We start from the raw sequence: 55220 nt of genomic DNA, 5'->3' as shown, positions 1-55220 counted from the left end.
GCAGTTCTGGTCGTCCAACTTTATGAATGCAGCCGGCGAAGTCAGTAGTGGGTACCCATGTCGACAGAGCGCACGTCCGACGGCCTGCTCCGCATCGTCCTAATCGTCCTCGCAGTGATCGTCCTGTTTCCGATGTTAATGATGGTTTTCGCCGCTCCAATGATGGGGATGATGGGCTGGTGGTGGGGCGGCGGCACGGCCGGCGGTCTCTCGCCACTGTGGGGCATCGGGATGATGCTCGTTTGGCTCGTCGTCCTGGTCGGCATCGGCTACCTCCTCTATCGCGGCCTCGTCGGTGGGGTCGGGTCGTCGCTAACCACTGATAGGGCACTCGAAGAGCTCCGAGTGGCGTACGCACGCGGCGATCTCTCCGACGAGGAGTTCGAGGAACGGCGTGCGAAACTCACCCGCGAGGAGTCGCAGTAGTCTGTAATCATGTCCCCGACAGTACAGCGACGTGAGTTTCTCACTGCGCTCGGAGCCGGCATCGCAGGTCTAGCGGGCTGCGTCGGCAATCTCCCGGGAACCAGCGGCGGGGTCGATCGAACGATCTACGTCGGCGCGTATCACTGGGGGTTCATCATCGTCGACGAATCCGGCGAGGAACAGGACCGTATCAGCCTGCAACGGAACGATGTTCTCCGTGTCGTTTCGTTCAACACGCTCGCGAGTCAGGCCGTCCAATCCCTCCCAGCGTCGATTCGAGACGCCCTTCCCGACCACGAGGCCCTCGAAGAACGAAACGAGGAACGCATCCCGGCCCCGGCCGACGGCGACTTCCACGAGCTACTCGAAGAACGAAACGAGGAACGCATCCCGGCCCCGGCCGACGGCGACTTCCACGAGCTACTCGAAGAAGCGAACGAGCAGTACCCAGATCATAGCCTCGCGATCATGCCCTCCGGACAGGTTCACATGGGCGGTGGAATGATGATGCACCCGGTTGCACTTCCGCAAAATGCCACCAGATCCATCGTTCGACAGTTAGGGGCGACGCAACGGGGCGATTACACGCTGAGTTGCCTGACCTACTGTGGCTATGGACACCCGTACATGGAAATCGACGGTGGCATCGTCATCACATAGGGATCCGTCGTAGATGTCACCGGGGAAACTGTCCGGGAAACAGCGTGGGGAGCGAACTAGCTGGAGAGCTGTTGGGCTTGCTGGATCCACGACGACACTCGTGAGCCACTGATACCCAGTCGCTCAGCGAGCGCGGCCGGATCCGCGGCTGCGAGTTGACTCACCGTAGAAATCCCGGCGTCATGAAGACGCTCCTCGTACGCTGGTCCGATGCCGTCGAGCTTCTGCAACGACTGTTCCTGGTCGGCTCCCTCTGGAACATCGTTCCCGCCGGGTGTATCCGTTCCTTTGGTCGATGTCACCGACCGCTCTCGAAACCACGTCGCCACGCGGGGCCACAGCTCCGCGTGGGCCTTGCCCGAGACGGCCATCCCGACGTGACCGGTCGGAAACTCGTAGATGTCGGTGTCTTCGCTTGGGATAGTGTCCATGAATGGTTTACTCGCGTCCGGCGGGATGAGATGGTCGAACGAGCCGATGATCTGTAAGACCGGCATCGTGAGATTCTCGATGTCGACGGGGTCGCCATCCAGCACGAGTTCGTTCCGGTAGAGGGCGTTTTCCTGGTAGATATCTTCGATGAACTGTCGATAGGCTTCCCCCGCGACGTCGACCCCATCACGTACCCAGCGTTCCATTCGGCCGAAGTTCTCGACGGCAGTCTTGTCCTCGAGGTTGTCGAACAGGATGGTGTACTTCCCGGCGTAATTCTCGATGGGATTCATCTGGGCGAACCCCGTCGCGAGAAACTCCGCCGGGACGTTTCCGTACGTCTCGGTGATCGCTCCTGGATCGAAGTACTCCTCGCTTCCCCACTGCTCGAGGATACCACCCGTATCGTCGAAATACAATCCCGTCGCCATGAGGCCGAGATTACGGACCTTCTCCGGGTGTAGCGCAGCGTACATCGTACTCAGTGTCCCACCCATGCAGTAACCGAGGACATTGATTTCGTCAGTTTCAGTTCGATTGCGGACGACATCGACGCAGTTGTCGATGTATCGATTCACGTAGTCTCCCAGCGTCAGCGACGCGTCGAGTCGGGACGGTTCCCCCCAGTCGATGAGATAGACGTCGAAGCCGTCCTCAAGAAACCGTCGTACGACGCTCTTGTCCGGCTGGAGGTCGAGGATATATGGTCGGTTGATCAACGCGTAGACGACGAGCAGGGGCGCGTCGTGTCGGTCGTCGGTCAGGGCCTCGTAGTGCAGGAGGTCGAGTTTATTCTCCGAATGGATGACCTCACTTGGCGTCTGGCCGACCTCGACTGAGGCGAGGTCGTCGATTCGCTCCGGAAGGAAACGCATCGTCTCGACGGCATCTGCGCCTCGTTCGAGCGTTCGACGCTGCAATTCGAGAGGCGCTGTAAATGGGTGCATTGTCATCACTGGTGTCGAACGTGCTGGTGATCACTCCGGGATAGGATCGATCAGAACCGTCGCCGTTCCATCCAACACGATTTCGTTGGCGTCGTTCTCGATTCGAGTTGTGAGGCGATACCGGGCACCGTCGAGTTCGTCGACGATTTTACATCGAGCCGTCAGTGTCTCGCCGATGTCCACGGGCTGTTGGAACTCCAGGTTCTGCGAGATGTAGATGGTCAGCCCGGGAAAGCACGCCAGTGCCGCGCTAATCAGTCCCGAGACGAGTGTCCCGTGGACGATTCGGTGGCCGAACCGTGTCTTCTCCGCGAACGCGTCGTTGAGGTGGAGGGCGTTCGTGTCGCTGGTCGCTTCGGCGAACTTCCGGACGTCGTCGTCCGTAATCTCCTTCGAGAAATTGACGCTGTCGCCCTCCTGCAGCGACGTGGGATCTGCGATATCGATGTCGAATTCACCTTTCGCACGGCCGTATGGCAGACGAGGGATGATAGCACCGCTTGTCTCGATGAGATGGGGGTGCGGCGTCTCGACGTACTTCTCGGGAGCGCTATCAAACAACGCTTGGCAGTCGTTCGAGCAGAAGTGGAACGACTCACCTTCGTACTCGGTAGTCGCTTCGGCAGATTCGAGTGGGATTTCCATCCCACACACGGGGTCAACTGGCATGGGTACGCTGAATTGAGGGCTGGTTCACGGATGGGTTCGGGATCAGGATCGTTCAGTCGGTCTGGTAGTGAATAACGTAGTCACTCACTATCAACGTACGTGTCGCTCGCATCGTCAACCGAGAACAACTGTAGAGGGCGATCACTTCCCAAGATGGTCAACCTCGTCGAGAGCTTCAGTCGCCACGTCTCCAAGTTCGCCTGCCTCGATGTGGGAATAGCGCTCTCGAACCATCTCCTCCGAGTTGTCGAGATATCGAGCTGCGACCGTGTAGCCGAATGCTCTGACGAGGACCTCTCCCATGCCTCGTCGACCGCCGTGAGGAGCGAGGTAGTCGTGTTTCGGGTGGACGATGTCGACCTCCCCCTCCTTGGAGAGTCGTTGGAGAATCGACCGTGCACCATCGGTCGTGATCGACGGCGGCCGAATGTCTTCCTCAAGTGTCAGTAAAAGGTCGCGAGCGAACTCATCACGCCGTTCTTCGATGACGTCCGGTTGTAGCCCTCGGTCAGCGAGCTCCTCCCGTACGTGCGTCGCGAGTGTCCGCTGGTCGAACGTCGGGAACACCGGCCATCGATCCGCTGGCGGATCCATCAGTTTCCGGTAGCTCCGTAACGGCGAGATAACCGGGTCGGGGAGGCTCGCGGCGTCCCACTGCTGTTTCTTCCGGTAGACGTCCATACTCCCGTCGTCGAGGGAGAGGTCCTCCCAGCGGACGCCGCGCCGGCGCGGGTCGTTTGGATCCCGGAGCAGTTCCCCGACCCGAACGGCGGTGTACGCGAGGACGAACACCAGCGCCCGGTCACGAGCCGCCTTCAGCGCCGCGTAGCGCGCTCGCTGCTTGTCGAGGGGGTCAGTAGCCACCGGGAGTGTCGTGTAGGCCTCGATAGCGTTGCGAGCCTGCTCGTCGACGTGACGAGTGAGTGCGTGGCGCTGTTCGGAGGTCCAGGCCTGCTGGTCGCCGGGCTTACGGCCGTCGTCCTCCGGCAGCGGCGCCATCGCACTCGCCCGCTGCGCGTAATGCGCCTCGAGATATCCCTCGTTGACACACCACCCGCACCACGCAGAGATATAGCGGTAATAGGTTTGTACCGTGTTCTGCTTGAGGCCACGGTCACCAGCGAGATGCCGTGCGTACTCCCGGAAGACGCGTTCATCGAGGTCGTCGAAGGTCGGCTCCCGGTCGACGTCGTTGGGGACGATCCCGGTCCAGTCGTCGTCACCGCGGTCGCCAGCGGCCCACTCGGCAAACCGCTCGAGCTCGCGTGCAGCGTTACGTCGATAATTCCCGCCGTCGCCCCCGCGGCCTTTCCCCTTGTCTTGCAGGTAGCGCTTGAAGGAACTCGTGAGTGACTGATCGGCGCGTTCTCGGGGTGTCATGGTTCCTCGTTCGCGTACTGGTAGGTCGGACGGACGTCCTCAAGGAGCTCTTCGACGATCTCCCAGAGGATCAGCGACGGGGTCTCGTGGTCGAACGTGATCCCCCAGCGATCCTCCGCATCGCCGGCTGAATACTGGAAATGCGTTCGTCCGAGATCGGGATGGTCCTCGTCCTGGTGCCACCCCGCGTGAAATCCCGTGTTCGGGTCGGTGTAGTTGATACGGAACCAATCATGTGGCTCCTGTCGGTACCACTTGATGGACAGTTCCGGCGACTCAGGCCCTGTCGAAGGGTCGAGACGGGCTGGATCAAACCGTGCCCGCAGCTGTTTGGCCTCGATATCATCAGGAACGAACTCGACTGTCGTGATCTGTGGCACACGGTCGAGGACGTCCCGCTTTAGCTGGGCGTAGAAGTTTGCGTTCGGGTCACCACCGGGATGCGGGACCGACATCCGTCAGCTACTGGCCTCGGCAGGCTCTGTTGTCGGAGCGAGGAAGTCCCATTCTCGGATGGCGAACCCAACGATCTGGATACGCCGCTGAAGATGCTCCCACTCACGGGCAATCTCACGGCGACTATCTTCCTCCTCAGCGTCAAGGGACTCGTCAGCGAGCGTCCCGCGAAGCTGGTTCGGTGACTCAACGCCGAATTCGTCCTCCCAGTCGCGAATCTGCGTCTTCATATCGGCGAGACGGTCCGTGAGCTCCTCGACAGTGTGGCCGCTGTCTCGAAGACGCATCGCCTCCTGCATCGCTTGGCGACGATAATCAGGGTAATACGTCGTGTGAGTACCGCTTTCGTCACGATGGAGGATGCCATCGTCGACGAGCCGTTCGAGGACGCGTTTGGTCGGCTCGTGTGACCAGCCCGCTTCGGAAGCGATCCAGTTGGCTGTCCGCGGCTCCGACAGCTGCCGAGCAACCATCCGCACGCGGTCTTCACCCGTGGTCTGGCGCTCCATCAGACCCTCGGAGTTCGATTCATCTTCGGTCATACAACATCGTTCGGGCTTTGTCTTAATATAGATTGAGGCCATTAGTTCTATATCGAATAGACTTCTTCGCCATCGCCCCGATCTCAGCTGTGGGTAGCCAGAGTAAACACGGAGCCCGGTCTTGGCGGCTCTACCCTGGGGGAAGCGCCGTTCTGAGCCGATTGCAGCATTCGTGCTTACCGGACGGCGTCGGGGTACTAAAAACTGGTCGTGATTACCCGTATAATCACGACCAATAGGGAAAGAAGTCTCATCTCCGATATTCCTACGATATAAGGGTTCTACTCACCAATCATCGAATCTGAGTTGATAATAAATCGTATGCCGCTATACCAAAATCGGAACCGGAAAGTTGAGACTACAGCAGGTTTAGCGGGACTGTGATGCGTGCTTTCAGTCGAATCGACGAGCTGAAACTGGTTAGGTCGCTCTCCCAACGAGCGTTCTTGTTATGCTGATGACTAATTTGGAGTGTTTCCGAGACTTCGGGTAGTGTAGCCACTCAGACGCTGGGCTAACGCGGGTGGCGCACCCTAACTATCCGATCCCTGTCTCCTTCTTCAGCAGCGTCAGTGTGTTATCGGCCGTCACGACCGGCGCGTGCTCATACTCGCCGGTCACTTCGACCTGCACGAGTAGGTCCACTGCTCGCCAAATCGAGTACAACAGGCAGGCGAATGCGAAATAGAAGAACCGTAGCCCGAAATGCTTCGACGTCGTCGCCGCCATGAACCGCTTTATCGATCTATAGCCGCTTTCGATTTCCCACCTGTAGCCGTACTCGGTAAGGTGTCCGCTCCCGCAATTCGTCATGAACACCGAGTACTGTCGATGATCGTCGTGCTCTGAGTCCTCTTTCCGACGGTAGATTAGCGTCGTCCCGTGCCACTCGTTCTTCCCGAGATGGAGCTTCCGGTCGGTCTCGTATCGGTCCCGGTCACGCTGGAGCAATCGCTTCGCCTGCGCTTTCTCGCTGGTCTGCATCCGCTTCGGGACGACGTATGAGAGTCCACGCTGGCTGATCATCTCCAGCACGTGCTGGCTGTCGAACTCCCGGTCCATCAGCACGTTATCGACGTGGACGAGCTCTTCAGCCGAATCCAGCAAGTCCTCGACGATTTCCTTGCGTGACTCTCCTCGTCGAACCGGTCGTGCATCAAGCACGAGCGGAACGACGTTGCCGACTAACTGGACCGTCGCCCACTGATAGGCGTACTCGTCAGTCTTCTCCTTTGTTCCGATGATCTCGTCCTCGTGACCCGTTCTATCGCCTGTGAAGGGGGTAGCTTCGGTAATGTCGATTGCGACGATTCCGGCTCGAAAGAACTGCTCTGTCTCCGCAATTTCGTTCAGAAGCCGAGTGATGGCCTGCCGGTACATCTCTCGCACTTGGTCAATCGAGAGGTCGCGGATGTGCCCGCGATGGGCGTGCCCCAGCGGCGTCCGATCCCGAGTCGATTCGTAGACGAAACTGCGAGCCCCTTCGTTCGCAGCCAGTCGCTCACGAAGACCCAGATACGTTTGTAAGTCCCAGTACGCGTTCTCATGGATTTCACAGCCATCACCACGGTCCAGCGAGAATGACGGGAAGACGACTCGGCTGACGTGATCGCTGATCTTCGCTGCTTCTTCCAAAACAGTCTGGTCGTCCGGATCGGTCTCCCTAGACTCGTCGTTGTGGTACTGGAGCTTCCGTTCCGGGTCACGAGGAACCGCAACACCGGATTCTGTGCGTTGATGAGGAGCGTCCGAGCCGTTCTCTCAACTGTCTCACGGAGGTCGGCACTGAAGCGCTTGTTCCAACTGCGCCAGAGTGTCGACTGATCGAGAACAGAGTCGAACCCGAGCGAGCGACGGGTACCTGAGTGCTGCCGAAGATATTCGACGAGCGCGGTTTCGTGGTCCCAGCCGTACACCTCTTTCAGTAGGAACGCCCTGAAGAGCTGTTCCATCTCGTATCGAGTCGGACCGGAGTACTGGTCGTGGGGACTGAACTCCACGTAGGAAAGTGGATACTGACAGACGAACCCCTCAACCGAGTCGTGGGCGTCGTGCTCAAACCAGATTCCCGAGACGGTCCGGAAATCCTCAGTGAGCGCCGGCAGTGAACTCCGGTCGTACAGTGGCGTCGAGTCGTAGGCCGGCCAGTCGAGATACTGTGTTGTCGCTATCGAACGGAAGACATCGCGCCGAGAGACGGCAGTCGGTGCCATCGGGGACACGTCTGCCGTTCTGGGCCAATGATATGACGGTCTCTCCGATGCTCACGTATGGGAACTCAGGCCTCCTCAGCTTCGGGATCGTTCACAGATAGCAACCCTGTCGCCATAAGCCGTCGCGTGATCGCGACCAGCCCGTTGTCGAATCCGCGGCCAAAGATTCCTTGTTCGTGCTCACGGCCGTCTGCTCTCGTTTCGGTGAACGAACTCACCAAAATCGCCTCACGGTCGGCCAGTAACAGCCGACTGATTTCGGTATCGTCATCTGGAAGCGGTGACCGGCTCAGCCAGTCCAATCCTGAGACGAACACTTCGACACTAGGCAGGGCATCCTGAATTGTGGCCTGGAGGTCTTCATCGACTGTCCCAATGATGACGTTCACATCGCGTTCCTGAGCCGACTGCAGCTGTTCGGCCAGTTGCTCGGTGAAAATACTCTCGTGGCCGACCACGAGGATCAACTCCTCTGTCGCTCCCTCGATCAACTGCTGCGTCCGGCTTGTAATGCCTTGGTCGCCGGAGATGGACCACACCTCGTGGGTAGCCTCCGTTGATTCTTCCTCGTCGGTCGGTTCGAGCCCGCTCAGGGCACTTCGGAGTGACTCGGTGCGCTCGGCGTACTCCGACTGGAGGGTGTTGACAGCCTCGTCGATGGAGACCGCTCGAAATATCTGTGGGTTCGAGTGCTGGGTTTCTACCAGCCCCTTGGATTCCAGGACGCGAATCGCGTCGTAGACGCGCGTCCGGGGCACCTCAGAGGTCTCGCTGATGTCCTTGGCCGTCCCGCGCTGGCGGCGTGCGAGCGCCACGAACGACTTGGCTTCGTACTCTTTGAGCCCGAGTTGTTGGAGCAGATCGACGGCCTCACGGTGGCTCGGCCGGTCCATCACGGCCATCCGTCCGGTAGCTCGTCTTGGTGGTCGTCCATCAGCCGGAGTAACGGCGCGATCTCGTCGAAGTTCGGTCCTCGGCGGATACTGTGGATATCCTCGTCCCACTCGATGTACCCCGATTCAGCAAGCTTCGGGAGGTGGGCGTGGTACAGTTCGGTCGTGAGCAGTTCGAGATCGTCGTCCTCGGTGGCAAGCTCTACGACCGAGAATTCGTCTTCGTCACGCGGGTTATGCTCGCTAACGAGCAGGAGAATTCGACGTCGATAGGGATGGCTGAGCGCGTCGAATACCCGGTCTAACGAGCCTGGATCGGCAGAATCACCGGTCATGACTCCCCCTTTAGGATAGTAGTCTCGCGCAATACGTCGCCCATCCCACGGCGAAGCTGCTGGGACACCTCGACGTCCGACCGACCGAGTACATCAGAGATATCGACGAGCGACGTCGCTCTTGGCACCTCGAAATATCCCTTCTCAAGGGCGACACGGAGCGTCTCCCGCTCCTCTGTAGGCAGCACCTCGGTCGGCTCGTTGGACTCGTGTCTGTCGCGTCCCATCCTATCTTACCTCGTTGAATGACCCGCTCGAAGGAGTCCCTCAGTCCTCACGAAGGGCATCTCCGGATCCTAATAACAGTCAAGACATATAGAAGTGAAAGCGTTGGCCCTAACTGTACCAACCCCGCCAAATATTTTTTTTTTGAAGTTAGGGTATTCTACACCGGGCCGATATCATCGGCATACGATTCGGTCTCGAACAAAACCTCACACAGGGTGCGTTCGGCTGCACGCAGGTGTTCGGAGAACGTCGGCTGTGAGACGCCGAGCAGTTCGGTGACCTCCTGCCCGTTACTGACCCGTGGCATCTCGAAGTACCCGCTCAGATACGCCGTCTGCAGGACCTCTCGCTGTCGGTCAGTCAGTTGATCCTCAAGTGCAGTCACGAAGGTTTGCCGCGTCTTCAGCGGCCGCTCACGCGACTGGCGAGCGCGCAGTTCGAAATTTGGATTCCACTGACGGAGCCGGTCCAGGAACTCACGGACCGCTGCCGTATGGGAGACATCGAGAGCAGCGGTCGCGACGCCGGAATCGATGGTAATTGCACGCACGACAGCCCCGTCGTCAGTGACCCGTGCGGCGAGCGGAGGGTCGGACACCCGCGCCCTGAACAGTGACCCATCAGCCCCATCGGTGAGACAGTCCAGGTCGTCGAACGCAAGGAGTTGCGATGCTATGTCCTGAAGTTCCTCCGATGAGATCCCACCAGCAATGAAGAAGACGTCGGCCTGCCCATTCGACCTAGGGACGAACCCTTGGTAGTCGATGGTACACTCCGTCTCCCGGGCGAGCCGACACAACGGTGTGTCGGCGTCCTCAAACCGGAGCGTGAGTTCGACGACGCTGTCGGTTTGCAATGTCGCTCTCGTCTCTCTGGCGTTGATGGTGTGGGCGATCGTGTCGCCAAGCTCCGACAGCACCTGCTGATTCCGCTCGTCCTCGTTCGACTGGGGGTGATCGGCGTAGACGGTCAACACGCCGTACGCTGCATTATCGTAGACGAGCGGGATGCAAACGAGCGAGCGAGCGCCGCGTTCGAGCGTTGCTTCTCGCCAGGGAGCGAAGTCACTGTCCGTAGCGATGTCCGCAACCACCTGCAGGGCGCCGGAGCGTACTGCACGAGCGATAGGATCACGATTGGTCGGCGTGTCCTCGACCGTGATCGTGAGATCCTCCAGGTAGCCGCTATCGACGCCGGCCCACGCCCGTGGTTCGACCACGTCGGTCCCCGGATCGTGGTACCCGATCCAGGCAAATTCGTAGAGGTCGGAGTCGGCTAGCCGGTCGCAGACGACTTCGTCGATCTCCTCACGCGTGTCGGCGGTCACGAGCGCCTGGTCGATTTCCCGAATGAGCGTGTTGAGCCGGTCGAGACGAGTCAGTTCTTCATTCTGGTCCGCCAACTCTTGTTCTCCGGCAGCGCGGTCCCACGCTGTCTCGACTGTCGCCGCGACGGTCTCCGCGAGGTCGACCGTTCGGTCGTCGAAGGTATCGGCCCGCGTCGAACCGAGACAGACGACACCGTGGCGACCTAGCGGGACGAACGCGCGGCTTCGCAGCGGCGACGTCACATCCGACCCGAGATCAAGGTCGTTCTCCACCTTGATGTCGGTCCCGACGAACGTCTCCCAGACCTGATCGGCGATCTCGGTCGGGAACTCGACCGCTTCGGTATCCACGTCCCCGGCCGCGTCAGTAGCGTATTCCCGGAGATCGCCACGCCGGCCGTCGTATTGCCAGAGTGTGGCGTATTCGACAACAAGAACCTCACGCACGATTGGTGCGACCCGGTCGGCGATCGTCGCCGTCTCGGCATCGATCAGACCCCGGGTCGCGTTGTTGAGCCGTTCGAGCGCCGCTTCGCTCTCGCGGACCTTCTGCTCGGCTTGTGCCCGCTGGACGGCCGCCCAGGTCCGCTCGGCCGTCTCTTCGAGCATCGCTACCTCGGTATCGGTCCAGTCTCGAGGCGTAGCCTGGGTGACACCGCAGTACGCGGTGAGACGGCCGTCCTTGATTAGCGGCACGCTTGTGTACGCGGCGATGTCCATCTGTCGGTGGGCAGCTCGTTCCTCCTCGCTCAGCTCCGGTATGGACGAGATATCGTCCAATATAAGCGTTTCACCGGCCTGGAACGTATCGGAAATGTACTCGCCGTAGTCTTCGAAGTTGTGTTCGCCAACCACCGAGTCGACGCCCTCACGGCAGTAATCCGCGTGGATGCGATTCGTGGTGCCGTCTTCGAGCACTTCGCCGTAGTGAGCGCGGGCGACGTCCAGTTCCTCGCCGAGAACGCGGCCGGCCTCTCGCTGGATTTCTTCGGGATCCGATAGTGGGCGAATTACGTCAGTGAGTTCGATGCGGAACGCATCCAGTGCGGCTTCTTGCTGGAGTTCTTCCTCGGCCTCCTTGCGCTCGGTGATGTCCTGGAAGACGACAGCGACCCGCCAGGGGCCCGCTCCCTCGGGTTTGAACACGTAGAAGTTGTACCAGATGCCGTCCGGTTCGGCGTACAGTTCGTGGCGCTCCCCCTCTCCCGTGCTAGCGACGCGGCCGAATACCTCGTACCAGTACTCCTCGTACCCCATATCGATCTCGGTCAGCCATCGGCCCTCGAATTCCTCGCCGACCATCTCGACCGCCGCCGGGTTCGAGTCACGGTAGAAGATGTCGAACGCTTCGCCGTCGCTGTCGAAGACCACGTCGGCCAGGAAGAAGCCCTCGTCCATCGAGTTCAGGATAGTCCGATAGCGCCGTTCGCTCTCACGGAGGTCTGCCTCCATCTGCTTGCGCTCGGTGATGTCGTCGACCAGACATGCAACGGCCCCGCTGTCAGTGCTACCGTACGGAAATACGCGAACATCGTACCAGCCATCGGCGAGCGGACCGTCTGTGGTCTCGATCTCGAATCGTCTCGAGTCGCCCGTCCGGACCACCTCATCCCAAAGGTCTGACCCAGGCAGGTCGCCGTCAAGGTCGAGATCGGTCACCAGTTTGCCGACTACGTCGGTCACACCGATGAGTTCCTCAAACACCGGGTTCGTTTCTACGAAGCGGTAATCAACCAGGTTCTCGCGGTCTGAAGTGACCTTGCTCTCGTCAGCCAACCGTTCAACGATGAAAAAGGTCTCTTCGATGGACTCGTTGATAGAGTCGAACAGCCTTTGGTTGCGTTGCTCAGACTCACGAAGGGCCTGTTCGGCGCGAGCGCGTTCGAGTCGCGGGAACAGTCGATTCGCCAGTTCCTGGACGAGTTCGACCTCGTCCTCGCGCCAATCGCGGGGGTCGGGATCGGTGAGACTGAGCAGGTACTCCCATTCGCCGTCACGGTGGAACGGGACGGTGATGAACGATCGGACGTCGATGGTTTCAGCGGCCTGCGGGTCGGTGTATCTATCCTCGTGCGTGTCGGCGCTAACTATCGGTTCGCCGGCTCGAGCCGTCTCCTGAAACTCCTCCGTCGAGAACTCCGAGAGACTGACCGTGTCGGGCAGTGGCCGTACGATGTCGTCTTCCCACCGGTAGAGATGGTCGACCGTGTCAGCTTCTTCGTCAATCGAGCTCATGTTGTAGACGGCGACGTCCAGATACTCGTTGATCCGCTCTCCGGCCGCCGTGACGATCTCTTCCGGCGTGGTGAGTTGGGTCAATTCCGCCTCAAGATCCTCCAAGAAGGCAGTGTTCCGTTCCCGTCGCTTCTGGTCAGTGACGTCGACCGCGATATTGAACACGCCGCCGATCGAGCCGTCTGCGAGCGGTATCGGACTGTAACTGGAATCCCACCAGACGTCCTCGATCTCATCGGTCCGTTCGAGCGGGAGCAGGAACTCCTCGAGTCGGGTCGCACCGTCTCCTGCCATCACCTGCTCGTGGATCGGGCCGAGCGTGTCCCACGCTTCCGGAAACACGTTCCGAGCAGGCTGGCCGAGCGCGTCCGGATGCTTTGTCCCGATAACGTCACGCGCGAGATCGTTGTACAGCAGCGTCAGGTCCTCGCCCCAGTAGATACCAATGGCCTCGTCCGCCCCGAGCATGATGTCGACGGCGACCCGCAACTCGGGCGGCCACTCATCTATCGAGCCAAGTGGCGTGTCGGCCCACTCGAACTCACGGATGCGTGCGGCCATCTCGCTGTCGGCGGTGAGTGAGGGAGACTTCCCATCTCGGGATGAGACCGAGTCCTGCCGGTCCGAAGTGTCGCCGTTGCGCAGGGGCTTACCGTCGACGGGGTGCCACCAGACGCGACTGTTGGCCCCCACCTTCTTCGTCAGCAGGGTCCCATCATCGACGAGCGACTCCAGTCTGTTGTAGATCGTCCGCTGGGTACAGTCGAATTCCTCGGCGACCTCTGGGGTCGTCACCGGCGTGCCGGGTGGGCCGAGGGCGTCGACCTTCTCCAGCACGTCTTCCGGTGCTGGTGCGGCCGTAGTCATAGGGGCTCTTCGTTGAGGGCCACAAAAAGCGTTCTGTCGATGGAATCACCGACTGTACGAACCGAGAGACACGCGAATTTCACATGCTGAACCGACGCCGTAGCGATTCTCTACGCGGTGAAGGGTGTCGTTCCGATATCCTGTCGGTAGTCGTATTAGCGAGTAGAGCCACGTTCGGATCGACGAATCGTGGACACAGGTCCGGTGTACCGTGAAGTGCAACGCTTTCGTCAGCGGTGGCTCTGGACACTTCTCGGGGGAATCGCGCTGCTCATGCTTCTGCTCGGGCCCGTCTCGTGGCTCGGACTTTTCATCGTCGGTGCCGTCGCCGCGTTCGTCTACAGTCTTCGCCTCGAGACCGAGGTCAGAACCGATGGGATCTACCTCAAGATGTGGCCGCTTCACTGGTCGGCTCGTCGCATCTCCTGGTCAGAGATCGACAAGTATGAAATGAGGACGTACAGGCCACTTCGAGAGTTCGGCGGGTGGGGAATTCGCTGGGCCCCGGGGAAACTCGCCTACAACATCAGTGGGAATCAGGGCATCTGGATCCAGCGGACGAACGAGCGATCCATCCTCATCGGGTCACAACGCGTCGAGGAGTTCGTCACCTCGATTGACGAGGTCTATGAACGCTGAGTGGGCGGTAGATCATCCTCGCCCAGCACTCGTGTATTGAGACCAACTGTCTCAACTTCTCCTGAGTCTTCTAACGCGAGGACGGGCAAGCGTGAACTCCGCTCTGCCAACCGTGTAGCCGAACCAGCTATCGAGGTACTCGTCGGCCCGACCGAGTGGGGGAGAGATTATTTGATGGGCTCGACACCGAGATCGCCTTTCTCCAGCTTTGCGACCGACCGACTCGCTACGCTACTAGATTCCCATAACTACCTGTACTCGATTACGTAGGACCCGTGTTTTTCATTGATAGTGCCTTCACCTCGGATGTCATCCTCTGTGCGCATCGTGACGTCCATCGTTGTGGCACCACGACCAACGAGTTCCAGCGAGCCCTGCGCCGGCAGCGCCGGAACATGGAGTATAGTCGTCCCACTCTCTCCAAACCATCGACTGGTATCGGTACCACCCCGTTCCTTCACGTAGACACCCAGCAGGAACGTCATTTCGGCCTCCGTCCCGCCAACATCGATATCGACGACTGGCTCTCCGTCTTCGTCCCGAATAATAAGCCGATTAACGTTCATCGATAGGTCGCGGCCGTTCTCAACGTCAGGATTGAGCTCAGACTCAGATACCGTTTCCTCAAATTCCAACGCGAAGGTGTCACCTGTGAACTGTGGCGGGCTACGTGCTCCGCTTGCGAGCACGTCAGCCGTGACTTCAAGATACTTTTCCCCGTGTTCTTCACTCGGTTCGATCTGGGTATCCTCATACCATTCATTAAACGATGTCACGAATACTGGACCGTCCCCGTACTGTCGAGCTACGCTAGCGGCGTTCTCATACCGCTCCGGCGATGTTTTCAACGGAGGATTATCACGCTCAACGTGTGTAATCTCTGTATCATCGAACCCTGGAATCGCTGTCGGCATAACATCGACATCAACGTATTCTCCCGCAAGATACCACGCACGGTAGGCGGATTTCATCCGCTCAAGAAAGACTTCCCCTATATCATCACGCGACGTATACGGGTTATACGTCGTTACAGCGTCAGCAACCTCGATAACGGGAAATGCATCTAGTGACACTGTTTCTGGGAGATCTACGATGAGGTATGGCTCGACACCAGCGGCCTCAACTGCAGCGGTATACGCCCCAGCAACATCACCTCGGAGGAGGTTAGCAACCCAGATGTAGAGTACCGGTCGACCGTCGATGTGCTTGTAGTTTTCCCGATAGAAATAGTTCTCAGCGAGATACTTGAGGTCGTCTTGGAACCTCTCTTTGTTCCATTCGATATCCATGTCCGTCTTGCCACCTTCGAGACGGCCAGTGGTCTCATACAGCACAGACCACTCAAGCTCGTCCGATCGCGGGTGCTCAAGGATATCATCCTGAAAACGTGTATCCTGATAACTTTCCGGTCCCCACCAAGATACGTTAAGCCACGAGATGCCAGCTCTCCGACACCAGTCGATGTGCTGTTCGATGACCTCCGGGTCAGTTGAATTGTAGTTGCCAAGCACGGGCGTCGATGGTGACTCTAAACTCCACTCTCCACCGCGCCAGCTGTGCCCAGGTGCTCCATACCACGGATAATAATTGGCGGCGACATCCCGAACGACATCCGGCCGCTCGGCACGTACTACGACTGTCCCGACGGTTTCCTCGTTGATACTGACTGCCTGTGTCCCCGTGGTCTCAATGGATTCGTTAAATTCGATTGATGCTTCCTCGCCTCCCTCAAGCGAGATTGTCTCTATCCCCGCTTCCGTATCTCCGACACGAAGCCGTATATCGAACTCCGCTGTGGCGTCTCGGACATTGACGACGTCAACTGTCACCACCACAACCTCCCCTTCGGTTAACTCAGCCGTTTCTAGGGACGTCTCGATAACATCAAGGCCGGATGAAGTGCCCTCTCCACTGTTTTCTCCTGAAGGTGTGGAGTCTCCCGTCTCATCGTCGGGGGAGGTCCCCGTCTCCAGTATGTCACTGCACCCGGCGACTCCGACGGCGCCAGCCACCCACCCCTCATACAACAACCTCCGTCTTGTTACCTCATCGACCATACGCAACCTACTGCACATGTGAAAAAAATTTTCCGGAGACTCCACCGAGGCCGAGATGGAGACAAGTGGCCAAGCGACCCCGTCGATAACACTCGCCCCGATTGAGGAAACAAAGCGAATAGGCATCCGACTGATGGCAGATGATGCACTTGCTACCGCTAGACTCAATCACGAAGAGTCAATGACCGTATGGGTTGAGGATCCCCGTTTCTGTTATTCCCGCTGACCGCCGATAGCCCCATCGGTGAGCAGCGCGAGGATCAGATAGACAAAAATGAATCAAGACCCAACGTATCGTGAGGTGCAACTGTTTCGCCAGCGGTGGCTCTGGATACTGCTCGGAGGAATGGCGTTGCTCATGCTCGTGTCGGGGCCCCTGTTATGGCCCGGTCTCGCCATTATCGGAGTTGTCGCGACGTTCCTCTACAGTCTTCGTCTCGAGACGGAAGTCAGAGCTGACGGCATCTATCTCAAACTGTGGCCCATCCACAGGTCGTTCCGTCAAATCGAGTGGTCGGACATCGAACGCTATGAGTCGAAAAAGTACAGGCCCCTCCGTGATTTTGGTGGGTGGGGAATTCGCTGGGCACCGGGGAAGATCGCCTATAACGTTAGTGGGAATCAAGGCGTCTGGCTTGAGCGGAGGAACGGCGGCTCGGTTCTCGTTGGATCACAACACGTCGAGGATTTCGTCACCGCGATTGACGAAGTCTACGAAGACTGAGTGAACCGTCGCTGACTCGCGCTAGCACTCATGCATTGAGAGTAGCAGTCTCGTCTTCTGCGGAACCGGAAGGTGGATTCATTGTCGAAGCTAAATCGGGAAATACTGGGGCTGAGTCGGTTGTCCTTCCCAATCGTGTCATCTATTTCTGGCGAAATCACGCCACGGTTGTATTGACCACATTGGCGAAATCTCACTTTCTGCCGCCCCACAACGCCGCGAGAGTGTAGTCTTCTTCGGCGAACTCAGGGGATCAACCGTCCAAGAGAGATAGCGGATGGGCTTGCTTGACATCTTCACGACTGATTACGGGGCTGGGGACTCTTGGCTGGGAGATCATCTGAGCCCCGTCGATCACGGTACGAGATTATATGCAGAGCGTCGGTAGCTGATGTAGCTGAATGATTCTCTCCGTATCGAGGGAGAAGAATGGTCGACGGCCCGACCTTGTTCTACCTAGCGTGCCGACATCCGGCGAATTTTGCTTTACTCACCCACATACATCAGTTGTGGCAGTCCGTTATGAACGTCCATTGTGAACGGTCATTATGAACGTACAGTATGGTCATAAGGTGTGGTCTGTAGTTGCTACAGTGAGTAATGTGGTGTGTGTCTGAGCAACTCTTATTATCGATGCGGATGATGGTGCGCACATGCTACCAATAACCGTCTATAACCAGAGTGGTGGCCAATCCAAATCCACGATCACCAGAGATCTCGCCGCCGCCTACGCCGAACTCGGTCTCAACGTCCTCATCGCGGATTTCGACGCGCAAAATGGGAGCGTCTCGAACTATCTTGGCGTCGACGAAGACAAACACAACCCCGACGCCGACGACCTAACGCTCCACCTCATTGACCAGGGCAAAGGGCCGTTCCGCGATCTCATTCGCACGGCCGACGACGGCATCGACGTCATTCCCTCACACAAACGCTTCAACCGCGTCGACCAACGCCTCGACCAACACGCCGACTACCTCGAAGCGTCCAAACCCCCCGAGTGGGAGTATCCCCGATACAAACGCTTTTTCCAAGTCCTCCAAGACAACGACATTCAGGACGAGTACGACGTCATGCTCGTCGATCCGAACGCGAAAGCCGACGAAGGCTACTATCTCGCCCTCTACGCCACCCGCAACATCCTCATCCCTGCCGAACCCACGCGCGGCGGCATCGAGAGCATCGCCGGCGTCGAAGACAGCGCCCGCAACTTCGCCGAAGAGATGGATATCAACATCACACTAAGCGGTGTCGTTCCATCGAAAGTCGACGCCGGAAAGAAGATTCACAAAGAGTACCTCACTAAGATTCACGAGCAGTATCCGGCTCCAGTCTACTTCAAAAACCTCGGTGCGTTCGAGAAGGCCGAGGAGAACTACGAGACGGTGTTTTCTCAGCTGAAGGACGGCCGCATCCGTGACTACAACGCGGACATCATGCCGAAGTTCCGCACCCTCGCATCGTACATCTACCATCGCGCGGGCCAAGACCTCCCTAACGGCGGGTGGCCGCGAGAAGATCTATTCCACGGGAACGACATCTGGGGAGAAGTCGACCTCTCTCAGCTGACAACTGGCGGTCCCGACGCCGCTGAGGTGTCACAATGAGCTTCGAGTCAGGCGGCGATATGGAGAACCCGTTCGAGGACACAAATGACGAAGGCGACGACACTCAAGCCGACGAATCAGTAGAGATGGACATGGAAGACACGCAGCCTGTCGAGGACGACGAATCGACCAACGAGACCACTGGACAGGCGTCGAGTAATACGAGGCGCGACGACTTACGTGAAGCCGGTGTCGGACAAGAATCCGAGACCGGAGTCGACTACATTAGCGACCTTAAATCCGGCCGCAGGCACTCGAACGAGCAGCTCGCGAGAGCACTCATGCAACCGGAGTATCACTCCGAGTCGCCGCCAGTCCCCTACGCGACGTGGCGAGATGGAACGTCGACGGCACGCGACCGGACCACGCTCGAACTCAACCCGGACGTCGACGACCTTGTCCGAAAGGCCCAAACCGAGTTCGAGGACCGCTATGGCACGAACATCACAAAGGCCGATCTTCGCGAGTTCGCGATGGTGTACGGCCTCGCACACCTCGATGACGTCTTCGAGATGGCTGAAGAATGGGGCATCCAGTACGACAACTGAACCTATGCGCTTCCGTAATTGGCTTCGAACTGTTCCTTGACGTCATCAATATACAGACTTGTGAGCATATCCTTGCCAACTCTAAAGACGAATGGTCCATCCGTACATGAGGAGAAACCTGAGTGGTAGAACTCAGCCAGATACGCTCTAACCAACTATCTAGTAAGGCTTTCAATTGTTACCGAATTATTGGTAACCACCAGATGTACGAGGTGCTCGACGACACGGCAGCCCAGGTCATCCTCGCCATCAAAAGTGGTGACTCCATCCGGCGTGTCGCTCAGCACCTCCACAGACCGTACGAGACGGTGAGACAAGCCGTCAACCGTCTCGAAGACGGCAGACCTACGTCCACTATGACGACGGCCTCTCTGTTGTCGACCAGCGCGTGAGAGAAGCCGCGCGCGAGCTGGTCGCGGCAAGCGCCGGCGTGAGTCCACCCTCCATCGAGGAGGCATACATCATCCCGCAGTTCGGTGACTGGCCGTTCGCGTTCACGCGGATCGACACCATCTACGTCTGGATACAGGGCGGCTACCAGGTCAGCCGCGATCCCGACGACTACCCGCTCTTCATCGCTGTTCACGAGCAAGACGTCGACGCCTGGGAGACGTTCTTCGAATCGTTCGGGCTACCAACCACCTTCGAGCGCCAGCCCAGCGACGAGATCGATGGACCACTGCAGATCGTCCTCGATCCACAGACGTCACTCGAAATCGAGGACGTCGAAGGCTACCTGGTTATACCGCGCGAGGACACGATCGAGTACATGCGCGAGCACTACGCGCAGTTCCAGTCGGCGCTCGCGATGCTTGACCGTATGTACGACGACCTCGATCTCGGTGTCACTAGAGGCGAGGATCTCAAGCATGGCTCTCGGAGTGATTTCGGGGCATCGGCTGTCTCTGTTGAGACAGTCACGGCACTCCAGCAGTATCTGTCTGATCAGGTCGAACAGCTGCGGTGAAACAGCTTAGAGAGCCCGCGGATCAATATCAACGACGCTGGCAAAGGCAACGTTCTCCTGAACCTGCTCGATTTCGACGGTCGGCTCATCACCGGGTTGGCCACCAGGAACGATCACAACGTATCCACGGTCAACTTTCGCGATTCCATCACCCTGGTCGCCGGTTGTCTCAATTGTCACGTCCCGAATTTCGCCCTCCTCAACCGGCGGCCCAGAAGATCCACGCTGTCGGTCAGATTGGGCACGATCTGCGGACGCGGGCTCGTGCTCGTCCTGCGCCGTCGTGGGTGAGTCGAAGACAGCGATCCGATACGTTTCGCCGAGGGAGACAGTGTCATGATTGAGCTCCCCGGACGGAACCTCGACAACGTATGTCCCGTCCCGTTCGTGAACAGTCGCGCTGAAAACAGAGCGAAGCGAGTCCGGAATTTCGACCATTCGATGGTCCAATACTCGGCTGGTAGAGAACTTAACTCCATGGAAACGGCACGAGACAGCGACCTCCTGTATTGACGGGTAGTGCGGTGAAGCCACCGTTCTACCGCGATTGAACGTGAGAAGATGTGTTCTTGTTCGTACGGCCACATGGGATCTGCAAACGTCACGTCGAAAGAGGGTTAACCAACATCTCGACTCAACAAACCGTAGTTGTTGGTTAATACTATGAGGTACGGTAATCGCAGCGAAGATATCGAAGGGTAACAGGATCGCTGACAGGGGGCAAAGAACCCTACGACAGCTTACGAATAGGCGTCGTTGAACTCGCGTTCACGGCGCATCAACTCCTCGACACCATGCTCGAGGATCCCGCGTCCCATCGCTGTTGGCCGATAGTACGTGTAAAAGCCCTGGCTGTCAGCGGTTCGTCGCTGGCGCTTGTCGACGAGCCCCACATCAACCAGTTCGTCGAGGTGGTAGTGGAAATTGTGCGGCTCGACGTCGACCACAACCTTGAGGTCAGCAGCACTCAGTTCGTCGTTCGCGACGAGTGTTCGCAGGATGCGAAACCGCGTCGGGTGGCCGATCGCCTGTTGCATCGTGAGATACTCCTCGAGCGTCAGCCCGCTCTCCTCAGGGAGCGGCGGCTCCGGCTGGCGAACGTCCTCTGTTGGCTGGCGATCGGTTTCGGACATTGAGGGATGCCTCGGTTCGAGAGTTGGGACGCCACATACTTAGTCGTTCTCTACTAGAATATTCCTGAGAACACCGATATTTATATACTACTGTTCCGAATCGACGACTCGAATGCGGCAACGGATTATCGACAATCTCTCCCGGGCCACTGAAGATTCGGACGCCCTCACTCCAGCCCGGCGCGAACAGTTTCTCGTCTATCTGATGGGGCCGTACCGGACGTTCGACGTCGACGCGCTGCTACCGGCGGACGCGGATGTCGAAACCGACGTCCCGTCGTTCGCGACGTGGGACGAGGCCAGCGGCGAGTACGCTGAAGATGAGGTCTTGCGCCTCCTCCAGGAGACACGAGACTGTCTTCGCGACCGTGGCTTCAATGCCTTCCTCGCGATTGACGTCGGGATCTCGCTCGATGAGATGGATGCCGCCACACAAAGTATTGCCTTCGCGCAAGCCAGCAATGCGACGATTTTCATCGCCCCACAGGTAGGCGATAATCTCGGCGTCGGGATCGAGATCGGGAGCGTCCTTGAAGATCTGCTGTCGACAGCCGGAATGCAGGGACCGGCGGCCGACGCGACTCCACCAGAGCGCACGCGGCGGGTGATGGTCGCGACCGAACCATCGGTTCGAAGTGCCATGCTTGGGGCGGTCCACGCACGCTGGGACGCCAGCGTCCGGACGTTCACCGATGCCGCGGACTGCTGTCGGCTGTGCGCGCAGTTCTGTACCCACATTCAGAACGAAGAGCTCTATGGCTCGCTTGAGAGATTGGGATGATTCCGCCCCAAGCAAGAGAGGTAATATAGATTTCACGAAGGTCTCCCATGAGAGTTCCTCGAAAGACGAGGGGTGCCGGGAAGACCTACGCTCAGGAAATACGGAGTGTTGGATCCGGAGGAATCGAGAGCGGCTCCACTGCTTCTCAAGAATACCGGTGACTCGAGATCGCGGAGGGGCAGCCCTATCGATTTGTTGTGTGAGAGACCAACAAACTGTGTGGACCCACCCCTATCGACTTGTTCACGTCAGCGACGAAACTGAGTCGTCGACAACACCCTCGCCCCTATCGATTTGTTCGAGGGATGAGCTACTTTTTGAGCTGTGCGTTCACGACGGTGCGGAGTTCGTCGTCGTGGACGTCGTCTAGCCGCGAATCTTCCCGGAGCGTCTCAATAATGGTCTCCGGATTCTCACCAAACGTGAACTCGAGATAGCTGCCCGAGTGTGGCCCCTGACTTTTCCGCTCTGTCTCAACCAAGGAATACGTCGTGAGTTCCTTCATCTTATTCACGTACGTCTCCTGGTGGTACTGATCCGAATCAAGGGTGCCGGTCAGGTACTGATATACTCGGTATCCGATCGGGCTTATCGCTGCACCAGTTCCGGTTTCACACGCTACAGCTGCAGTCGCGAAAAGACAGAGCTTCTTCTGTGTGCTGATCCCACGAGTCACCTCTAACACGCGGTTCTTCTCAACTTTATCCTGAGCTTCTCGAACGTGCTCTTCACGGATTTCGTTTGCACCCGTTTTTTCTGCAATCGACCCCGCTGTTCGCATCAGGTCGATCGCCTTCCGTGCGTCCCCGTTGGTTTGCGCGGCGAAGGCTGCTGCAAGAGGGATGACGTCGTCACTGAGTGCATCCTCGTGGAAGGCATCTTCCCGAGCCCAGAGAATTTCCCGGAGCTGGTTGGCGTCGTAGTCACTGAAGTGAACGTCCTCGGGGGTGAACGAACTGAGAGCTCGACTTCCCACGCTCTCCATCATTTTCGTGTCGTTCGTGATCGCGGTCACGGAGACTTGGGCGGTGATCTCGTTAGTACTTCCAGCGCGAGAGAGCTGATAGAGAAGTCGGGAGAAGGCTGGTTCGTCCTTATCGCGACGACCGACGAGCATGTCGAGTTCGTCGAGGATGAACACGACTGTATCGTAGTGTTCGTTGATGAGGCGGTAGAGTTCGCGCCATTTTTTCTTGTTTGGAACCCCGTGCTCTGGGACATCGACAGTCGTTCCGATGTCGTTCGACACCTTTCGCGCAAGTTCGTAGACGGCTGCGCCGAGGGTCCCCACGTTCTGGCAGTTCATCTGAATGACGCCGAACCGGATATCACGACTTTCACAGAGTTCGACGATATTCTGGCAGACAGCGTTGATGATGAGAGATTTCCCGGTCCCGGAAGGGCCATAGAGGAGAAGATTCGGTGGCCGCTCGTTACTAATCGCAACGCGAAGGTGCTGAGTGATATCAGTGAGCTGGGTGTCACGACCGACGATACGTTCTTCGTCGACGATCTCGTTCGGTTCGAGGAGCGACCGGTTCTTGATGAGACTCGCGGCTTCCTCCTGCTCGAGAATGAGATCTTTGATAGAACCCGTGGACTCAGGGGTCTCCTCGGGACCAGGATCCGTGGGCATACCGAACCCCACTCTATCAGGATACTAAAAGATTCCCCTGTCGATTTCTTTTCTACCGGTACGGCGTTCAGAACCGGGATATCAGAGGGTTACACCGCTGTCTTCCGCGACCCCCGACGATTTGTTAGGAACCCTTCGTCTGGACCAATCCAGGAGAACTCCCGAACACCCTCTCACCCCTATCGATTTGTTCTGACCACAAAGGAGGGGTGGGGGTGAGAGAGTTCCCGAACGGACTAACAGTCCATCTCCGTCACGAATAGCACGGAATCGAGAGCTGCTTTCATCTTCTCTTTCTCTTCTTTCTAGTTCTAGTTCTAGCTAGCTAGTAGAACACACCTCTATCGACTTGTCCTAACTACACTCCTTCACTCTATTTCTTTCCTGATCAAGTATATAAACACGGATTGGGAAAACCAGGTGACGAACAGTGGGTTCAGGCATATTGTAGGTATCAGGGCGGGACGTCTTGCTATCCCCTCAGTTTCCCAAGTGAACTACTCTACACTCACCGCTATCGGTTTGTCTAATGCTACTCCAGTCTACCGAATCTAGTAGAAATCGAGCTAATAAAGACTGATACGGTTAAATGATCTCATCCAGATGTGCCATATCCTCGTGAGTTCCTCGTGATCAACTCTCCCCTCCCCGCCCTTACTCGCCAGAACAAATCGATAGGGGTGGGTGTGTGGTCTTATCGACACGGTCGCGATAGATGCAGCCGATCGTGTATAGAGCCGACTCTATACTCGATTTCGGCATTTTCGTCCCATTGGTTCAATACTAGTCTTTCGTGTATGCCTCCCCGCTGAACAAATCGATAGAGGTGACCCTCCGTATGCTGGTGGTTTCGTTGAACAAGTCGATAGGGGTGCGTCTCACCAACTACTCAACCGACGTCAGAGATCTCGACCTCAAGTCTTCTTTAATGGCGATGGTACCGCAGACATGTAGGAATTCATTCAATTCGCTACAGACCGATTCGCATTTGAGCGAAACGCTTTTTCACGCAACACTCGAAATCTGTGGTAATGAGTACGTCCGACCACACGCCAAGCGACCTGGAGTCCGTTCGGGAGCGGCTCAACGTGGTCACCCAGGAGACGCGGTTCTCGCTCCTCCAGGACATCCTCGGGCATCCGTCGGAACTGCCGACACTGAAGGAACTCGACTACGTCAACCCGAACAAGAGTCAGACGACGATTCGCCAGCACCTCCAGCAGCTCGTCGACGCCGGCATCGTCATGGAGGTGCTCCTGCCCGAGGACCGCCGGCAGAACGACCTGCCGTACAAGTTCTATGGGCTCAGTGAAAGTGGTCGGCAGTTCCTCGAGGAACACAAGCTCCTCCGGGCACAAGACACGCTTCTAGAGATATATGACCGGGTTGAGAAGACGGACGACATCGAACGGTACGAGACTGCCCCGCGACCCGAGCGCTAACAGCTCTCGTCTTTCACTTCGCAGATGGGGTGTCACCCCGAACAACTGGGCAGCCGACTGTGACGTTCTCTCGTCTATTCGCCGGGATTGACGGGACCTTTGTACTGAGAGCGGATCTTGTCGCCGTCCCGCCACTGCCAGTAGTAGTAGCGGTTATCGTTGATCTCCTTGATCGTAATCGTCGCCTTCGATGGAACGTGATCCGGGAGGTCGTCTGATCGTTCTTCGATCTCGTCTTCATCCTCCGCCTCAGCAAGGCGATCTTCACGCTCACGGTATTCAGCGAGTTTCTCAGCGTAGCTCGCGATGTGGCGAAGGAGTTCGGGCGAGTAGTCGTCGAGAGTATCGACGACGTCAGGGGGAAGGTCTGCTGAGGGCGTCGGTGGCTCGTAGGGCATGGGCTGACCAGTGTTAACCAACACAGACGCAAAAGGCATAGTTTTGTTGGTTAAATCACTATCAACGGTTCTCCTGCACCTGTAACACTACTCGAAACTCTATATCAATGAGTTTCACCTGATGTTACAGCCCCCGAGGACTCTCGAACACTGGACGATCCTACGAGTTCGAGGGGAGCCGTCCATCAGGTCGTGGAACCCGCCCTTGTTTGATCTCGTGATCGACTCGCCGGAGATGTTTACAGCCGCCCTCGGGCGTTCGTTTCCTCCAGTCTGGACACGTGCAGGACTCGCTGATCACGTCGACCTCGTACCAACTCCCGGACGCGGATTGCACCTCGTAGCGACCGCCTTTTTCGAGCAGCGAGACGGCCATCTCCTCGTCGACGGCGCGTCTGGTGCGTGGTTCCAACTCGCCGTGTTGGTTCGCGTGCTCCGTGACGATCATTCGATCGCGAACGTCGCCAGTTCGTCCACCGTCAGGCGCGACGGCAGCCGGACCGTGGAGACGATCCTGCAGGAGGTCTTCGACCGGATGGCCTTCCGACCACAGATAGTGCACTTCGCGACGTTCACGATGGTCGTAGGAGCCGCAGGCGGCGGCGCTGCCGGCCCAGACACGCCACGCGCCGAGTGTAGCCATCACGTCGACGATGATCCGCGGAACGGTCTCGTACTCGTCGGGGTAGAAGATTCGGAAACGGGTACACTCTTCTCGGGGTGAGGCGTCGTCCCACCACTCGACGTCGTCGCCCCAGCTGTCGAACATCGACTCGTCATCTCCGTACCCGACGGTCACGCCGTCGATCTGTGGCACGTCCACCGACATTTCATCAGCTTCGCCTTCGAGCAGTCGGAGCACGGCGTATCTGAGATACTCGTGTTCCGGATGGTCGGTCGACTGGGCGACTTGGTCGTGGTATTCTGCGACTCGTTCCGCCTCCTCGAGAACGGTAGTTAGGTACTGGTCGGTCATGGGTCGATGGAGACGGGAGTGCGCCTCCGCCCCTCGGCGGGCGCTGATAAACTTAACCAACGACGACCCGTATTAACGTCCGATTGTTGGTTAACTGGAACGGACCACGAGTTCAGTCCTCGGCAACTATGCCGATAATCTCCTGGGCGGTCGAACTGATTCGACCGAGCCGATCCTGGATCACCTCCGCATCGTCGTTCTCCCACGCGGCGAGGTAGAACGCTGACCCGCTCGTGTCCAGTCCGAGAAACCGACCAACGATGTACGCGACGGCTTCCGCTTCGACTTCGCGTTTCGCTCTCTCGGTGTCGTCGTCGACGTCGAAATGCAGTAGCGCGTGAGCGTACTCGTGAATCAGCGTCACCGCGAGGTCGGCCTGATTCGCTCTATCTTTCGCTTCGACGACGGGTTGGCATTCGTGGAGGTTCCGGTGTTTGCAGACGCCTTTTGCGTCGCCATGCTCCCACTCAGCAGCGTTGACGACACGGACGTCTATATCGAGCGTAGTTGCTGCATCGAGGAGTGCTGGCACCAGGTCGTCGGCGTCTCCAGCTGCCTCGGTTTCCAGCTCGGGGAGCGGTTCGCCCTCGGTTTGAGACACATCGAAGACGGCAGTTGGTTTGAATCCAACCAGTCCTTTAGACCACTCCTCGGGCGGTGTCTCGTCGTAGTCACAGTCGCTTTGCTCGTGGTAGCTCGGTGAGTTCTCGCACTCGGGGCACTGCTTCGTAATAATGGGTGCCCAGATCCAGATCGCCTGTTCGCCTTCCTGGACGTACCGGTCGAACTCGTTCCGCCAGGTGTTGTAGCCCGCGACCTTCGTCGCCTCGGGGCACTGCAGCTTGATGAGCAGCGTGTTGCGATGGGAGTAGTCGTGGAAGCGACTCTGGACGTTGAGCCACTCCTGAAATTCCTCGCTGGCCTGGGCCTCGTCAACGTCGTCGACGAGCTCGTCGATCCAGGCTTCGATGGTACTGTGCATCTCGTCGTGTCGCGTGTCGGTCTCTTCGAACGAGACCGACGGCTCACTGGCTGTAACCATTGTATTCACCGAATCGAGTTCACGGCGAGTGCGTCAGTTCAGACGCGCCGCACCCCTCGGGGGCGCACAACAAACAACGGCGCTGCTGAGAGGGGTATATCGAGGTCGCTGTCGGAGGCTGGGATTAACAACGGTGCGAAGGTACCGTCGAGAGTATGGGGCTCGTCGACGTGCTTCGCGGGGTCATCCGAACCAGCACGGCCGATACGGCCACGCTGTATGAGTGCCGCCACTGTGGCACGACCCTCTCGGTCGACGCCGAGACGTGTCCGACCTGTGGTGGCGAGGACGTCGCCTGCTACCGATTCTAAGTAGGTCTTGCTCGGACCGCTACACTCGTTGCCGGCACAGCTTGAGTGATCGTGTTCGTTCGGCCCCCCTCGGTGTGAATGGGGAAATCTGGTTATCGGAGCGCTGCTTTCTCGTCAGCGAAGCCGACCGCAACGAGATACGCGAGGAACGCGTCGAACCGCTCGACGTCGCTGGGTGTGTCCGTCGCGAGGTGTCGCACCCACTCAATGGCCCACTGGAACGCGGGGTCTGTTCCGCCTTTGCCGTGGATATACCACCACCGAGCTGCTTTCAGGACGACGAGCGGATTCGTTGGTGGCTGCTCACCGGCGAGGCCACGCGTGATCGACTCGATCTCCTCGGGCACCCCGGCGGGATCGACCTCGCCTGATTGCGTGTTCGCTACGTCGACTGGAATTGCATCGACCGAAACGTCGTTCGTACGCTGTTGCTGACTCACCATCGAGCCCTCGCCCTCTCTGGAGGGCGCGACAAACCGCTCGTAGCGTCACGTAGGCGGAAAGTAGACGCTTTGCTCGCCGGCGATCTCCTCGAGGTTGTTTCGGTGCCGATGCGAGAAGTAGCACTCGTAGCTGCAGTAGCCACAGGTATCACCGGTGTCGTACTCGGCGACGAAGGGACCGCGCCGGGTCGTCCAGACGTTCGCTCCGCAGTCGGTACACGCAGCACTATCGAGATCGGTCGGCGATGGGCCTTCGTACTCGATCTCGAGAGTGTCGTCGTGTGGGGTCGCGTCGGGCCAGACACCGTGAGACTGCCAGAAGGCCTTGAGGCGGGCGAGACTGTGACGGACCGTCTTCCGAACCGTGACGTGGTCAGCGTTGCGACCGCTATCATCCCAGCCGTCAGCCGTCCAGAACTCACCGAACTGCGCGCCGCGATGCAGCCCGTTCCAGTCAAGGCCGACGATGTCGGCTGGTTGCTCGTCCGTGAGCGTCGGTCGGGTCAGCTGTCGGATGGCTTCGAGTTGTTTTGGTGGACTCCCGCCGAGGATATGGACGCGCCGACCGCGCCAGTCGGCCGGATCAGAGAACTCGTGGGCCAACCGGTCGGCGTACCCACGCGAATAGCCAAGAACGAGATCCTTGGGAATTGCGTCGATCACCGCTTGAGACTTTGGGACGATGATGAGCTCGGCCTCGGGGTAGCTGGCGTGAATCTCACGAGCAGCAGCGACGTGGTCATCGACGTCGCCGCGTTCGTAGATGTCGCCGATGACGCCGACCTGTGGTTCTTGCTCGAAGAACCGATCGACGAACCGATCCAGATCGGGGTTCCGAAAGTCGTTGTCAAGCATCCCGACGGGGAGGGTGAGATTCTGATATTGGTTCTCCTGATACCCGCAGTCCTCCCGAAAGCCGGGAAGGAAACCGAGCTTATAGGCATCCAGAGTGAACGGGGCTCGATGGAGGAACGCCAGGATGTCGGCTTGTCTGGCGGCAGCGATGTCGCTAGCCGTTCTGGAGTCTGTACTCAAATCGAGGGACATGATTGGAGTCACGAGGCCGCTGTTGGCCGCCCCGCGCCCCTTCAGGGGCCTGAAAAACCGAGGCGCAGTCTGTTAACCAACAATGGGAAACCCACGCGGAGCTTGTTGGTTAATAACAGAGCTTACTCTTCGTCCTCACGCAGCTCTTCAGCCTTCCACTTGAGCCGGCGCAGAATCTGCGTCCGATTCTGATGGGCGTTCTCGTAGGCAACGCACTCCTGGAGGGTTTCCATATCCGGGATCGTCGCGATCCCTGCCTTGATCAGGCGTGTGTTCGGTGCTTCCAGACGCTTCTCTGGAGGGAATTCGTTACTCTCTTCGTCGTTAGTGGTCCCCATCTCAAAGAGCCTCCACCTCTTTGGGGCCGACACAAACAACTCTCCGGACGATGACGCCCATCTCTAATAGGGATAAACCGATACAACGGTTGCCGTAATGGTCATGCCCCGCGAGTGGTTACAGGCCCGTATGGAGCGAAAGACGATCTCCGTCACCGGGATGTCGTGCAACGGGTGCGAACAGAACGTAGAGACCGCCCTGCGAAACCTCGATGGTGTGAATCGCGTTGAGGCCGACCACGAAGCTGACACGGTCGACGTGGTCCTTGAGGATGGAGTCGCAGACGACGATGTGAACGCGGCAATCGAACAGGATGGCTACGACGTGGTGGCTTAATCGGCCGTCACTCGACCGTCTTCCCGCTCGCCGTCGGTGCGTTCTTTTAGAGCGAATTCGGTATTGACACCCTTACCGGAGAGGAGCTGGCCAGCGAAGCTGTTGGCCAGCACCGCCGAGACAGACAGCACCATCGCGAGCATCGCGAACACGGGGTGAACGAGCCCTGTGGTCGCGGCGGCGACGCCGACACCGTTGAACGCGAAGGCCGTCACGAGATTCTGGCGAGTCTTCCGATAGCTCTCCGTGCCGATCTCGTAGGCGTCCACCACGCCACCGAGCCGGTCACCCATCAGGACGATATCCGCCGATTCGATGGCGATGTCGGTGCCGGCGCCGATGGCGATCCCGATATCGGCCTGGGTGAGTGCCGGCGCGTCGTTGATGCCGTCGCCGACCATCGCCACACGGTGGCCAGCTTCCTGCAGGCGACCGATCTCCTCGCGTTTCTCGTCGGGCAGCACGTCGGCCATGACGCGGTCGATACTGACCTCCTCGGCGACCGCGTTCGCGGTGCGCTCGTTGTCGCCAGTGATCATCACGGGCGTGATGCCGGCGTCTCGCATCCGCTGGATGGTCGCAGCGGCGTCGCTCTTGATCTCGTCACCGATACCGATCAGACCGAGTAGGTCACCGTCACGAACAACTCCGGCAACGGTGAGGCCGCGGCCCTGAAGTCGCTCAATGTCGTCGCTCCCCTTCGAAAGGTCAATCCCCTTGCCGCTGAGCCACCCCGGTTTCCCGACCAGCACGTCGTCGCTGCCGACGATCGCTCGGACGCCCTTGCCGGTCACCGAGTCAAAGGCGTCGGGATCCGCGTACTCGACATCTTGCTCGTCAGCGAACTCGAGGATCGCATCGGCGAGCGGGTGTTCGGAGAACGCCTCTGCACTGGCCGCAGTCGTGAGTACATCCACCTCGTCGGTGTCGAACGCGACGACTTCACTGACGGCGGGTTCGCCGACGGTGATGGTGCCGGTCTTGTCCAACACGATGTGGTCGACGTCGGGAAATATCTGGAAGGCGTCGCCGGAGCGCATCAGAATGCCGCGATTCGCCGCCTTCCCGCCGCCCCGGATGAGGGCGAGCGGTGTCGCCATCCCGAGCGCACACGGGTAGCCGAGGACGAGGACCGCCAGCGCTGCGAACGCCCCGCGCTGGACGTCGGAGGCTGCCCCCCACGCGAGCGGTGCAACCACCCAGAAGAGAACTGAGAGCGCGGCAATCGTCAAGACGCCTGGGACGAAGTACTTGAGGATGCGGTCGGCGAGATGGATGATGCCGGGTTTCATCGCCCGCGCCTCCTCGATCTCGCGTGCCACCTGATTCAGGAACGCGTCCTCGCCGGTTGCAGTTACCTCGATGAGCAGCGTCCCGGTCTCGTTGACGCTGCCGCCGATCACCTCGTCGCCTTCGGACTTCTTCTCGGGGATGGACTCGCCGGTAGCGACCGACTCGTCGACCGTCGATTCGCCCTCGACGACGGTGCCGTCGACGGGGATGTTCTCGCCGGGCTTGACGCGGACGCGATGGCCAACGTCGAGGTCGTCGATCGGGACTTCCTCGACATCGCCGTCGTCGGTGACTCGGCGTGCCGTGTCGGGTTGGAGATCGAGGAGGCTCTGGACGGCTTGGGAGGCCCGAGTGCGGACGATGAGGCTGGTGTACTCCGAGAGGATGTGGTAGGTGGTGATGAACACGGAGACGGCGAAGAAGTGGACGGTCGGGAAGCTCGGGAAGACGAACAGGCCGAGCAGTCCGCCGACGAGCCCGGCGAACGAGCCCGCTTCCAGGAGGACGTGCTGGTTGAAGATCCCCCGGCGCAGGCTCTGGTAAGCTTTCTGTTTGATGTATCGTCCTGGGCCGAACATCGTCCCGAGCGCCAGCCCGAGAGTCACGAGGTCCATCGCGAGCGACGCTGACTCGAAGCGCCCCATCACGAGGATCATCCAGCCCATCAGCACAGCAACGACGATGGATGCGCCGCCGGCGAGCAGGAGGCGGCGCTTGCCGTCGGCGAGCTCGGCCTGCTGTTGCTCGTATCGTTTCGCTTTGTCCGGGTCGCGGATGGTATAGCCGAGTTCCCGAAGCGTGTCCTTCACCTCGACCTCGCTCAGGCGGTCGTCGTCATACTGAACGAGGACCTCCTCGTGGGCGAGACTCACGTCGACGTCCTCGACGCCGTCGGTCCGGCTGTAGGCCTTCTTGATGCTCTCGGCACAGAACGAGCAGGACATCCCCCCGACGTTGAATTGTTCCTGTGTCGTTCCCATTGTGGTCGCTAGTTACCCAGCGAAGTGGATAACCATTACGACTAGAGTTATAGCGGTATCGAATAACTAAGACTGCTGTCGAGTGTGTGGCGTTACTCTTACTATCGTCGTTCCCCTACGTCCTCACAAGAATGGCGCTCCTCGAATCCGACGTGCCGATCCGTGAAGTCGTGACGACGGATCCGGAGAAAGCGAAGGCACTGGAGAACGACGTTCGGGCGAAGATCCTCGATATGCTCGCGACCGATGAAATGACGATCGAGGAGATCCACGACGAGTTGCACCGTCGCGGCGAGGAGAAGGCCGAGACGACAGTGCGTCACCATGTGAACGTCCTGAAGGATGCGGGGATGGTGGAAATCGCTCGTCTGGAAGAGGCTGGTGGAGGGACACGGAAGTACTACAAGTCGAACACGCGAGTCTTCTCCTACGATCTTCCGGAAGGCGCCGACAATAACCTCGCGCAGGCGCAGTCTACCGCGTCCGAAGAATTGACTGCCCTCATCGAGACGTTGTATGCGGACCACGGTACCGAGATTGAGGCGGTTGCCCGCGAAATGAAGCCTTGCGAGTACTGCGACACCCAGCATTACGAGGAGTTCATGGTTCGCGAACTCCTGAACCGTGCCCTCATCGAATTAGGCGAGAGCGGCACGCTCGACGATGTGTTCTCGACCGAGGACTGACGCTCACTCGATACAGCAGCTCATTTTGGACGTATTCCGACGGAACGCCTGACAGGCGTGTTTGAACGCCTCGGAGAACGTTGGGAACGGGTGGACAGTATTGATGATGTCGTCAACGGTGAGACCGAAATTCACCGCCAGCGTGGCTTCCATGATCATGTCGGCGGCGCGGGGGCCGACCATGTGGACGCCAACAATCCCGTCGGTCTCGTGGTGCTTCACCACCTGGACGAGTCCATCCGTGTTCTTGACGGCCTTTGCCCGAGGGACATCTTCCATCTGAACCGTCCGGCAGGAACAGGTACCGTGTTCGTCCATATATTCACGTTCAGTTGTCCCAACGACTGCTACCTCGGGACTGGTGAACACGACTGCGGGGACTGCATCGTAGTCGATGCTGACGCCCTCGTTGCCGAAGGCGTTCTTGACGGCGTGATTGCCCTCCTTGGCGGCGACCGTCTCCAGTTCGGGCTCGCCGATCACGTCCCCCGCCGCGTAGATGTCGGAATTGGTCGTCTGGAAATGCTCGTCGACGCGAATCGCGCCATCGGATTCGGTCTCGACGCCGACTGCTTCCAAGCCGATGTTCTCACTGTTGGGCTGGACGCCGGTTGCGACGAATAACGTCTCTGCGGTGAACGCTTGCTCCTCGCCCTCGATGACAGTCTCCACAGCGACGCCCTTCTGACCAGGGTCAGCACCACTGTCGGTAGCCACATCCTGAACCTGCTGGAAGTCGTTACTGGTCACGACATCGATTCCCTCCTCATTGAAGGCTCGTTGCATCTCCCGGCCGAGCTGACCTTCCATATCTGAGAGCACGTGACCGGAGCGCTGGAGAATGGTTACGTCGACGCCGACACGGTGGAGGATCTGGCCCCACTCCAGCGCGATGTATCCGCCACCAAGGATCACGATGCTCTCGGGGAGGTCGCGCCCCTCGAGGATGGTCTCGCTCGTGTAGTAGTCGACGTCGTCGAGGCCGTCGATGGGCGGCGCCCACGGTGAACTGCCCGTCGCGACGAGCGCCTTCTTCCCAGTAATGTGCGCGCCCTCGTCGGCGCCGTCGACGACCTCAATGGTCGTGTCGTCCATCAGCTGGCCGTAGCCCTCGTAGATGTCGGTCTCGAAGTGCTCGGCGACGTCGACGTAGTTCTCCTGCCGGAACCGCTCGACGAGTTCGTTGGTGCCGTCGAGTGCGTCGGCCCAGTCGACAGTCGGCTCTTCGGGATATGTGACGGCGTCGAAGGGATTCTCCGACGCTGCAGCGCCACTCTCGGCGACGGCGAGTAGATGCTTACTCGGGACACAGCCGACGTTCACGCAGGTCCCGCCGATCGGCAGGCCGGTGTTCACCATCGCCGTCGAGAGATCTCTCCGGCTCGCTTCGGTGATGGCGGCGAAGGCAGCGGCTCCGCCGCCGAGGATCACGAGATCATAGTCGGAGGTGTGAGTCATCTATACTGATACTTTACGATGGGAAGTTCTTATACTCCAGAGTCCGAAGCTATGGAGTAGGTTGGAGGCCACGAAGCTATGGCAGATACTACTTCATCGGCGCCCACGTGTGATGTTGAGGGGACGTGCTACTGCCCGCTCACAGGAGTTATCGACACGTTGAGCCGAAAATACGCGATGCAACTCGTCAGCATCATCGGCGCACACGACTCACTGCGGTTCGCGGAAATCGAAGATCATCTTCCGACTGCGAGCACGTCGACGATCTCGAAACGCCTCACTGAGTTCGAGGAGGCAGGACTCGTCTCACGGACGCAGTACAACGAAATTCCGCCACGCGTCGAATACGCGCTAACTGACGAGGGGGATGAGATTTGTTCGAGATTAGAACCCCTTCTTGAGTGGGCGACGGCGAACTCCTGACGTACGGACTCCAGTGAATTTCATCCCACATCTGAGGCTCCTCCATTCAGGTGGGGGTGTTAGCCCCAAGACTATCCTTTCTTCGTGTGCTACTGTGACACATGATAAACCAGGGAGCGTCTGCACCGTCGTTTACTCTTCCAGGTCTCCGTGACGGAGAACAAACCGAGTACAGCTTGGATGAGACAACTGCCAATAATCGGGCTGCGTTGCTGGTATTTTACCCGTTTGATTTCAGTCCTGTTTGTACAAACGAACTGTGTGCGATTCGCGATGCAGAGTGGTTTCAGCTGACGCCGGCGCTTGATGTCTGGGCAATTTCTGGTGACAGCGTCTACGCCCACCGAGCATTCGCCGAGGAATACGGCCTCAATTTCCCGTTACTTAGTGATAGTTCCGGGCGGGTTGCCGAGTCGTATGATGTCTGTTATGACGGATGGGAGAACCACGAGCGCGTCCCGCAGCGTGCCGTGTTCCTCATCGATTCCGAGCAAACGATTCGATACGCCTGGGCGACAGAAGATGCGCTCGAGAAGCCGGATTTCTTCCCTGTTAAAGACGCTCTTGAGACGCTGGAAGCGGAACGCGATGAACTCGGTCCTGAGGATGTCGAATTAGTAGTCGAATATAATGAGGAACCGGAACCGCTCACATAATCTGTTATTTGAGGATCGTTTCAGTGAACGCCGCTCCGATTTTCAGCTCATTGCGTCCTGGAACCGCTCACGGAGCGCGTCCTCCCGCTCCTCGAACTGGTCGATCTTCTCCTGCAGATCATCGTTGACGCGCTCGATGCTCGCGAGCGCCCGCTCGCCGGCGAGTGACGCCTGGGACCCGTCATCGCCGTCTGTCTCCAGCTGCTCCTCGTAAGCGCGTTCGACGCGCTCGATGGTGCCCTCCGGGTTGAACAGGATGTCGTTGGCCGTACGAACGTAGCCGTCCAGCGACGCGCCCTCCTTGCCCTGGAAGAAGTGAGTGAGTGCGTACGTCGCGCCGGAATGGAGCGTCCACATATCGATCTCGATCGGTGAGGCCGCGTTGGCCTCCGCATCGCTCGCAGCGCGCTCGGCCAGGTAGTCCGGGAAGCCCAGCAGGCTGTAGAACTCGGTGACGGTGAACGGCAGGTCCGAAAAGTCGAGGTCGATGTCCTGCGCATCTCGGATGAACCCGAAGAGGTCGTCGGCGACGAGTTCGACCTGGGCGAGAAGCTCCTCCCACCAGGTCCGGAAGTTCCGGATGTCCCCGACGTGCTTGATGACTTCCTTATCGGTGAGCGAGCGCATCGAATTCGAGCAGTACCCGTCCTGAGCGAATCCCTCCACGTAGACGGCGTGCTCACCGAAGAAGTCGTAGCCGGAGGTCACGCCCATCGTGATCGGGTCCGAGCGGCCCGGGAGGCGTACCTCGAGGCCGTCGAACATCACGTCCATGTGGACCTCGCCACCGCCCCGGTAGCGTCGAATCTCGCCGAACATCACGTCCCCGAGCGACGTGTCTTCGATGGTCTCCTCGCGAAGGACGTCCTCGAGGGGCTGGTAGACATCGGCCGGATTGATGATCGAGTAACTGTCTGTCGGGACGTGAAAGAGGGGGTCAGTTTCAGGCTCGCTCTCCGTCGCTTGGTCGCGAGCCCGACCCGGCTCGACGAGGGCGTTGAAGCGCTCCGTCTCGACCCACTCGTCGGTGTAGGGGTTTTGATAGGCCACGGTCGTCTCGACGGCCTGCGGGAGGTCGCGAACCGCTTCGGCGAAGGACTCTGGATCGTTGACCCTCTTCTTCTGGCGGTACCACTCGGGTAGTTCTGTGTCGGTTCGTCCGTCGACGCCAGCGAACACGGTGCTGGATTCTGGATCTTTCATTTTGGGTCACCTCGAAATCGGACTCATCAACCGCGACGGCGCTCTCATCACGCGCCCTGCGCCCCTCTCACGGGCGCAAAAACAGCACCTCTTAACCAACACTCTGCCCAAGAATCCAGCGCTGTTGGTTAATCATCTGGACGATCCCGACACCTGTCTTCAACTCTCGAACTCACTCGTCGGGCTGCCGGTGCCGGCGTACCTGCTCCGGATTCGGCACCCACGGATGGGCCTCCCAGCAGTGGAGAGCGTGCTCTCGTGGTGTGTCGAACAGCGCCTCGCAGGACCCACATTCGTAGGTCATCTCGGGCCAGCGTTCGGTGACGAACATCGCGGTCACCGTCGATCTGATCGGGTCTGGGGCGGTCGACCGCCGAACGTAGTCGTACCCGATCACCGTCCGTCGACGAAGAGCCGACCGCGCTAGCCGTTCGGGCTTGTCCGTTGGGAGATACACCCAGCGGACGAACGCCTCTTCCGACGCTTTTGCCGACGGTTGGAGTATGAACCATCGGTCGTGCTCGTCACAGAAGAGATACCGCTCAGTGCCTCGATTCTGGAGATAGAACGGATCACCACGACCGGGAATCAGTCGAAGCCCCACGGACGGCGAGATCGGGCTGAGAAGCCGGTCTTCAAGTGAGGGCGAGCGGGACACACCGGACGACGTCTCGGCCTCGAACTCGTCGAGCGTCACTTCACCGGTCATGATTCGTCACGATCTGGCCTGTCTACGTCTCTCCTCGCTGTTCGCTCGTTGTCGCGCTCGTGCCGGTCGTTGTATCGTTCGAGTTCCCGGCCGATGCACTCCAGCGCCTCGACAGCCCGTTCGATCAGCTGGTAGGTGGATCGGGAGAGACGAAGAGCGTCCATCAGGTGGCCTCCTCGTCCGGCTTGACGAGGTCGTTGCTCTCGGCGATGAGTTCTTGGACGGCAGGGGCAGGATCAGCGTCGACCGGCAGGGTTCGATGATCGAGCGGAGCCGGATACGCGCGATCACCCTGCGCACAGAGTATGAGTAGCCAGTCCTCGCTTCCCTCGCCAAGGACGACGTAGTGGTCGATGTCCTGGCGCTGGAAGACCGTCCGATCTGTCCGGTTCACGACACTCCAATTCGCCGGCAGCGACGCCGACGGGTCGCCACCATCCGGCGTGAGGGCGTGGTGGTCGTTGAACTCGCCGAGTGCAGCTTCGATGTCGTCGCCGGTAAGATGCCAGCAGTCAGCCGGCCCATCGCACGCCAAGTGACTGATCACCTCGTTTCGGAACTGGATGTAGTGTTGGTGAGCGACGTTCTCGTCGTCATAGTAATCGAGGAGGAGCGCACAGGCGAGCTGCGCCGGCCCGCTCCCCACGTAGCCCCACTCGAATCCCGCCGGGCTGTGTCGTACGAGCTCGAGGCTCCGATCCGGGGTGAGGCGCTCGTGTTCGGTGAGCTTTAGCACGACCGGCGTTCCGTCGACGCGCATGCCGACGTACTCGACGTCGTCTGCTGTAGACTGGCTGTGATTACTCTCATCCTGTACTACCGTTCTTGGATGGGTGCTCGAATCGATCTCCATAGGTCGAACGCGGGGCTTCGGATGCCCCGCACCCCTCTTGGGGGCCGACAAACCACACCGGACGAGCACACCCAAGGAGCCACACCGCTGAAAACGCGGGTCTAGAGCCAGTCACTGACGTACGCGACGTGGCCGGAGGGGTCAGATACTGATCGTTCAATGACTGGTCCGTCGCCTGTTCTCTCCCCCGTTGCAAATCAGCGCTCAGAGCCGTAGACAATTGCTGAGCGGCTTTCATAGCCACACTCCCGACACTCGAACCATCGTTGGATTTTGGCGCCGTCAGCACTCTTCTGGCCGACGACGACCTCGTTGTTCGGGCACTCTGGACAGCGGAGGTCGGGCTCGGGGCGCTTTTCGAGTTCGTCCCGAAGCGATGAGGCGTCCTTCGTCGCGAATCCGCGCGACCACACCGGGTAGCCGTCGACGAGAATCGCCGCCCGCCACTTATGCACGTACGAGTCCGGCGCTCGGTGCAGGACTGCTCGCGCGTCGGTCTCTATATTTCGGTACGCCAGGGTCGGAGTACGGCTCTCTCGCGTCCAATTGGTGAGTCGTGTCATCGTTGTTCCTCGAAGAGACAGCGAGCAGCTGCGTCGTCGCCGGCGAGCGTCTGCTGGTCCTCGGCTGTGTCGGCGAAAAGACTGGACTGCTCACCCTCGGATGTTTGCTCAACTTCGGGTCGATCGTCGACGCCGAACTCACACGCCTCAGGCTGATCAAGACGCGAATCCCGGTCACGATGATCCACGTCAGCGCCGAAGTCCTCAAGCGAGGTCTCAACGCTTGTTTCGGTTACTTCGAGTTGGCCATCGTCACGGAATGCGGTCTGTCGTTGAATCTCGATCTCTGGTCGATCGCTCATCTGGATTGAGCCTCCACCCACCGAGGCTCCGACAGACACCTCCGGGCGTTGGGTCAATCGTCTTGTGCGCGGATTTCGCTGGCCCGCTGTTCAAGCCGGCGGAGGATTTGGACCCGTTGCTGATTCGCGTTCTCGTAGGCGACGCAGGCTCGCAGCGTCTCCATATCGTTGATCGTCACGATACCAGCGTTGATGAGTCGCGTATTCGATGGCTCGAGCCGTTGTTCTGGCGAAAGCTCGCCTTCGTCTGTTGTTTGACCGTCTGGATTGCTCACTGATAATCGCCTCCGCCACTGCTGAGGCGACAAAAAACTCCCCTCGCCGTTACCCGTCTTCTTCCTCGGGTTGGATCTGGCGAGCGTCCTCCGCGAGATCGTGGATGTATTCTCTGAGGGTTTCCATGTCCTCGCGAGCGTCTTCGAGGGTCTTGCCTTTCGCTTTCGCGATTACCTCGTCCTGATCTCTGGTACCGGTTCCACGCTTGAGCTTTACGGTGAGGGAGACGCCGACGTCACTTCGTTCGACGTACTCCGTTCGTGTCGTCTGTTCGCTCGATTCAGCCGATTCGCCATCCGTACGAGATGGTTGGGTATGTTCTGACATGGATTTCTTTCGGTGATTGGTATTTAGATGGACGGTGCGGCCGGCTCGCCGGGTGTTTCGTGAAGGACTGCGTCGATCTCGGGCCCGGTGAGTCGCCAGCGTCCAGCAGACCCAGCACAGTCCAGTTGGCTCACGACCTCGGTTTTGAATGCCTGGTAGTGGTCGAGGGCGAACGCCTCGTCTCCCGTGTAGTCGAGGAGGAGTGCGAGCGCGAGTTGTGCCGGACCACTACCACCATATCCCCATTCGAATCCCGAGGGACTGTGATTCACCAGCGCGAGACTCCGTTCTGGTGTGAGCCGTTCTTGGCCGGGACGTTTCTCAACGATAGCCTGCCCGCTCTGCCGATACCCGACGTAGACGATGTCGCAGCCGCTCGCTGGGCGTGTCTGTTCAATCGAGTGTGTGTCGCTAGGTCTACTCATCGGTCTGTTCGGGAGCTACTCGTTCGAGCACCCCCGCACCCCTCAGGGGGTGAAAAACAGTCACAGGGACTGCTTGCCCCTACGCGAGATGGGAGATATCGGCTGGTTCCTCCACGTCGTCGAATTCACCACGCTCGACCGGCTCCCAATCCTCCCCAGGTGCTGGACTCCACCAGTCGACTTTGTAGGCCCCCGGTGCGCCGAGGATTTTCACCCGTGCCGATCCATCGGGTAGGTCACGACGGAACTTCTCGTCGACGTGAAGGTTCCACGTCGAGTCGGTGTCGAAGCACGCGAGCACAGCCTCCTCGTAGCCACGGTCTTCTCTGGATTCCCGGAGGATGACCTGCGTGTTGCAGTTCTTGCAGAACACTCCCTCGAAGGGAATGTGACTGAATATCTCGTGCCCGCAGACCGGACACCAGAGGAACTCGAACAGTGCTTCGCTGTGGCGGTCGATGACTTCCAGACTCATCTGTGGATCTGGCCCGCTTGAGACGGGCCACCCATCCCGGCCCACAAATAAACGTCATTCGCCGTGAGGGATGTCGATTGGTGCTGTACTGCTGGCAAAGGTTTATCAGACCACACTGTGTATGGTTTTGTATGTCCGCTCCCACGGCCGGAGAAGCCGGAGACGAAGCCGATAATGAGTCTCCTGAAGCTGTTTCTCCTGAGGAGGCACTTGAGATGCTGCCTGACGAAGACGAGTTTGAGGCCGAATTCTAACACTCGCCTTTATTACTCCTGTTTGCTTGCTGTTCGTATAGATGGGCCGACGATACGTCGTGTTCTTTGAGCCAGCTCTGACGAATCTTGATGCGATGGGGAATCATATGGCGACACGGCTGGAAAACCAAATCACGGATTTTCTTGATGCTTGGCGCCCTGAGGCCGCTTTTGCAAAACCGCTGCAGAGTGATTTATGGCAGTTCAAATGGTCTCCTAGAAATGGTAGCGGTGCGAGAGCGTTTTCTGGGTACTTTGCCGGTGACGAACACAACATCGCGCTTGTGCTGGTAACGTTCAAAAAGAATAACGAGGACAAGTTCAATCTCCAACAGAAGGCATTCAATTCTCGTGCAAAGTCATTAAATAGAACACTTGATAGTAAGTCTCCTTCAGATATCGGCACTTGGCTGGAAGACCAGCGGAACAATTCCGATAGAAAAGTTCTCGACGAAACCGATATTTAGCACGGTAAAGGCGGGGATGTCCCCTCAGCGCTCGGCGCCGTACACGATCCTTGAGGGCGCTTCGTACCCACAGTTCCGACACTCGAACCAGCGCTGGACCTTCGCACCGTCAGCCGATTTATCACCGACGACCACGTCACCGTCCAGACACTCCCGACAACTCATCTCGGGAGCAGGTTGGTCGCGGAGAACGTTCCTGAACGCGTTCGCGTCTTTCGTCTCGTACCCCCGCGACCACACTGGGTAGCCGTCGACGAGGATTGCGCCACGCCACTTGTAGCGGTACGAGTCCGGGGCTCGGTGTAGGACAGCCCGAGCGCCGGTCTCGGTATTCCGGTATGCGAGTGTGGGTGTGCGGCTCTCGCGCTTCCAATTTGTGATCCGGGACATCTGTTAGAAGTGGACGTCGGCGGGCACGATCCAGAGCTCCTCGCTCTCCTCCAGCACTCGATCCAGGTGGTCACGGTGACGGATACCGTTCCCATATTCGTTGTACAGGAATATCGTTGGCCCGTCGTAGGCACCGACCTGGTGGAACGCGTGCCGAGCGAGATCTTCGTCGCGCATGATCTCCTCGTTGGAGAGCTCCTCGATGGCCTCTTTCACCCGGTCGAGATTACGCTCGAATTCCTCCTTCGTCGCCTCCCAGCCACGCTCGAGCAGGTCTTCGCCGTCATCGGAGTCGACGGGGGCTGCCGTCGGCAACTCCCCCCATCGTGCCTTCCCCGCAACGGACGTGTCCTCCTCGTCGAAGGTCACATAGTAGTCGAAGACGGCGCCGGCATGTGGGTCCGCGCCGACCAGGCGATCGAACACCGTCTTTCCGGTGACCAGCGCGTCGTCGTGCGTCGATGCCTCTACCAGTGCGTAAATCACCATATGCATCTCGAACACCTCGAAACGCCGACGCATCGGGAGTGATTGCTCGCTCGCTCCTGCTGCGCCGGCACCCATCGCCGGTGCAATAACAAACACGGCTCTCATGAGAACTCATAACTGATGATTGGCATCTGAGGCTGTGTGAATGGCTGAACGTAGTATGAGTGGCTTGAGCTATATTGGGTGTGTGATTGATTAGAACAGAAGGGAACTTTTACGGCTGAATGTGTTTGGAATGAAATGAGGATCGCAACCAAATCGGACTTCTCCTCAACACAGTACTGCTGTTTTCGATTCTAAGTAGTTCCAAATACAAAACCAGATACCTGAAAGCAGTCGATCCTACGCGATTTCACCCGGAACGCGTCACGAGTCGGTCAGAAGTTGCCGAAGCACGTAGTGCAGGATACCGCCGTGTTCAACATATCGCACACCGGCGGGCGTCCCGACCTGGGCCGTCACCGGGAACTCGACCGACGACCCGTCCGACCGCTCCGCAGTCACCGTCAACTCGGCCATCGGCTCCAGCCCGTCGTCCAACCCGTAGATAGCGAAGACTTCTGACCCGTCTAGTCCGAGCGCTTCACACGAGTCGCCGTCCTGGAACTGCAACGGCAGCACGCCCATCCCGACGAGATTGTCCCGGTAGATGCGCTCGTAGCTCTCGGCGATGGTTGCGCGAACGCCGAGGAGGTCGGTTCCCTTCGCCGCCCAGTCACGACTCGAGCCGGTTCCGAACTCCTCGCCCGCCATCACGACGAGGGGCGTCCCCTCCTCGTGGTAGCGCTGGCTGGCCTCGAACACGGTCGTCTGCTCGTCCGTCGGCTGGTGAATCGTGTAGCCGCCTTCGACGTCGTCGAGCATCTGGTTCTCGATGCGGACGTTGGCGAACGTCCCCCGCATCATCACCTCGTGGTTGCCCCGGCGGGCACCGTACGTGTTGAACTCGTGAGGCTCGACACCGTGGTCCATCAGCCACTGCCCGGCGGGGAGGTCCGAGCCGAACGGTCCTGCGGGGCTGATGTGGTCGGTCGTCACCGTATCACCCAGTGTCAACAGACACCGTGCATCCTCGACGTTGGAGACGCTAGGTTTCTCCAGTGGGAAGTCCTTGAAAAACGGCGGTTCCCGGATGTACGTCGAGTCCTCGTCCCACTCGTAGACCTCGCCAGTCGGCGCATCCAACGCCTCCCATCGTTCGTCGCCCTCGAACACGGAGGCGTACTTCTCCTCGAACATCGACGGGTCGACGAAGTCGTGGACGGCTTCGTGGATCTCGTCGCTGTCCGGCCAGAGGTCCGACAGATAGACCGGGTTGCCGTCCTCGTCGTACCCCAGCGGGTCGTGCTCCAGATCGATGTCCATCCGACCGGCCAGCCCGTATGCCACCACCAGCGGTGGGCTGGCGAGGTAGTTCGCCCGCACTTTTGGATGGATGCGTGCCTCGAAGTTCCGATTCCCGGAGAGTACGCTCGTCGTCCAGAGGTCGTGTTCGTCGATCGCGGTCTCAATCGGTTCGGGGAGTGGCCCTGCGTTTCCGATGCAGGTCGTACAGCCGTAGCCCACGACGTTGTAACCCAGGTCTTCGAGGTACGGCAAGAGTCCCGATGCTTCGAGGTACTGGGTGACGACGCGGCTGCCGGGTGCGAGGCTGGTCTTGACGTAGTCCGGGACGTCGAGGCCGCGCTCGACGGCGTTCTTCGCCAGGAGCCCGGCTGCCAGCATCACGGACGGATTTGACGTGTTCGTACAGCTGGTGATGGCGCTAACGACGACGCTCCCGTGCCCGATCTCGATTTCGTTGCCGTCGAGGTTCACTGTAGCGCGCTTCGTGAGGGGTCCCAGATTCTGTTTTTCAGTGTCGCCCGCTTGTTGAACGCCGCCGTCAGTTCGTTCGGCGTCGGTTGGTTCTCCGGTCAACTCGGCCTGGGTGTTGCCGCCCTCTCCGAGCCACCGGGCCAGCGCCTCCTCATCGATTTCATCGAGGGCTTCTTCGAACTCGCCGTGGAGTAACTCCCGGAAGTGGCCCCGCATGTCACCCATCTCGACGCGGGACTGGGGCTTCTTGGGGCCGGCGAGGCTTGGAGTGACTGTCGAGAGGTCCAGTTCGACTGTCTCGGTGTATTCGGGATTCTGCTCGCCGAACAACCCCTGGGCGTCCAGGTAGTTCCGGACGAGTTCGATGTGTTTCTCGTCGCGGCCCGTCAGTTCGAGGTAGTCGAGGGTGGCCTCGTCGACGGGGAACATGCTGATGGTCGAGCCCTGCTCGGGGGCCATATTGGCGATGGTCGCCCGGTCAGGGACGGTCAGCGTCTCCACGGCGGGGCCGTAGAACTCGACGAATCGGTCGACGACGCCGACGTCCCGGAGCAGTTCGGTGACGTGCAGTACGAGGTCGGTCGCTGTCGCACCCTCGGGGAGTTCACCCGTAAGTTTGACGCCGACGACTTCGGGGAGGTTCATCGTGATGGGCTGGCCGAGCATCGCGGCTTCGGCCTCGATGCCACCGACGCCCCAGCCGACGACGCCGATGCCGCCGATCATCGGCGTGTGACTGTCCGTGCCGACGAGCGTGTCCGGAAGCAGCCAGTTCTCGCCGTTCTGCTCGCGTTCGTGGACGACCTGCCCGAGATACTCTAGGTTCACCTGGTGAACAATTCCCGTTCCAGGTGGGACGACGCTGAAGTCGTCGAAGGCGTTTTGCGCCCACTTCAGTGCCCGGTACCGTTCGCTGTTGCGCTCGTACTCCAGTTCGACGTTCTTCTCGTAGGCGTCCTCGCTACCGAAGTAGTCCACTTGGACGCTGTGGTCGATCACGAGGTCGATGGGCACCTCGGGTTCGACGAGAGTTGGGTCGCGGTCCTTGCGGTCGACGGCCGACCGGAGCGCCGCGAGGTCTACGACGGCAGGGACGCCTGTGAGGTCCTGGAGGATGACCCGGGACGGCTGGAACGGAATGTCGGCGTCGGAAACGTCCGGTTGCCAGCCAGCGAGGTCACGGATGTCGTCCTCGGTAATGTCCTCCCCATCGGCGTTTCGGAGGACGGATTCGAGCATGACACGGATGCTAACCGGGAGTTTATCAAGTTCACAGAGGCCTTCCTCTTCGAGGACGGTGAGGTCGGCCATCTTGTAGGTCGTTCCATCGGCTTCGAACTCGCGGATCGCATTGAAGGGGTTCATTATTGTGGAATACTTCAAACGGAGTAACGGTTATTCTTGTCCCCGTTCTCGGGAGACGGGATTCGAGCAGTTGGACCTGCCCGAAGGGGTTCAGAGAGCTCGTTGCTCTCGCGTTCGACGAGTGGTACAGTTCTGCATAAGGTGGCACTGCCTTCCTCGCTAGTGTTCATGGGTTCAGGCACCCGTTTCTTGGCCAGTCTTACTGTCCATGCGTTCAGGCGCGATTCGTGACAACCGCATCGCGTTCCCGGTGACGCCGAGGCTCATCCCCATGTCGCCGACGATGACCGCGACCGCGACGCTCACCAGTCCCAGCGGGACGCCGAGTGCAAGCAGGGCCTTCACGCCGAGGCTCGACCAGATGTTCTGGCGGATCACGCCGTTCGCCGTGTGCGACAGCCCGTAGAGATACGGCAGCTTGCTGATGTCGTCGCCCATCAGCGCGATGTCGGCGGTCTCGATTGCGGTGTCCGTTCCGGCCGCGCCCATCGCGATGCCGACCTCAGCGGTCGCCAGCGCGGGCGCGTCGTTGATGCCGTCGCCGACCATCGCCACGTCGCCGTACTCCGCCTGTAACGCCTCCACGGCATCGACCTTCTCGTCGGGCAATAGTTCTGCGCGATACTCGTCGACGCCGACCTGTTCGGCGATCGCACGGGCCGTCCCCTCGTTGTCGCCGGTCAGCATCACGACGTGCGCGACGCCGAGTTCGTGCAGCCGTGCGACCGCCCGTTCGGCGGCCGGCCGCACCTCGTCGGCAATGGCGATAATGCCGATCAATTCGGTATCCGTGCCGACGAGGACGACCGTCTTCCCCTCATTCTCGAACCGCGAGATCGCGCCGTCCTCGAGGTCGGCACAGTCCTCGCGTTCGCACTGCTCGTGGGCCACTTCGGCGACTGCGCCGCCGTCGGCACGGAGGTGGGCGTGCGACAGGTCGAAACCCAACTCCTCGAAGAGGGCGGGCTTGCCTGCATAGTACGTCTCGCCGTCGATGTCTGCGCTGATCCCCTTTCCGGTGATGCTCTCGAATTTCTCGATACTCGGCACGTCATCGCCGGCATCCTTTTCGGCGCGTTCGAGTATCGCCTCGGCGATTGGGTGTTCGCTTCGCTGCTCGAGTGCAGCCGCGTGCTGGAGTACCGTCTCGTCGTTCGTACCGCCAAGCGCTACGACGTCCGTGACCGCGAGTTCGCCCTTGGTGAGGGTACCAGTCTTGTCGAGGGCGATGGCGTCCACCTCGCCCATCGCTTCGAGGTGGTTGCCGCCTTTGATGAGGACACCGTTCTTCGCGGCACTGGTGATCCCCGACACCACGGAGACTGGGGTCGAGATGACAAACGCACACGGGCAGGCGATCACCAGCAGAGTAAGCCCCCGAATGAACCACGCCTGCCAGTCGCCCGCGAAGGTGAACCCGTAACCGGCTAGGTCCACCGACACCGGATCAGCGATAACCAGCGGCGGGATAGCGGCGGTCAGGATTGCCAGCACGACGACGAGGGGTGTGTAGTAGCCGGCGAACTGGTCGACGAACTGCTCGGACTCGGTCTTCTTCGCCTGTGCGCCCTGCACCATCTCGATGATCTGCGAGAGCGTCGACTCCGAGGCGGCCGAAGTGGCCTCGAACTCGAGGTATCCTTCCTCGTTGATGCTGCCCGCGTACACTTCGTCGCCGGCAGCCTTGTCGACGGGGACGCTCTCGCCCGTGATCGGCGACTGGTCGACTGCACTCTCGCCTTCGATGACCGTCCCGTCGAGCGGAATCTTGTCACCGGGGCGAACAACCACGGTCTCGCCCACCTCCACCTCCTCGGCGGGCACCGTGACTTCCTCACCATCGCGAAGGACGGTCGCCTCGTCGGGCGAGAGTTCCATCAGCTCGCGCAGGGAGTCCCGTGCCCTGTCCATCGCATAGTCCTCGAGCAGCTCGGCGATGCTGAATAGGACGGCCAGCGTCGCCGCCTCGACGAAGTAGCCGATACCGGTCGCGGCGATGATGGCCGTCCCCATTAGCAGGTCGATGTCCAGACTCCGGTTCTTCGCGGAGTAGTACCCGCTACGGACGACCGGGATGCCACTGGCCGCGACGGCGCCGAGGAACAGGACATCTGCGATGTGGAGCGGGTACTCGAGGACACTTGCGATGGCGATGTTCTGTCCTGCGAGGAAGAACTCGAAGAGGAGCCCGACGGTGAGGAACGCCGCGCCGAGCCACGTCTTCTTCGCGCGAGGACTCGTCCAGACCTCCGATGGTGGTGCGATGTCGACGCCATCGGCCGCCTGGTTGTCCTCATCATCGCCCTCGGCGTCCGAGCCCCCGACGACCTCGTAGCCGGCGCCTTCAATCGCCTTGACGACGTCGGCTTCGCTAGTCCGATCAGGGTCGTACGTGACGTTGGCTGTGCCGGTGGTCGGCTGGAGCGTGACGTCAGTAATGCCGTCGACACGCTGGAGGCTCTTGTTCACCTTTTGGGCGCAAGAGGGACAGTCCATCTCGGGAACGGCGAGGCGGGCGGTCAGCTCACGTCGCTGTCCGCCGCCGCTCGTTCCTCCTGCTGCGTCCGGATTCTCTGTCATCACGTCACGGTAGGAGCGGGAGTTCGATATGTCTTTGTTGGAATATTCCAACTACGGCCCTCAGTGGGATGCCAGCCGTTCTTCCGCTACCCGCTCGCCGGCGACATGTTGCTTCGCCAAATGTTCTTCCGCCCGACGGAGTCGGTAGGTGAGTGTTGACCGTGGCACGTCGAGATGCTCTGCGAGTTCTCCAACATCGACCTCGCGGGGTGATTCGTAGTAGCCGTGTTCGACGGCGGCCTGGAGAGCAGCCTCTTGGGCTGGAGGCAATCCACTTGGTGTTCCGTCGCTTCCCCTAGCTGATGTTGTGTCCGCTGTGCGGAGCATCTCCATCTGGGCGCACTCCCCGACGGCGACTTTGAGAGCGTCGAAGAACGCCGCCACGTCGCCATCGCCGGAGTGGATGAGTCGCCACGTGTAGTGGCGGCCCTCGTGACGAGTCTCGAACAGCACGCCGTCGCCGAGGTGGTCGCGAGCGATGTGGGGGACTGAGGCGCAGGTCGGAGTGCGCTCCCAATCTGAGTAGAGGATGAGCGCGTCGTCCGTGCGGTCGAGGACGCGGGTGGTCTGTGTGGCGTTGCAGTCCTCGGTGGCGAGACAGTCAGCGTAGTAGTCGCCGTTGAGAAAGGCGTCCTCGATGGCGTTGAGCGCCTCAGGCGTACCGGTGGCATGGTCGACCCGCCAGAGACGCTCGGCAGTGGCGTGCAGCGAGAGCGAGCGAACGCGAGCGTCGGGGTGGTCGGCGAGGGCGTCCGCCACCCTGTTGCAGCCGGGCTCGTATTCGAGAGCGAAGACGAGTTCGCGCATACCCCGTCTAAGGCCTGCTACGACATAACCCATGGCCTGCAGCGTTGTCGACCAGTAGATCTCAGATTACGTCGTCAGGGTCGTGAACTTCCTGCATTCGCTGTGCTTCGGCCGCGTATTGCTCCTGGAGGTCGGGGTCATCGACCATGCCAAGATTGCCGGGTTCAGCATCGACTGCTGCTGTCGTATCTCGGACGTCGGTGAAGGACGTGAGTGCGCGTTCCTTCCGATAGTACTGTTCTCCATCGGGTGTTGCGTAGGTGAGGATGATCAGGTTCTGCTCGTCATCGGAGTACGTCCGTTCGACAAGCCAAACACGAACGTCATCTTCAGACTGATTTGACATACTTAGACATCCCCCGATATCCACTAAGGGATTGGTGTTACGGCTTGCCGAGACTCGCTGTCTCGAAGGGTGATTCTCCGGTCGGAATGAGCAGCTCCTGTCGGTCTCCGACCCGCTCAGCGAGCTTCCGTTTCAGATACTGTCTCGCCGTTGACGGTGTGAAGACGCCCTTGTCGAGCATGTCGCCGACGACGTCTTTGAGGGCCGCGAACTGGCCCTGCAGGTGGCCGTCGCCGACCGGCTCGCCGTCGTACCAGCGCACCGTCGCGAGCGCGCCGTTCCCGACCGTCTCTCCCTGTTCGACTGTCTCCGAGTCGTACTGGAGCCCGAACCACAGCGTCCGATAGGCGGTCACCTCGAACGTCGGCGACACCACGAAGAACGCCTCGTGGTGGAGGTAGTCGAGGTGGTCAGCGACGATCTCGTCGAGGGTGAGCCCGGTGGCGCGGGGCTTCGGCTCGACGACCGTCGACGATCGGTCTTCGCCGGCGAGGTAGCCGTCGACGGCGTCTGCTTCGAGACCATCGGCCAACTCCGCCAGCAGCTGTTTTGCCCACTTCGAGTCGGTGTCGTCGCCACCGAACGGCGATTCAGCCGAAATCCGGTGCTTGAGTTTGAGGTTCGCTGCGCCCCAATGAGAGTAGTGGAGCGTGTACTGTCCGTCTGTCCGTTCGTACGCAACGAGTGCGCGGTTACCCATCGAGCAATCACCTCACGGGACGACCGCGACTGGATCGCCCCGCACCCCTCCCGGGGGACGAACAACGCTACTCGTCGATCGGTTCGGGGGAACTGAGGTCTGCGTGGAGGACTTCGCCGTCGCGAACGACGTACCGCTTCGCCAGCACGGGAAATCGGCACTTGGTAAATCCGGCTGTCTGGATGTCGAATTCTTCGTCGGCTTCGAGATATTCCGCGAGTTCTCCGAGGAACTCATGGGTGACGATGCCACCGTCGTAGTCGGGGAGGCCGTTCTCGCGGGCCGCGTACACCTCGAAATCGTCGTAGCCCCAGATGGTGAGCTCTCCGTCTTCGGTCACCTCCCAGTCGAGCGTCCCGAAGCAGTAGCTCTCACAGAGCTCGCGGACTGCCTGTGGATCCGATACGAGCGCGCCGGTCGATGTCGTTGCGGCTTGGAGTGTTGCCATGGATTGTTCTCGGGAGCTGTCTCGCGCCCCCGCACCCCTTCAGGGGGCGAGCAACTGCTCACGCTGTGACGGCCACATGACGTTGCGCTGCCGACGCGTCGAGCTGTCAGGATTCTCCGTTGACGTCACCGTCCCTCATCGTATTCGGTTGGGTGAGAAAATCTATCTGCTCGAGGAGCGTCGTCGCGGTGCTAATTCGCTCTTGATCAGCGGGCTCCAATTGGTCGCTGTCGATACTGGTGAGGCTACTGAGCGCGCGGTGGAGTCGATAGCCGGGGGTGTCTCGTGGGTCCATGTGTGCGCCTCCGCCAATTCTCGGCGCCGAAAAACACCGGCGGGCAGTCAGCAGGTGAGGTATCGTCGGGTGGTCGCGAGCTGGCTTCTGTTAACCAACAACTCCGAGCCGAGACCAGGATTGTTGGTTAATTTGACGTCGTCTTTACTGACCGGCTTCGGGTTCGGGCCCGTAGCGTGGCGTGCCGCACCGCTGACAGCCCCACATTGGCTGCCCGGTCCACTCGTCATCGGGGACAGCCTCGAACTCGCGGAATCGATGCTTAGTCTCCCGATCACACTCTCGACACTCGAGGTGAGTTCTGTTTGGGCACTCGCGTCGTGGCTGTTCGGTATCGGTCTTGTCAACGGATTCTTGGAGCGCAATCGCTGGCACCAGCCAGAGGTCGTCGTCTGCATCCTCACGAAGGCTTGCAAGACGAGCTTCGGTGCGAACCTCGCTCCCGTTTCGTCGTAGAGAAACGTCGCGTGCTCGCCGTCGTGACGGGACTGCGTCGTCTCTGTCCACGCCGTCCGCTCACGAGCAGCCGCGAGCAGCTGATTACCACATTCAGACGTGACCCGTGTCGCCGAGGGGAGCGAGGGCCACTGATCAACAAGCTGTGGGGCCGGTTCCTCGTCGAGATCGTAGATTAGCTTGCAGTCATCGAGTTCTGGGTCATCATCTCCCTTCGCGAGGAGGGTGGCCGCAGCAGATCCCTTCCCGACGGCGCCGTAGAACGTCGACGCCTCAACGACTATGTGGATGATATGGAGGAGAGTCTGTTCGGCAGTCGATGTGTCCTGATCGTCGGCTGCTTCGAGATGGTTCGTGAGACAGAACCGGCACTTCGACTGGCCAGCGGGGATCGACGCTCCACAGGAATCGCACTCGGTCTCACCTTCTGTCGGGTCGTCTGGATAGCCCGCGTCGACGCCACCAGAGCGTTGCCGCCGGGGCTCGCCACTACTACTGGCGAGTTGGTCGTCGGGAACGTGGGTTGCTTCGCCGAGCGGTCGGAGGGCTTCGTAGTCGGCGTACTGGTCGGTCATAGAGTGATCTGGCCGTATCATGCTTCGTCTTCGGATTTAAACAATGGCTCTCACATCAATCAGGCAACAAAATACAACCGAAAATCAGCAGTGTGGGCGTTAGACAGCCAGTTCGTCCAGTGTGTCGCGGTGGGTCCGTACGGTGACCACTGAGACGTTCGCTACTTCAGCGATGTCCGACTGGGTGAGCCATTGCCCGTCTTCGCGTCCGGCTTTGTACAGACAGGCTGCAGCGAACCCGGACGGCCGAACCCCGGTGGTTGCCCCAGTCGATTCGGATGCTTCCGCCAACTGCCGAGCCCGCTGCCGGATTTGATCGGAGACGTCGAGCTCCGAGGCCAACCGCGGAACGAACGCACTGGGCGTCACGGGTTGGGCTGGCAGGCCAAGTTCCGTATTCAGCGTCGTGTATGCGTTCGTCACCCGCGATTGCTCGACGCGCGCTGAATCGATGATGTCGTCGAGCGTTCGAGGTCGCCCGTTACACCGACACGCGCCGTAGACGCTCGCGGCGGCCATCGCCTCGATCGACCGGCCCTGCAGGAGGTCCTCATTCTGGGCACTCCGGAAGAGCTGGCAGGCCTGGTCACGAAGCGTCTCGGACAGTTCGAGTGCACTACTGATCCGGCGAACTTCACTGAGTCCGTGTGCAAGGTTGCGTTCGGCTTTCGACTGAAACCGCCCACGCGTCTGTTCACGGCGCATCCGGAACAGCCGGCGTCGCTTCTGCTCGGAGAGGCTGTTCCCGTTTGCATCGGTCCCACGGCCGATCTCCGTCGACAACCCACGATCGTGCCGCGCCGCCGTCAACGGAGCGCCAGTCCGTTCGCGCTCGTCTTCGTCGAATGCCCGCCACTCTGGCCCGTGGTCGATTCGCTGCTCGTCGATGACGAGCCCACACTCCTCGCAGACGGTTTCAATCGCATTGGTGGTGACCCGGCCGTCGCACTCGGGACACTGATTCGAGTCGGTCTCGGTTTGGACGTCTTCGTCGAACGTCGTTTCGTAGATCTCTCTGGTTGCCATGATACTCACGAGGGGGACCACGCGGCTCGCGCCTCCCGGAACGCCCCTCACCCATCACGGGGCATATAAACACCCAGCGGCACGGCGACGACACGGTCTTGTGCTGTGGCGAAAGCCCGGCAGCGCAACGGCGCTGTGCGCCGTGAGCAGCCCGGACCGTGGAGGTGGTGGGAGGTGGCGGTGACCGCTACACACCAGCGAAAAAGGGGCGCGTCGCCCTGGCTCCTCCTCGACCGGGATGTCTGAATCCCAACCAGACTACATTTATTGTTGCCCAAGTCGTAGTTTTCCCGTTATGAAACCCGATACGCGCGAAATCATCAACGAGGAGCTCTGGCGGAGCGTCGTCTGGCTGGCCATCGGCCTGTTTGGATGGTCGCTTATTCTCACGTCGACGGATGTGCTTGCGGCATCAGCACTCACCGCGCTGGGATTACCTCTCCTCACGGCTGCGGTGCTGGCAGCCCTAATGGTCGGGATCCGTCTCGCGACTGGCTTGGAGTTAAAAGCGAAGACCGAAGGCAGCCAGCTCCTCTGGTTGATTGTCGGGAGTGTGCTCGGTGGATTCGTCGTGCTCTACGACGTGCTCGTGAACGGACGTGACCCGCCCATCATCCTCGGCTACGCTGTCGCTGTCGGGCTCGGGGTCCTGATCTGGCGTGTTGCTCGGCGACAACAGTCGACGGTGTGAGAATGGATTGGCTCACTGCATACAACGGCCTCCTCGTTCGTATGGGGCTGTATCTTTTGATTTTCTGGCCGACGGTCGGGTACTATGTGTACCGTGATTCGGTGAAACGAGGATTGTCCTCGCCGCAACTTCGCGGGGTCACATACGGGTTCCTGGGAGTACCGGGGCTGCTCGTCTATTTGTACCGGAAAACTCGTTCAGAGACGCAGTCAGTGTAGCCGTCAAGATATAGCCACAGAGAATGGTTCGACCAGGCAGCATCTGAGGACAGTTGGATCCTATCAAACGAGCGCTATGTACGATAGGCCTCCCTCAACTCACCATCGTCTGTTTCATCCCATAACATCGACCAATCTCTAATTGGTAGTTACAGGGTATTGAGTGAACCATCTCAATTGACAATTGACGGCCCATACTGAAGAACCAGCCCAGGAATAATTACGCCGACGAGAATAATTACTCCGACGAGCACGGTATACGAAAGAGCAGTGAAGGTACTCAATCCGAGGAAGAGCGCCACCGCTACGAATACACAGACTGAGCCTTGTTTAGACGCGATAGATCACGGGTTTCAGGCCCTCACAGCTAGTTCTATGTTTCTCACGGCAGCCATTAGCACGAGCTCTCTGAACTGTCCAAACCACGTTCTAGCCCGTAACCTATCACCGAATCGTTGCTTCAGCGCGAAGAACGCGGATTCCACGTTCGATCGACGGTGATACACGTCGTCATCCAACCGCGCGTTGTGTGCTTTGTCAAGGTTCCAATGCTCTTTGTGTTTGATCACTGGTCTAATATCGTGGCCTCGTAACTCCGTCCTGAGGTCGTCCCAGTCGTAACCTTTGTCGGCGGTGATTGTGTTCAACTGATCGAGGTTCCTAGTCAACACCTGCCAGCCGATCTGAGAATCATGCGGCTGCTTCATCGAGCAGTGAACGTCGAGGATTACGTTGGTCTCGCAATCTACGAGAGCGGTGGTTTTCACGGCCTGGAAGTAGTATCCCACACGTTTTCCGTAATGACGACTGACCGCACGTCGGCCGAAGCCAGTGGCGTCGATCGCTTGGACATCACCAAGTTCGTGAATAGAAACAGAGAGCCGAAGCAGCACTCGCCAGACCTTCATTTTGAGTGTCTGCTTTCTCGCACAAACGGTGGTGAAGTCCGGAAGATTGGTGGTTGATAGGCCGAACGTATCAAGAACTCCGGGCATCTCTTGTAAGACGTCCATCAACTGTCGATAGGTGTGATCCAGGTACTCGCGGAGGCAGTGCAACCCCACGATGACCCAGTCGGCGAACCCGCCGTCACCCCGCTTGACCGGAGAGTTTTGGGGTGACCCGACAGCCTTTTGAGACAAACCGACGCATCTAGCCGTGAAGCGGGCTAGTTTCGATGGCACACTCCGAAACCGCCCGCTTCATTTCCTTCAAAACCCGTCAGACAGAGTCTCTACTCCGCGTCTAAACAAGGCCCACAGACTGAAATCACAACGTTCTCTCGGGAAACAAGTGGTTCGTTCCGTACAATGATGACCATCGAAACAGCCAGCAGTACTAAAATCGCGATTACTGCAGCGGTGAACACCTGCATTGAGTCGATTGCAAGTCCGTAGAACAACCCCAGACCGGCGAGCACGTACGCGAGCCCCAAGGCTGCGAGCCCGGCCAACTCTGTGCGCGAACGTTCGGCTTCCTCGTTGTCCACAGTTGTTGGCATATGATTATTTTGATAGCCACGACATATAACACCCTGTTATATCGGGAAATTGACCGCTGAGACCAGCCTACAGTACTCGATAGAATTTCCGTGTTGCATACAGAGGGAAGATATATCATGCCAGCAGGA

The 55220-nt window shown here is 59.4% G+C and carries 59 protein-coding genes and 3 pseudogenes; 17 read left to right on the top strand and 45 right to left on the bottom strand.

The genetic code is table 11. The features are described from left to right. Positions 1 to 57 precede the first annotated feature (57 nt). Entirely contained in the window at positions 58 to 426 is a 369-nt protein-coding gene (locus KZ498_RS22100) for an SHOCT domain-containing protein (protein WP_092893747.1), read from the top strand. 9 nt (positions 427 to 435) lie between these two features. Beyond that, complete coding sequence (locus tag KZ498_RS22095) at positions 436 to 1086, top strand: hypothetical protein (RefSeq protein WP_312621657.1); 651 nt, start codon at positions 436 to 438, stop codon at positions 1084 to 1086. A 56-nt stretch (positions 1087 to 1142) separates the two neighbouring features. Here KZ498_RS22095 and phaC read toward each other — a convergent pair whose 3' ends face one another. The 10 genes and pseudogenes from phaC to KZ498_RS22045 form a co-directional block, all read right to left on the bottom strand. After that, positions 1143 to 2471 (bottom strand): class III poly(R)-hydroxyalkanoic acid synthase subunit PhaC, encoded by a 1329-nt coding sequence (gene phaC, locus KZ498_RS22090; protein ID WP_092893745.1) that lies wholly within the window; start codon positions 2469 to 2471, stop codon positions 1143 to 1145. A 24-nt stretch (positions 2472 to 2495) separates the two neighbouring features. Further along, positions 2496 to 3134, bottom strand: a complete 639-nt coding sequence (locus tag KZ498_RS22085) for a MaoC/PaaZ C-terminal domain-containing protein (RefSeq protein ID WP_092893744.1) — start codon at positions 3132 to 3134, stop codon at positions 2496 to 2498. A 141-nt stretch (positions 3135 to 3275) separates the two neighbouring features. After that, the gene (locus KZ498_RS22080) at positions 3276 to 4514 is read right to left on the bottom strand and encodes a phage integrase SAM-like domain-containing protein (protein WP_312621653.1); all 1239 of its coding nucleotides are present in this window, start codon (positions 4512 to 4514) and stop codon (positions 3276 to 3278) included. Beyond that, the gene (locus KZ498_RS22075; RefSeq protein ID WP_119712869.1) at positions 4511 to 4969 is read right to left on the bottom strand and encodes a hypothetical protein; all 459 of its coding nucleotides are present in this window, start codon (positions 4967 to 4969) and stop codon (positions 4511 to 4513) included. Before KZ498_RS22075 ends, KZ498_RS22080 begins: the two co-directional genes overlap by 4 nt. 3 nt (positions 4970 to 4972) lie before the next feature. After that, positions 4973 to 5554: a hypothetical protein gene (locus tag KZ498_RS22070; protein WP_310917069.1), complete on the bottom strand. Its 582-nt coding sequence runs from the start codon at positions 5552 to 5554 to the stop codon at positions 4973 to 4975. Positions 5555 to 6049: 495 nt separating this feature from the next. After that, positions 6050 to 7725 (bottom strand): annotated as a pseudogene (locus KZ498_RS22065) (transposase). A 65-nt stretch (positions 7726 to 7790) separates the two neighbouring features. Further along, positions 7791 to 8618 (bottom strand): helix-turn-helix domain-containing protein, encoded by an 828-nt coding sequence (locus KZ498_RS22060; RefSeq protein WP_312621641.1) that lies wholly within the window; start codon positions 8616 to 8618, stop codon positions 7791 to 7793. Continuing rightward, a complete protein-coding gene (locus tag KZ498_RS22055) occupies positions 8618 to 8953 on the bottom strand; it encodes a helix-turn-helix domain-containing protein (protein WP_312621639.1) in 336 nt (111 codons plus the stop codon). Before KZ498_RS22055 ends, KZ498_RS22060 begins: the two co-directional genes overlap by 1 nt. After that, positions 8950 to 9180, bottom strand: coding sequence for a helix-turn-helix domain-containing protein (locus tag KZ498_RS22050; protein WP_312621638.1), 231 nt, complete (start codon positions 9178 to 9180; stop codon positions 8950 to 8952). The genes KZ498_RS22055 and KZ498_RS22050 overlap by 4 nt, the downstream gene beginning before the upstream one ends. 158 nt (positions 9181 to 9338) lie before the next feature. Continuing rightward, positions 9339 to 13610 carry a GAF domain-containing protein gene (locus tag KZ498_RS22045; protein WP_312621636.1) on the bottom strand — a complete coding sequence of 1424 codons (4272 nt, stop codon included), beginning with the start codon at positions 13608 to 13610 and terminating at the stop codon, positions 9339 to 9341. Positions 13611 to 13799: 189 nt separating this feature from the next. Here KZ498_RS22045 and KZ498_RS22040 point away from each other — a divergent pair, with 189 nt between their 5' ends. Beyond that, positions 13800 to 14249 carry a hypothetical protein gene (locus KZ498_RS22040; protein ID WP_312621635.1) on the top strand — a complete coding sequence of 150 codons (450 nt, stop codon included), beginning with the start codon at positions 13800 to 13802 and terminating at the stop codon, positions 14247 to 14249. Positions 14250 to 14497: 248 nt separating this feature from the next. Here the strand turns inward: KZ498_RS22040 and KZ498_RS22035 are convergent, their stop codons facing one another. Continuing rightward, positions 14498 to 16306 (bottom strand): glycoside hydrolase family 99-like domain-containing protein, encoded by a 1809-nt coding sequence (locus tag KZ498_RS22035; RefSeq protein WP_312621633.1) that lies wholly within the window; start codon positions 16304 to 16306, stop codon positions 14498 to 14500. A 274-nt stretch (positions 16307 to 16580) separates the two neighbouring features. Between KZ498_RS22035 and KZ498_RS22030 the strand changes: the two genes are divergently transcribed. The 4 genes and pseudogenes from KZ498_RS22030 to KZ498_RS22015 form a co-directional block, all read left to right on the top strand. Continuing rightward, positions 16581 to 17030, top strand: coding sequence for a hypothetical protein (locus KZ498_RS22030; protein ID WP_312621631.1), 450 nt, complete (start codon positions 16581 to 16583; stop codon positions 17028 to 17030). Positions 17031 to 17683: 653 nt separating this feature from the next. Beyond that, entirely contained in the window at positions 17684 to 18637 is a 954-nt protein-coding gene (locus tag KZ498_RS22025; protein ID WP_058365046.1) for a ParA family protein, read from the top strand. Then, complete coding sequence (locus KZ498_RS22020; RefSeq protein ID WP_125919943.1) at positions 18634 to 19185, top strand: hypothetical protein; 552 nt, start codon at positions 18634 to 18636, stop codon at positions 19183 to 19185. The genes KZ498_RS22025 and KZ498_RS22020 overlap by 4 nt, the downstream gene beginning before the upstream one ends. A 203-nt stretch (positions 19186 to 19388) precedes the next feature. Next, positions 19389 to 20044 (top strand): annotated as a pseudogene (locus KZ498_RS22015) (helix-turn-helix domain-containing protein); the annotation flags it as partial. A 114-nt stretch (positions 20045 to 20158) separates the two neighbouring features. On the opposite strand, the gene KZ498_RS22010 reads toward KZ498_RS22015, so the two are convergent. Continuing rightward, positions 20159 to 20590 (bottom strand): TRAM domain-containing protein, encoded by a 432-nt coding sequence (locus KZ498_RS22010; protein WP_123115060.1) that lies wholly within the window; start codon positions 20588 to 20590, stop codon positions 20159 to 20161. A 302-nt stretch (positions 20591 to 20892) separates the two neighbouring features. Beyond that, on the bottom strand, positions 20893 to 21285 hold the full coding sequence (locus KZ498_RS22005) for a helix-turn-helix domain-containing protein (RefSeq protein WP_058365039.1): 393 nt from the start codon (positions 21283 to 21285) through the stop codon (positions 20893 to 20895). Between the two features lie 112 nt (positions 21286 to 21397). Between KZ498_RS22005 and KZ498_RS22000 the strand changes: the two genes are divergently transcribed. Then, on the top strand, positions 21398 to 22066 hold the full coding sequence (locus KZ498_RS22000) for a hypothetical protein (RefSeq protein WP_058365038.1): 669 nt from the start codon (positions 21398 to 21400) through the stop codon (positions 22064 to 22066). Positions 22067 to 22376: 310 nt separating this feature from the next. On the opposite strand, the gene KZ498_RS21995 is transcribed toward KZ498_RS22000, so the two are convergent. Continuing rightward, entirely contained in the window at positions 22377 to 23702 is a 1326-nt protein-coding gene (locus KZ498_RS21995) for an orc1/cdc6 family replication initiation protein (RefSeq protein WP_058365037.1), read from the bottom strand. A 1031-nt stretch (positions 23703 to 24733) separates the two neighbouring features. Here KZ498_RS21995 and KZ498_RS21990 point away from each other — a divergent pair. Beyond that, the gene (locus tag KZ498_RS21990; RefSeq protein WP_058365036.1) at positions 24734 to 25144 is read left to right on the top strand and encodes a helix-turn-helix domain-containing protein; all 411 of its coding nucleotides are present in this window, start codon (positions 24734 to 24736) and stop codon (positions 25142 to 25144) included. A 74-nt stretch (positions 25145 to 25218) separates the two neighbouring features. Here the strand turns inward: KZ498_RS21990 and KZ498_RS21985 are convergent, their stop codons facing one another. From KZ498_RS21985 to KZ498_RS21975, 3 genes are all read right to left on the bottom strand, one after another. Beyond that, positions 25219 to 25542 carry a hypothetical protein gene (locus tag KZ498_RS21985; RefSeq protein WP_058365035.1) on the bottom strand — a complete coding sequence of 108 codons (324 nt, stop codon included), beginning with the start codon at positions 25540 to 25542 and terminating at the stop codon, positions 25219 to 25221. Positions 25543 to 25702: 160 nt separating this feature from the next. After that, complete coding sequence (locus tag KZ498_RS21980) at positions 25703 to 26518, bottom strand: hypothetical protein (RefSeq protein WP_123115061.1); 816 nt, start codon at positions 26516 to 26518, stop codon at positions 25703 to 25705. A 112-nt stretch (positions 26519 to 26630) separates the two neighbouring features. Next, a complete protein-coding gene (locus KZ498_RS21975; protein WP_123115062.1) occupies positions 26631 to 27560 on the bottom strand; it encodes an ArdC-like ssDNA-binding domain-containing protein in 930 nt (309 codons plus the stop codon). Positions 27561 to 27715: 155 nt separating this feature from the next. Between KZ498_RS21975 and KZ498_RS21970 the strand changes: the two genes are divergently transcribed. Then, positions 27716 to 27871: a hypothetical protein gene (locus tag KZ498_RS21970; RefSeq protein ID WP_176329434.1), complete on the top strand. Its 156-nt coding sequence runs from the start codon at positions 27716 to 27718 to the stop codon at positions 27869 to 27871. Positions 27872 to 27963: 92 nt separating this feature from the next. On the opposite strand, the gene KZ498_RS21965 is transcribed toward KZ498_RS21970, so the two are convergent. The 3 genes from KZ498_RS21965 to KZ498_RS21955 form a co-directional block, all read right to left on the bottom strand. Continuing rightward, a complete protein-coding gene (locus KZ498_RS21965; RefSeq protein WP_123115217.1) occupies positions 27964 to 28311 on the bottom strand; it encodes a hypothetical protein in 348 nt (115 codons plus the stop codon). Positions 28312 to 28359: 48 nt separating this feature from the next. Continuing rightward, on the bottom strand, positions 28360 to 29361 hold the full coding sequence (locus tag KZ498_RS21960) for a DUF6610 family protein (protein ID WP_058365360.1): 1002 nt from the start codon (positions 29359 to 29361) through the stop codon (positions 28360 to 28362). Between the two features lie 122 nt (positions 29362 to 29483). Beyond that, positions 29484 to 29699 carry a hypothetical protein gene (locus KZ498_RS21955; RefSeq protein WP_058365358.1) on the bottom strand — a complete coding sequence of 72 codons (216 nt, stop codon included), beginning with the start codon at positions 29697 to 29699 and terminating at the stop codon, positions 29484 to 29486. A gap of 130 nt (positions 29700 to 29829) precedes the next feature. Between KZ498_RS21955 and KZ498_RS21950 the strand changes: the two genes are divergently transcribed. Then, positions 29830 to 30036, top strand: coding sequence for a heavy-metal-associated domain-containing protein (locus tag KZ498_RS21950; RefSeq protein ID WP_058365359.1), 207 nt, complete (start codon positions 29830 to 29832; stop codon positions 30034 to 30036). Here KZ498_RS21950 and KZ498_RS21945 read toward each other — a convergent pair. Beyond that, positions 30033 to 32309, bottom strand: a complete 2277-nt coding sequence (locus tag KZ498_RS21945; RefSeq protein WP_123115064.1) for a cation-translocating P-type ATPase — start codon at positions 32307 to 32309, stop codon at positions 30033 to 30035. The genes KZ498_RS21950 and KZ498_RS21945 overlap by 4 nt on opposite strands. 131 nt (positions 32310 to 32440) lie before the next feature. Between KZ498_RS21945 and KZ498_RS21940 the strand changes: the two genes are divergently transcribed. Beyond that, complete coding sequence (locus tag KZ498_RS21940; RefSeq protein ID WP_123115218.1) at positions 32441 to 32995, top strand: winged helix-turn-helix domain-containing protein; 555 nt, start codon at positions 32441 to 32443, stop codon at positions 32993 to 32995. Positions 32996 to 32998: 3 nt separating this feature from the next. Here KZ498_RS21940 and merA read toward each other — a convergent pair whose 3' ends face one another. Then, the gene (gene merA, locus KZ498_RS21935) at positions 32999 to 34453 is read right to left on the bottom strand and encodes a mercury(II) reductase (RefSeq protein WP_144906847.1); all 1455 of its coding nucleotides are present in this window, start codon (positions 34451 to 34453) and stop codon (positions 32999 to 33001) included. 78 nt (positions 34454 to 34531) lie between these two features. Here merA and KZ498_RS21930 point away from each other — a divergent pair, with 78 nt between their 5' ends. Further along, positions 34532 to 34876, top strand: a complete 345-nt coding sequence (locus tag KZ498_RS21930; RefSeq protein WP_080508382.1) for a helix-turn-helix domain-containing protein — start codon at positions 34532 to 34534, stop codon at positions 34874 to 34876. 101 nt (positions 34877 to 34977) lie between these two features. After that, a complete protein-coding gene (locus tag KZ498_RS21925; RefSeq protein WP_080508383.1) occupies positions 34978 to 35532 on the top strand; it encodes a peroxiredoxin in 555 nt (184 codons plus the stop codon). A 42-nt stretch (positions 35533 to 35574) separates the two neighbouring features. Here the strand turns inward: KZ498_RS21925 and KZ498_RS21920 are convergent, their stop codons facing one another. The 10 genes from KZ498_RS21920 to KZ498_RS21875 form a co-directional block, all read right to left on the bottom strand. Next, positions 35575 to 36735: a hypothetical protein gene (locus KZ498_RS21920; protein WP_058365921.1), complete on the bottom strand. Its 1161-nt coding sequence runs from the start codon at positions 36733 to 36735 to the stop codon at positions 35575 to 35577. A gap of 172 nt (positions 36736 to 36907) precedes the next feature. Then, on the bottom strand, positions 36908 to 37444 hold the full coding sequence (locus KZ498_RS21915) for a hypothetical protein (RefSeq protein ID WP_092635722.1): 537 nt from the start codon (positions 37442 to 37444) through the stop codon (positions 36908 to 36910). After that, complete coding sequence (locus KZ498_RS21910) at positions 37441 to 37608, bottom strand: hypothetical protein (RefSeq protein ID WP_176791249.1); 168 nt, start codon at positions 37606 to 37608, stop codon at positions 37441 to 37443. The genes KZ498_RS21915 and KZ498_RS21910 overlap by 4 nt, the downstream gene beginning before the upstream one ends. Beyond that, positions 37608 to 38297, bottom strand: coding sequence for a DUF6166 domain-containing protein (locus KZ498_RS21905; protein WP_092635720.1), 690 nt, complete (start codon positions 38295 to 38297; stop codon positions 37608 to 37610). The genes KZ498_RS21910 and KZ498_RS21905 overlap by 1 nt, the downstream gene beginning before the upstream one ends. 197 nt (positions 38298 to 38494) lie before the next feature. Next, complete coding sequence (locus tag KZ498_RS21900; protein WP_092635718.1) at positions 38495 to 38860, bottom strand: hypothetical protein; 366 nt, start codon at positions 38858 to 38860, stop codon at positions 38495 to 38497. After that, positions 38857 to 39162: a hypothetical protein gene (locus KZ498_RS21895; RefSeq protein WP_092635716.1), complete on the bottom strand. Its 306-nt coding sequence runs from the start codon at positions 39160 to 39162 to the stop codon at positions 38857 to 38859. Before KZ498_RS21895 ends, KZ498_RS21900 begins: the two co-directional genes overlap by 4 nt. A gap of 53 nt (positions 39163 to 39215) precedes the next feature. Continuing rightward, the gene (locus KZ498_RS21890) at positions 39216 to 39437 is read right to left on the bottom strand and encodes a hypothetical protein (protein WP_092635714.1); all 222 of its coding nucleotides are present in this window, start codon (positions 39435 to 39437) and stop codon (positions 39216 to 39218) included. 49 nt (positions 39438 to 39486) lie between these two features. Further along, positions 39487 to 39765, bottom strand: a complete 279-nt coding sequence (locus tag KZ498_RS21885) for a hypothetical protein (RefSeq protein ID WP_092635712.1) — start codon at positions 39763 to 39765, stop codon at positions 39487 to 39489. A 23-nt stretch (positions 39766 to 39788) separates the two neighbouring features. After that, positions 39789 to 40190: a DUF6166 domain-containing protein gene (locus KZ498_RS21880; protein ID WP_092635710.1), complete on the bottom strand. Its 402-nt coding sequence runs from the start codon at positions 40188 to 40190 to the stop codon at positions 39789 to 39791. A gap of 79 nt (positions 40191 to 40269) precedes the next feature. Next, positions 40270 to 40665, bottom strand: a complete 396-nt coding sequence (locus tag KZ498_RS21875; protein ID WP_092635708.1) for a hypothetical protein — start codon at positions 40663 to 40665, stop codon at positions 40270 to 40272. 131 nt (positions 40666 to 40796) lie between these two features. On the opposite strand from KZ498_RS21875, the gene KZ498_RS21870 reads away from it, so the two are divergent. Together KZ498_RS21870 and KZ498_RS21865 are read left to right on the top strand one after the other, a co-directional pair. Continuing rightward, complete coding sequence (locus KZ498_RS21870; protein WP_255409719.1) at positions 40797 to 40919, top strand: hypothetical protein; 123 nt, start codon at positions 40797 to 40799, stop codon at positions 40917 to 40919. A 41-nt stretch (positions 40920 to 40960) separates the two neighbouring features. Next, positions 40961 to 41386, top strand: coding sequence for a hypothetical protein (locus KZ498_RS21865; protein WP_144800164.1), 426 nt, complete (start codon positions 40961 to 40963; stop codon positions 41384 to 41386). A 24-nt stretch (positions 41387 to 41410) separates the two neighbouring features. Here KZ498_RS21865 and KZ498_RS21860 read toward each other — a convergent pair whose 3' ends face one another. The 11 genes and pseudogenes from KZ498_RS21860 to KZ498_RS21810 all read right to left on the bottom strand — a co-directional run bounded on the left by KZ498_RS21860 (position 41411) and on the right by KZ498_RS21810 (position 52681). Next, positions 41411 to 41776 (bottom strand): hypothetical protein, encoded by a 366-nt coding sequence (locus tag KZ498_RS21860; protein WP_092635706.1) that lies wholly within the window; start codon positions 41774 to 41776, stop codon positions 41411 to 41413. A 3-nt stretch (positions 41777 to 41779) separates the two neighbouring features. Continuing rightward, positions 41780 to 42271 (bottom strand): hypothetical protein, encoded by a 492-nt coding sequence (locus KZ498_RS21855; protein WP_092635773.1) that lies wholly within the window; start codon positions 42269 to 42271, stop codon positions 41780 to 41782. A gap of 360 nt (positions 42272 to 42631) precedes the next feature. Beyond that, a complete protein-coding gene (locus KZ498_RS21850) occupies positions 42632 to 45448 on the bottom strand; it encodes an aconitate hydratase (protein ID WP_092635704.1) in 2817 nt (938 codons plus the stop codon). A gap of 174 nt (positions 45449 to 45622) precedes the next feature. Continuing rightward, positions 45623 to 48028 carry a cation-translocating P-type ATPase gene (locus KZ498_RS21845; RefSeq protein WP_092635702.1) on the bottom strand — a complete coding sequence of 802 codons (2406 nt, stop codon included), beginning with the start codon at positions 48026 to 48028 and terminating at the stop codon, positions 45623 to 45625. Between the two features lie 60 nt (positions 48029 to 48088). After that, positions 48089 to 48835 (bottom strand): helix-turn-helix domain-containing protein, encoded by a 747-nt coding sequence (locus tag KZ498_RS21840; RefSeq protein ID WP_050051691.1) that lies wholly within the window; start codon positions 48833 to 48835, stop codon positions 48089 to 48091. A 61-nt stretch (positions 48836 to 48896) separates the two neighbouring features. Beyond that, complete coding sequence (locus tag KZ498_RS21835; RefSeq protein WP_006183450.1) at positions 48897 to 49181, bottom strand: hypothetical protein; 285 nt, start codon at positions 49179 to 49181, stop codon at positions 48897 to 48899. A 37-nt stretch (positions 49182 to 49218) separates the two neighbouring features. Next, positions 49219 to 49881 carry a DUF6735 family protein gene (locus KZ498_RS21830; protein WP_312621584.1) on the bottom strand — a complete coding sequence of 221 codons (663 nt, stop codon included), beginning with the start codon at positions 49879 to 49881 and terminating at the stop codon, positions 49219 to 49221. Between the two features lie 67 nt (positions 49882 to 49948). Then, positions 49949 to 50329, bottom strand: a complete 381-nt coding sequence (locus KZ498_RS21825) for a hypothetical protein (RefSeq protein WP_312621583.1) — start codon at positions 50327 to 50329, stop codon at positions 49949 to 49951. 106 nt (positions 50330 to 50435) lie between these two features. Further along, the gene (locus KZ498_RS21820; RefSeq protein WP_312621582.1) at positions 50436 to 50624 is read right to left on the bottom strand and encodes a hypothetical protein; all 189 of its coding nucleotides are present in this window, start codon (positions 50622 to 50624) and stop codon (positions 50436 to 50438) included. Positions 50625 to 50768: 144 nt separating this feature from the next. Next, positions 50769 to 51655, bottom strand: a pseudogene (locus KZ498_RS21815) (hypothetical protein). 99 nt (positions 51656 to 51754) lie between these two features. Beyond that, entirely contained in the window at positions 51755 to 52681 is a 927-nt protein-coding gene (locus KZ498_RS21810; protein ID WP_312621580.1) for a transcription initiation factor IIB family protein, read from the bottom strand. A 295-nt stretch (positions 52682 to 52976) separates the two neighbouring features. Between KZ498_RS21810 and KZ498_RS21805 the strand changes: the two genes are divergently transcribed. Next, on the top strand, positions 52977 to 53372 hold the full coding sequence (locus KZ498_RS21805) for a hypothetical protein (RefSeq protein WP_312621579.1): 396 nt from the start codon (positions 52977 to 52979) through the stop codon (positions 53370 to 53372). Between the two features lie 571 nt (positions 53373 to 53943). On the opposite strand, the gene KZ498_RS21800 is transcribed toward KZ498_RS21805, so the two are convergent. Both KZ498_RS21800 and KZ498_RS21795 read right to left on the bottom strand, forming a co-directional pair. Next, positions 53944 to 54774, bottom strand: a complete 831-nt coding sequence (locus tag KZ498_RS21800) for an IS5 family transposase (protein ID WP_312621578.1) — start codon at positions 54772 to 54774, stop codon at positions 53944 to 53946. Positions 54775 to 54824: 50 nt separating this feature from the next. Then, the gene (locus KZ498_RS21795) at positions 54825 to 55091 is read right to left on the bottom strand and encodes a hypothetical protein (RefSeq protein WP_312621577.1); all 267 of its coding nucleotides are present in this window, start codon (positions 55089 to 55091) and stop codon (positions 54825 to 54827) included. Between the last annotated feature and the right edge of the window lie 129 nt (positions 55092 to 55220).

The sequence above is a fragment of the Haloarcula sp. 1CSR25-25 genome (genome assembly GCF_032027985.1).
Taxonomy (GTDB): domain Archaea; phylum Halobacteriota; class Halobacteria; order Halobacteriales; family Haloarculaceae; genus Haloarcula.
Note: the sequence above shows the minus strand (reverse complement) of the source record. Positions and strands in the feature narration are given on the sequence as shown.

Excerpts from the sequence above, each read along its gene's own strand:
- KZ498_RS21850 (WP_092635704.1), bottom strand. The coding sequence starts at position 45,448 with ATGAACCCCTTCAATGCGATCCGCGAGTTCGAAGCCGATGGAACGACC.
- KZ498_RS21960 (WP_058365360.1), bottom strand. The coding sequence starts at position 29,361 with ATGTCCCTCGATTTGAGTACAGACTCCAGAACGGCTAGCGACATCGCT.
- KZ498_RS21795 (WP_312621577.1), bottom strand. The coding sequence starts at position 55,091 with ATGCCAACAACTGTGGACAACGAGGAAGCCGAACGTTCGCGCACAGAG.
- KZ498_RS21825 (WP_312621583.1), bottom strand. The coding sequence starts at position 50,329 with ATGGCAACACTCCAAGCCGCAACGACATCGACCGGCGCGCTCGTATCG.
- KZ498_RS21955 (WP_058365358.1), bottom strand. The coding sequence starts at position 29,699 with ATGGGGACCACTAACGACGAAGAGAGTAACGAATTCCCTCCAGAGAAG.
- KZ498_RS21880 (WP_092635710.1), bottom strand. The coding sequence starts at position 40,190 with ATGAGTAGACCTAGCGACACACACTCGATTGAACAGACACGCCCAGCG.
- KZ498_RS22020 (WP_125919943.1), top strand. The coding sequence starts at position 18,634 with ATGAGCTTCGAGTCAGGCGGCGATATGGAGAACCCGTTCGAGGACACA.
- KZ498_RS21835 (WP_006183450.1), bottom strand. The coding sequence starts at position 49,181 with ATGTCAAATCAGTCTGAAGATGACGTTCGTGTTTGGCTTGTCGAACGG.
- KZ498_RS22045 (WP_312621636.1), bottom strand. The coding sequence starts at position 13,610 with ATGACTACGGCCGCACCAGCACCGGAAGACGTGCTGGAGAAGGTCGAC.
- KZ498_RS21900 (WP_092635718.1), bottom strand. The coding sequence starts at position 38,860 with ATGACACGACTCACCAATTGGACGCGAGAGAGCCGTACTCCGACCCTG.
- KZ498_RS22085 (WP_092893744.1), bottom strand. The coding sequence starts at position 3,134 with ATGCCAGTTGACCCCGTGTGTGGGATGGAAATCCCACTCGAATCTGCC.
- KZ498_RS22070 (WP_310917069.1), bottom strand. The coding sequence starts at position 5,554 with ATGGCCTCAATCTATATTAAGACAAAGCCCGAACGATGTTGTATGACC.
- KZ498_RS21845 (WP_092635702.1), bottom strand. The coding sequence starts at position 48,028 with ATGACAGAGAATCCGGACGCAGCAGGAGGAACGAGCGGCGGCGGACAG.
- KZ498_RS21940 (WP_123115218.1), top strand. The coding sequence starts at position 32,441 with ATGGCGCTCCTCGAATCCGACGTGCCGATCCGTGAAGTCGTGACGACG.
- KZ498_RS21865 (WP_144800164.1), top strand. The coding sequence starts at position 40,961 with ATGGGCCGACGATACGTCGTGTTCTTTGAGCCAGCTCTGACGAATCTT.
- KZ498_RS22055 (WP_312621639.1), bottom strand. The coding sequence starts at position 8,953 with ATGACCGGTGATTCTGCCGATCCAGGCTCGTTAGACCGGGTATTCGAC.
- KZ498_RS21945 (WP_123115064.1), bottom strand. The coding sequence starts at position 32,309 with ATGGGAACGACACAGGAACAATTCAACGTCGGGGGGATGTCCTGCTCG.
- KZ498_RS21840 (WP_050051691.1), bottom strand. The coding sequence starts at position 48,835 with ATGCGCGAACTCGTCTTCGCTCTCGAATACGAGCCCGGCTGCAACAGG.
- KZ498_RS21930 (WP_080508382.1), top strand. The coding sequence starts at position 34,532 with ATGGCAGATACTACTTCATCGGCGCCCACGTGTGATGTTGAGGGGACG.
- KZ498_RS21995 (WP_058365037.1), bottom strand. The coding sequence starts at position 23,702 with ATGCCCACGGATCCTGGTCCCGAGGAGACCCCTGAGTCCACGGGTTCT.
- KZ498_RS21990 (WP_058365036.1), top strand. The coding sequence starts at position 24,734 with ATGAGTACGTCCGACCACACGCCAAGCGACCTGGAGTCCGTTCGGGAG.
- KZ498_RS22095 (WP_312621657.1), top strand. The coding sequence starts at position 436 with ATGTCCCCGACAGTACAGCGACGTGAGTTTCTCACTGCGCTCGGAGCC.
- KZ498_RS21950 (WP_058365359.1), top strand. The coding sequence starts at position 29,830 with ATGGAGCGAAAGACGATCTCCGTCACCGGGATGTCGTGCAACGGGTGC.
- KZ498_RS22005 (WP_058365039.1), bottom strand. The coding sequence starts at position 21,285 with ATGTCCGAAACCGATCGCCAGCCAACAGAGGACGTTCGCCAGCCGGAG.
- KZ498_RS21810 (WP_312621580.1), bottom strand. The coding sequence starts at position 52,681 with ATGGCAACCAGAGAGATCTACGAAACGACGTTCGACGAAGACGTCCAA.
- KZ498_RS21910 (WP_176791249.1), bottom strand. The coding sequence starts at position 37,608 with ATGGACGCTCTTCGTCTCTCCCGATCCACCTACCAGCTGATCGAACGG.
- KZ498_RS21830 (WP_312621584.1), bottom strand. The coding sequence starts at position 49,881 with ATGGGTAACCGCGCACTCGTTGCGTACGAACGGACAGACGGACAGTAC.
- KZ498_RS21985 (WP_058365035.1), bottom strand. The coding sequence starts at position 25,542 with ATGCCCTACGAGCCACCGACGCCCTCAGCAGACCTTCCCCCTGACGTC.
- KZ498_RS22025 (WP_058365046.1), top strand. The coding sequence starts at position 17,684 with ATGCTACCAATAACCGTCTATAACCAGAGTGGTGGCCAATCCAAATCC.
- KZ498_RS22050 (WP_312621638.1), bottom strand. The coding sequence starts at position 9,180 with ATGGGACGCGACAGACACGAGTCCAACGAGCCGACCGAGGTGCTGCCT.
- KZ498_RS21875 (WP_092635708.1), bottom strand. The coding sequence starts at position 40,665 with ATGAGTCTGGAAGTCATCGACCGCCACAGCGAAGCACTGTTCGAGTTC.
- KZ498_RS22080 (WP_312621653.1), bottom strand. The coding sequence starts at position 4,514 with ATGACACCCCGAGAACGCGCCGATCAGTCACTCACGAGTTCCTTCAAG.
- merA (WP_144906847.1), bottom strand. The coding sequence starts at position 34,453 with ATGACTCACACCTCCGACTATGATCTCGTGATCCTCGGCGGCGGAGCC.
- KZ498_RS21970 (WP_176329434.1), top strand. The coding sequence starts at position 27,716 with ATGGGGCTCGTCGACGTGCTTCGCGGGGTCATCCGAACCAGCACGGCC.
- KZ498_RS22000 (WP_058365038.1), top strand. The coding sequence starts at position 21,398 with ATGCGGCAACGGATTATCGACAATCTCTCCCGGGCCACTGAAGATTCG.
- KZ498_RS21925 (WP_080508383.1), top strand. The coding sequence starts at position 34,978 with ATGATAAACCAGGGAGCGTCTGCACCGTCGTTTACTCTTCCAGGTCTC.
- KZ498_RS21885 (WP_092635712.1), bottom strand. The coding sequence starts at position 39,765 with ATGTCAGAACATACCCAACCATCTCGTACGGATGGCGAATCGGCTGAA.
- KZ498_RS21975 (WP_123115062.1), bottom strand. The coding sequence starts at position 27,560 with ATGGTTACAGCCAGTGAGCCGTCGGTCTCGTTCGAAGAGACCGACACG.
- KZ498_RS21870 (WP_255409719.1), top strand. The coding sequence starts at position 40,797 with ATGTCCGCTCCCACGGCCGGAGAAGCCGGAGACGAAGCCGATAATGAG.
- phaC (WP_092893745.1), bottom strand. The coding sequence starts at position 2,471 with ATGACAATGCACCCATTTACAGCGCCTCTCGAATTGCAGCGTCGAACG.
- KZ498_RS21905 (WP_092635720.1), bottom strand. The coding sequence starts at position 38,297 with ATGGAGATCGATTCGAGCACCCATCCAAGAACGGTAGTACAGGATGAG.
- KZ498_RS22060 (WP_312621641.1), bottom strand. The coding sequence starts at position 8,618 with ATGGACCGGCCGAGCCACCGTGAGGCCGTCGATCTGCTCCAACAACTC.
- KZ498_RS21920 (WP_058365921.1), bottom strand. The coding sequence starts at position 36,735 with ATGAAAGATCCAGAATCCAGCACCGTGTTCGCTGGCGTCGACGGACGA.
- KZ498_RS21980 (WP_123115061.1), bottom strand. The coding sequence starts at position 26,518 with ATGACCGACCAGTACCTAACTACCGTTCTCGAGGAGGCGGAACGAGTC.
- KZ498_RS21895 (WP_092635716.1), bottom strand. The coding sequence starts at position 39,162 with ATGAGCGATCGACCAGAGATCGAGATTCAACGACAGACCGCATTCCGT.
- KZ498_RS21915 (WP_092635722.1), bottom strand. The coding sequence starts at position 37,444 with ATGACCGGTGAAGTGACGCTCGACGAGTTCGAGGCCGAGACGTCGTCC.
- KZ498_RS22030 (WP_312621631.1), top strand. The coding sequence starts at position 16,581 with ATGAATCAAGACCCAACGTATCGTGAGGTGCAACTGTTTCGCCAGCGG.
- KZ498_RS21860 (WP_092635706.1), bottom strand. The coding sequence starts at position 41,776 with ATGTCCCGGATCACAAATTGGAAGCGCGAGAGCCGCACACCCACACTC.
- KZ498_RS21805 (WP_312621579.1), top strand. The coding sequence starts at position 52,977 with ATGAAACCCGATACGCGCGAAATCATCAACGAGGAGCTCTGGCGGAGC.
- KZ498_RS22100 (WP_092893747.1), top strand. The coding sequence starts at position 58 with ATGTCGACAGAGCGCACGTCCGACGGCCTGCTCCGCATCGTCCTAATC.
- KZ498_RS21855 (WP_092635773.1), bottom strand. The coding sequence starts at position 42,271 with ATGCATATGGTGATTTACGCACTGGTAGAGGCATCGACGCACGACGAC.
- KZ498_RS22010 (WP_123115060.1), bottom strand. The coding sequence starts at position 20,590 with ATGGTCGAAATTCCGGACTCGCTTCGCTCTGTTTTCAGCGCGACTGTT.
- KZ498_RS21820 (WP_312621582.1), bottom strand. The coding sequence starts at position 50,624 with ATGGACCCACGAGACACCCCCGGCTATCGACTCCACCGCGCGCTCAGT.
- KZ498_RS22075 (WP_119712869.1), bottom strand. The coding sequence starts at position 4,969 with ATGTCGGTCCCGCATCCCGGTGGTGACCCGAACGCAAACTTCTACGCC.
- KZ498_RS22035 (WP_312621633.1), bottom strand. The coding sequence starts at position 16,306 with ATGGTCGATGAGGTAACAAGACGGAGGTTGTTGTATGAGGGGTGGGTG.